Origin of the sequence: Desulfosalsimonas sp. (genome assembly GCF_046483245.1) — a bacterium.
Taxonomy (GTDB): domain Bacteria; phylum Desulfobacterota; class Desulfobacteria; order Desulfobacterales; family Desulfosalsimonadaceae; genus Desulfosalsimonas.
Genome location: NZ_JAWODO010000044.1, coordinates 1 through 43539 on the forward strand (window position 1 = coordinate 1; position 43539 = coordinate 43539).

The following is a 43539-nucleotide window of genomic DNA, read 5'->3' on the forward strand; positions in this document are numbered from 1 at the left end:
GTGCGGCTTATATACCCACGATAAGGCTTTCGGGATCAGCGGCCGGTGGTTCATCGCCTTCAATAAGGCCGTATTGTTCGTCATAAAGATACTTATGGGTAGGCAAAAGAGTGAACACACCATCGATTAGCTCTTCTACCGCGCCGGCCTGACAAAGATTTTTAAAGGAGTTCTGGTATATGTTTATTGTAAAGGGCTGAAGCGCCCTTAGGTGATTTTTGGTCGGAAGATCGTAGTCGATTGCCTGCCGCAGTGCTGAAAGCCGGTTTTCCGAATCGCCCCAGGGAACAATGACAGTATGCGTAAATCCGTCTTCTATGAGCTTAAAATCCCGCCCTACGGTTGCATAATTAAACGCACGGCGTTTGCCTGGATGTTTTTAACGTCAGTTGCGCTGTGAAAGTAAAGCTGTTTGAAATAGTATTCAAATATATCCGGATCTTCGGTATCTACTTTGTTTTCAAATTCCCTCAGCAGACTTTCCATGATGGCAGCTGATTTTTGGGGCACCCCGGGCGGCGGTTTGCTGGCGCTTTTGAAAACAATCAATTTTCCGCATTCCGTTCGGCCTTCCCTGTTGCACCGGCCGCCTGCCTGAACGATGCTGTCAAGGCCGGCCAGCGCCCGGTATACAATCGGAAAATCAAGGTCCACTCCCGCTTCAATGAGCTGGGTGGATACAACCCGGCATGATTCGCTATTATGAAGAGCTTCCTGGATCTGTTCAATTTTTAACAGGCGATGGGCCGGACTCATCAGGGCTGAAAGATGAAAGACAGGTTCGCCGGTGATTGCCTCCAGTTTTTGCGCAAGTTCCCTGGCGTCTTTGCGCCTGTGGACAATACACAATACCTGATGGTGCGCGCTGAGTTCAGCAGCCAGTTCATCTGTGCACAGCGGCGAAGAATCCTGCTCCGGCCAATTGAATTCAACCCGCTTCAATTCTTCTGATACCTTTTTGGGGTCGCTGATTATCGGCACCACCTCAGGAAGCCCTTGTTCAAAACGTTTTCTGGCCGCCAGAGCCGGCGGTGTGGCTGTTGAAAGCACAATGGAGCAGTTGTAAAAATTTGATAGTTGCGTCAATCCGTTAAGTATCGGGTTGAGCATCCCCGGCGGGAGGCTCTGAACCTCGTCGAGAATGATGACGCTGTTGGAAATGTTGTGAAGTTTTCGAGCCTTTGAGGGTTTTGATGAAAACAGGGTTTCGAAAAACTGCACGGTAGTGGTGACCACCACGGGCGCATCCCAGTTTTCTGTTGCTGCCTCGTGCTTTTCCTTTGTATCAATGCCTTTTTCCGCTTCTTCCCTTTCAGGGTCCAGGCTTGCGTGATGTTCAAGGACGTTTTCCGCACCCAGGCAATCCCGGTACACCCCGGCGTTTTGTTCTATAATGCTGGTATACGGGATGACAACAATGACCCTGTGAAGACCGTGCGTTGCGGCATGGTTTAACGCAAACGACATTCCTGAAAGGGTTTTGCCGCCGCCTGTTGGCACGGTAAGGGAAAAAATACCGGGTGTTTTTTGTGCAGTATTTCGGCATTGCTTGAGTATGGAAAAGCGCGCCCGGTTTACCCGGTGGTTTTTTTGTTCAGGGCTAAGCGCGCTTGTTTTTTTATCGATATATTTGTCGCACAGATTTCTTAAGGTTTGCATGTCTGCATAGCCGCCTCGTTTCTTTTCACGTTCCGGGGTACAAAAAAAGGCTGTATCCAGTCGATCCGCATCCACAAGACAGGAAAAAAGAAACCGCACCCACATTTCCCTTGCGTAGACAAGGTGTTCTTTTTCAGAATTGGGAAGCTTTCGGCCGTCTGCTTCCAGAAACAAGGGCAAGGGCGGCAGGGACTGATTCAGGATATTGACAGCAATGAGATGTCTGCATTTGTTTAATGCCGTCTTGTTTTTTTCGATCCGTTCCGTAAGGCGCAGCGGCAATCCGGTTTCCGGTTTCTGCAGGTTGGGCAGGCCGCCATGATGCCCGGCTATGGCAAAAGCTACCGGCAGGCCGTTTTTTGCCCACAATTCATAGGCCAGGCACGCGCCAACCCCGGAATGCTCTACAGATACATTTTCACCTTTAAGCCGCTTTTGAAAATCGTCAAGGTATTTGCCCAGATCATGCCAAAGTCCTTCTATATATCCCCATTCTCCGGAACCGAATTTATCAGCAAATTTTCTGCAAAGTGCCGCAACATTGCAGAGATGGGTTTCAAGCGTCTGCCATTGATCAGGCGGGGTTTCTTCAATACTGTGGGCATAGAAAAAAGGTTTCATCGTGGTCAAAACACCATAGATAAGGTTAAAATTGGATGATTAAAGATCTGTGTATAAAGGCAAAACATGGTATCTTTTTAATTGGAAAACAGCGTTTTGAATGCAAGGCCTCTGACTGTATAAATTGACAATACCATAGCTTGCATAGCATATAATGACAATGTGTTTTGCAGTATAAAAAACTCTGGAATGGAAGGAAAAAACGCATGAGTCAGATGGAGCGGATCTATTATTTCCATCAGGAGGTAAGCGGCGGGCGGTATCCCGGGGTGGGTCAGATTGCCGGGCGTTTTGAGGTCTCTGCTTCCACGGCGCATCGCGATATTGCGTATCTGCGGGACCGGTTGAATGCGCCTCTTATTTATGACAGGCGGAAAAAGGGGTATTTTTATGAACAGGAGGGGTTTGCGCTGCCCCTTGAAAAGTCGCCTGCGGCATTGTTTTTGTTCGCTCTGGTCAACCGGCTGGCAAAAGAGTCCGGGTTGATCGGTGATCCGGAAATTCAGCGGTTGCAAAAGGAACTGGGGGCCTTATATTGTGCAGACGCTCAAAAGCTTGCGGATAAGATCCATTATGAGCGCGTTGAGGTGGAGCATGTGGCCCCGGAAGTGATCCGGTCCGTGCTCATGGCGTTTCACGGCGATTGTCAGTTGGTTTTTGATTACAGGAAAATCCGCGGGCAGGGCGGTGCGCGCAAGGTTGATCCGTTGCGGCTGGTGATTTACCAGGGGCGGTGGTATTTGCTTGGCTACTGCCATGTGCGGAAGGCCATGCGCATGTTTCATCTGGCAAGGGCAAAAAACCTGGCGATTTGCCCGGAAGCCTGCACGGCCGGGGATGCGGACGCGGATCAGTGTCTTGAAGGCGCTTTCGGCATTTTCAAGGGCGAAGCGGTTTACAACGTGCGGGTGCTGTTTGTGGATGAGGCGGCTGATATTGTCAGAAACCAGGTCTGGCACCGGGACCAGGTTATGGAAGACACGAACGACGGTCTTGTGCTTTCGGTGCCGGCGGCGGATTTCACGGAAATCAAGATGAAGATCCTCCAGTATGGATGGCGGGCCCGGGTGCTGGGGCCGCCGGAACTCCAAAGCCAGATGGCGGAAGAGGTCCGCCGGATGGGCCGCGGGCTGGGGATTGGTGGCTGAAACGGAACAAAAAGGATTTTGTATATATACAATGGGTTTTCAGGCAAAAAAAACGTTTGCAATGATAAATTACGATCTGTGCCGGCCGGAAAAATGCAGCCCTGAAGATGGGGTCTGCCCTGCTGTGGGGGCCTGCACCCACAAGGTCATAAAGCAGCTTGACGGGGCTTTTTATCCGCCCATGATTTTCCAGGACATGTGCATGGGCTGCTGGGACTGCATCGAGGCCTGCCCCCTGGATGCCATCGGGGTCCGGCAGGTCACGTAAGGGCGGCTGATTGCTAAATCCAGGGATCGTAAAGGCGGCGGGTGTTTTCGTATATGGCTTCTGCGGCGGATTCGGGGGAGATGTTTTTGATCTTCGCAATGTGGTTTAGGGCGATTGCGGCGTTTTCCGGTTCGTTACGGGTTTGCGGGTCCGGGCCCAGCACCGGGCTGTCGGTTTCAACAAGCAGGCAGGAAAGCGGCAGGTTGCGCACCAGTTTCTGTTTCTGGCGGGAGCGGGCAACCGAGGGCGGAATTGAGAAAAAATAGCCGGCTTCCACTGCGGGCAGGGCCGCGCCAAACTTGCCGTCAAATGCATGGAGCTGGACTTTTGTTGCCTTTTTGCCGATCAGCAGTTCCACTGCGTGGCGGCCGGCAGACCGGGAATGAACGTTTAAGGCAAGCCCTGTTTCCAGAGACAGATCCACAAAGGCTTCCAGTATTTGCCGTTGTACCTGTCTTTGATCATGGTCTTCCACTATCCGGAAATCCAGGCCCACCTCGCCGATGGCAACGAGTTTTTCCCTGTTGGCGCGGATAAAATCGCGCATTTGCGCTGCCGCCTCCGGGTCTGTGTGCGCCGGGTAAAGCCCGGCCGCCGGCAGCAGGGCCGGGTACTGATCTGCGAGCTCCAGGTTGCGGCGGGCATCTTCCATGGTTTCGCTGACCGTGATGATTTTTTCCACCCCTGCGGCCGCCGCCCTTTGCAGCACAGCCTCCCGGTCTGCGTCAAAGCTTTTGTCATAAAGATGCGTATGGGTGTCAATCAAGGGATGCATTTTCCGGGACCTTGCAGAGATAATGCAGGTTAAACCCGTCATGGGCCATTTCCATTACGCGCACGTCTTCAAATCCGGCCCGGGCGAGCATGGCTTCTGCCTGCTCCCGGCCCCACATCATGCCCAGGCCCGTGCCGTTGTGGTTTAACCCCACGGGCATGCAGTGCATCAGGCTTACGGTGTACAAAAACGGCCCCATGGGATGGTCCATGTTGTCTGCCGGGTTTGTCTGCGCCTTGATGTCCACCATTGAAAAAAGCCCGCCCGGGGCCAGCATGTGGCGGATGCCCTTTAACGCTTCCAGGGGATGGCTCTGGTCGTGGATGGCGTCAAATGCACAGATATAGTCAAAGCATTTGTCAAACTCCGGATCTCCGGTGATTTTGGCTGCATCCCGGTTTTTGTAGACAAGGTTTGAAAGCCCCTTTTTTTCAGCGTTTTTGCGCGCTGTCTCCAGGGCGGGTTCATGGTTGTCAATGCCCGTAAACTCGCTTTTGGGAAATGCTTCGGCCATAAGGTTTAAGGCAACCCCGTGGCCGCAGCCCATATCACACACCCGGATGCCGGATTTGAGCCTTTCCACCAGTTTTCCGTTTTCAACAGAGGGCAGAAACTCGCTGAGCAGGACCTGTTCGTGCTTGGCATCAGCCAGCTGGCTCATGAATTGCTGAAAATCCGGGTATTGGGAAAATGCAATGCCTTCGCCGGTCTGAAACCCGCGAACGACCGATTCCATTGCACACGATGTGAGCAGGGGGATTTCCTGGGTGTAGACCCCGAGGTTGTTATTACCGGATTTTCGGGTCAGAAAACTCGCGTGCTCCGGGGGCAGGTAATAGGTGTTTTCATGTTTTTCGTTTTTTCCGGGTGTTATGATTTCCCCGGTGACCATGATGGCCAGCCATTCTTTGAGGTAACGCTCATTGAGTCCGGAGGCGGCGGCGATTTCGGCTGCGGTTGCCGGTGTGCCCATGTGTTCGAGGGTATCAAAAATGCGGTTTTTGTATCCAATGGCCATGGCCAGGTTCAGGGCCCCGTAGTTGAGAATGTCGGCCATTTTTTCGGCAAAATTGTCCATGGTTTTTCCTGATGGGAATTGTGTTTGGGGTTGATATGTCCCGGGCCAATAATGGCAGGAAATTTAAGGTAGGAGTATTGCAGGCCAGTGTCAAGGAATTGGTTTTGATTTTTCGGCGCGCATTTCTTCCCATCCGGCCGCGGCCATCTGCACCGGGTCCCAGGGGCTCGACAGGGGCGGGGTGTAGCTGAGATCCAGGTCGCAGATTTCGTTTACACCCATGAAATGGTGGAGGGCGGCTGCAAATATATCGATGCGCTTGGATACTTCCGTGCCATGGGCGCCCACAATCTGTGCGCCAAGAAGTTTGCCTGTTTCAGCATCGCCCGTGATGCGGATGCAGAGGTCCTTTGCGCCAGGGTAATAGGCCTTGTGATCCGGAACACGGATATCCGCGCTTAAAGGCGAGAACCCTTCGGCTTCGGCCTCGCTTTGTTTGAGTCCGGTGCGGGCGGCCACCAGGCTGAAAATTTTGACGCACTGGGTTCCCAGGCAACCGGCAAATTGGCTTTTTTTGCCGGCCGCGTTTTCGCCTGCGACCTTTCCCTGCTTGTGTGCGGTTGTGCCCAGGGGCAGCCACAGATTTCGGTCCAGGAGCCGGTGGCGGGTTTCTGCGCAGTCGCCGGCCGCATAAATGTCTGCCAGGTTGGTTTCCATCCGGGAATTGACCCGTATGGCCCCGGAAAAACCGGTTTCAATGCCCGCTGAAAGCCCGGGCTCGGTCTGCGGCCGGGCGCCTGTTGCCACAAGCACCATATCGCCCGCAACTTCAATGTCTTTTCCCCCTGACGGCCGGGCATCAACCACCAGGCGGTTTTCGTGCTGCCGGATGCCTTTGGCGGAAATTCCGGTCAATACCGTGACCCCGTTGTTTTCAAGCTCGCTTCGCACAAGGCCGCCCATGTCCGGATCCAGGGTGGACAGCACCGAAGGTGCGTATTCCATCACTGTTACAGCAAGGCCGCGCCTTGTCATGGCATCGGCGATTTCCATGCCGATATAGCCGGCCCCGATGATGATGATGGATTTTGGTTTTTTGAGGGTGATAAATTCTTCAATGACAAAGGCGTCGTCCATCCAGCGCAGGCAAAACACCCCGGGCAGATCCAGGCCGTCTATTTGAGGGGTGGTGGACCGGGCACCGGTGCACAGCACGAGCTTGTCCCAGGCCATGGTCTGGCTGTCACCCGAAGGGGTGTTAAGGGATGCGGTCTTTTTTATCGGGTCAATGGCCGTACACCGGTGCCCGGGCTTTACCGTGATGCCCTGGGCCTCGATGGCTGCCAGATCCCGGTGGGCCAGGGTCTTCCAGTCCCCCACTTCCCCGGAAAGGTAGAACGGGAGGCCGCATATGCTGAAATTGGGGTATTGGTCGGCCAGCACGATTGTGGGCCGGATGGCCGGGTTGATCTGCCGGGCGGCCAGGGCAGCGCTGATTCCGGCATCGCTTCCGCCGATGAGCAACAGTTCCATGCAATCACCTGATTTTTTTATTGATGAGGGTTTCTATTGGATGAGCCTGTAAAAAGCTGTTTATCTCGATACGCCGGTATTTTTGCAGAAAGGAAATCCATAAGCGCCTTGGCTGATCGGCGGCACGCAAAAGCGAGTTTCCTCGCTTCAGGAGGCTCCTGGAGCCTCAATTTCCGCTCGGAAACCCGCTTTCCCCCGCCGCCGTCAGGGAAACGAAGTGCAATTTCAGTATAGCGTAAAAAAGAGATTTCCTTGAGCCTTGAACCTTGAACCTTGAACGAAGTTAGAAGTCTTTTTTACAGCCTCATCCAATTTGTTTCGGGTCACTTTATCAATATATGCGCCTTGAGCCGCTGTCAATGCCGGGCCGCCAAAGACACGAAAATGTGACAAAAAGATAATATCACACGTTTTTTCAGGACGAAATTTGATGGCACCGTAAAAAGTCTGATTTCAGATGGTGCCGTAAAAAGTTCAAGATCAAGGCTTGCGCAATTTCGAAGAATGCAGCGTACTTAGCCGTACGTGAAATTCTGAGAAATTGCGCGTAACGCAGATATTGGACTTTTTACGGCGCCATCAAAATTTCCTTGAGAATGAAATTTGCATGAACTATTGTCAACTGACTTTGCAGGCCTGTGGGAAACCTGATTTCGAAAGATCCGGGCGGCATTGAACAAGATTGAAGAGGGCGTATGAAAATCAGAAAATTTCTTGAAAACAGCAACAAATGCCTGTTTTCCTATGAAGATACCATTCGGGCCGCAGCCGCTGTTTTTGCTGAACAAAAAACAGACGCCGGCTGTGTTGTGGACCAATCCGGGCAATTTCTCGGGGTTTTTACCAAGGACCATGTATGTGCGGCAATAAGCACCGGCGCGGACCTCGATGGCCCGTTGGGCGGGCATATGTCACGCAATGTCAAAACCTTTCACCCTGATGAGGATATTGCCGATCCCATCGGGATGCGCTGTTCCTGTTTTCCGGTTGTGGAAAGCGGCAGGGCTGTTGGCATCATCGGTGTCCAGGATGTGGCAAAGACCTATCATGATCACTACAAGATGACCCGCAATATCATTGACGCCATTATCCAGTCGTCCAGAAACCTGATTATCGCTGCCGGCCCGGACGGGCGGATCAATTTCATGAACCGGTCGGCAAAAGATGTGCTGGAGGCAAACGGTGAGATGCTTTACGGCAGCAGCATCCACAGGCTCATTCCTGAAATCAATCTGCCCGAGATCATTGAGACAGGAAAGGTGCCCCCGCTTTGCAAGGTTTCGATCAACAAACATCCCTACTTTATCCGCAGTTATCCCATGTGGATCCATGACAAGATCATCGGGGCCGTGGCCATATTTCAGGATACTGCGGATCTGGAAAGCATAGTGGACGAACTCGGGGCGGTAAAGGAGCTTAACAAGGATCTGGATGCCATTATTGAATCTTCTTCTGACGGTATTTTTGTCTGTGACGGCGATGCCAATGTTCTTCGCATCAACAGGGCCTATGACGAAATCACCGGGCTTGATACTTCCGGCTTTTACGGAAAAAACATGAAAAAGCTGGTCAAAGACGGATTTTTTTCCCAATCCGTGACCCTTCTTGTGCTGGAAAAAAAACAGGCCCGGAGCATCATCCAGAAAACCAGCACAGGCAAATCCCTGCTGGCCACCGGAAGGCCGGTTTTTGACGAAAAAGGCCGGATCGTCCGGGTGGTCACCAGCGTCCGGGACATTACAGAGCTTTATGAACTGCAGAACCAGCTTGCCGAAACCCAGAAAATGACCGAACAGTACCGAAGGGAGCTCGATTCCTATAAGCTTCGGGATGTCAAAAATGTTGACGGCCTTGTTGTGGGCTCGGAAAAGATGCATGAGCTGGTGGATACCGCCATCCGTCTGGCCGGCGTGGACTCGACCGTGTTGATCACCGGGGAGTCGGGTACCGGCAAAGATCTTGTGGCGGGTATCATCCACACTCACAGCCTGCGGAAGAATCAGCCCTTTATCCGGGTCAACTGCAGTGCCATTCCGCCGAATCTGCTGGAGTCAGAGCTTTTCGGATACGAGGAGGGTGCCTTTACAGGGGCGAAAAAGGGCGGCAAACCCGGGTATTTTGAAATGGCAGACGGCGGCACGCTGTTTCTTGATGAAATCGGGGATTTGCCCTATGATTTCCAGGCAAAATTTTTGCGGGTCCTGCAGGAATGCGAATTTAACCGTGTGGGCGGGGCGGAATTCAGAAAATTTGATGTCCGGATCATTGCGGCCACCAACAGGGATTTGTTGGAGATGATGCAGTCCGGAAACTTCCGGGAGGATTTGTATTACCGGCTGAGCGTGGTTCCGCTGAATATCCCGCCCCTGCGGCAGCGGGCCGGAGAAATCAAATTTCTGGCGGCCAGTTTTTTAAAGCAGTTTAACAGCAGCTATGGTATGGAAAAGCGGTTTTCTCCGGATGTTGTTGATGTTTTTGAGCGTTATAGGTGGCCGGGCAACATCCGGGAACTGAGAAATCTGGTGGAAAGGGTGATGGTGATGTCTCCGGATGAGGTGATCACCAGAAAAGACCTTCCGGCATCTGTCTGCGGGACAGGGCCCTTGGATGGCGGCAGCCAGTGGTCCGGTTCTCTGAGCGAACTGATGCCTTTGAAACAGGCCACCCAGGGTGTGGAAAAGCAGCTTCTCCAGCAGGCATATGAGACCCTGGGCACCACCCGCGAGATCGCCCGGGTTCTTGGCATCAGCGCGCCTTCAGTGGTTCGCAAGGCTGCAAAGTACGGGATCAAAAGAACCTGATTTTCGGCTTTGCAATAACGGCCGGTTTGCTGTCAAAAAGGCTTTGTTTCATTTCTGATTTTTGTTTCAAAAATGAAACAAAGCCTTTTTTATCTCATGTTTCCGCACTTCACGGCTTTGGCATGCGTGTGATTTTCCCGGGTTTGTTTTGAAAATGAAACAATCCGGCAATTCATCCATGCCCCGTTCCATTTTTTAAATCCCCTTGAAACAAATGTTTTTTTCCGCTGTTTGCGGGTATTGCGGTCTGCTCCGGGGCGTCCTGCCGCCGGCGGGCCATGCTTGTGGCACGCTTCCTGCTGAATGCCGTTATTTCCAAAAAACGCTTGTTCAGATCGCGATAACAACAATTTTCGCAATGGAGGTTTGGGTAGATGAAAACAGGAAAAGAATATGAAGACAGTTTGCGAAAGCTAAATCTTAAGGTTTTTCTCTTCGGTCAAAGGGTGGAAAACATCGTTGATGATCCTGCCGTCCGGCCGTCGATGAATGCTGTCAAGCTCACCTATGACCTGGCTCATCAGCCGGAATATGAGGATTTGATGACCGCCACGTCCCATATCACCGGAAAGAAAATCAACCGGTTTACCCATATTCACCAGAGCACCACAGATCTTGTGAAAAAGACCAAGATGGGGCGGCTGCTGGGCTCGCTTACGGGCTGCTGTTTCCAGCGGTGCGTTGGCATGGATGCCATCAACGCCCTTTCCATCACCACGTTTAACATCGATGAAAAATATCAGACCAGCTATTATAAACGATTTTTACAATATCTGGAATATGTCCAGGAGCAGGACCTGGTCTGTGACGGGGCAATGACAGATCCAAAGGGCGACCGGAGCCTGCCCCCGAGCCGCCAGCCCGATCCTGACGCCTTTCTCCACGTGATCGCTGAAAATGATGACGGCATTGTGGTCCGGGGTGCAAAGGCCCATCAGACCGGTGCGGTCAATTCCCACGAAATCATCGTAATGCCCACCATTGCCATGCGGGAAGATGATAAGGATTACGCGGTGTCCTTTGCGCTGCCCGCGGATGCCGAGGGCATTTCCTACATCTACGGCCGCCAGTCCTGTGACATGCGTAAGCTCGAAGACGGGATGATCGACCGGGGAAACCAGCATTACGGGGGGCATGAGGCCCTTGTGGTCTTTGATGATGTTTTTGTTCCCTGGGACCGGGTGTTCATGTGCCGGGAATATGAACTTGCCGGTGAACTTGTGGAGCATTTCGCCTCCTATCACAGGCAAAGCTATGCCTGCAAAGCCGGCGTGGGAGACGTGCTGATCGGTGCGACCCAGCTGGCCGCGGATTACAACGGCGCGGAAAAAGCCTCCCATGTCAAAGACAAGATCATCGAGATGAACCATCTCAATGAAACGCTTTTTTGCGGGTCTTTGGCGTGCGCCGGTGAAGGCGGGGCAAAGCCGTCCGGAACCTATTGCGTCAGTGCGCTTCTGGCCAATGTCAGCAAGCAGAACGTCACACGCTTTCCCTATGAAATCGCCCGCCTGGCCCAGGATATCGCCGGGGGGCTCATGGTGACCTGCCCCTCGGAGCAGGACTTGCGGAACCCGGAAACCGGCAAATGGATTGAAAAATACTACAAGACAAAAACAGACGTTCCCACTGAAAACCGCATCCGGATTCTCCGGCTTATCGAAAACCTGACCCTGGGAACCGCTGCGGTCGGCTATCTCACGGAGTCGATGCATGGGGCCGGATCCCCCCAGGCCCAGCGGATTATGATTTCCAGGCTTGTCAACATGGAGGCCAAGAAAAACGTGGCCAAAAAACTCTGCGGTATTGATCAGTAGATTGCCGCCAACCCAATCAGGAGTGTTTATGTATTGGCAAAAACGCTATGACAGCAGAAAGATGAGCCCGGCCGAGGCGGTGTCCAAAATACCGTCAAACAGCCGGGTGGTGCTGGGCCATGCCGCAGGAGAGCCTGTGGCCCTGGTCGAGGCCATGGTGGAAAACAGCGCCTCTTATGAAAATGTGGAAATCGTCCACATGGTGGCCATGGGAAAAGGAAAATACTGCAACCCGGAATACGAGGGGATTTTCTTTCACAATGCCATTTTTGCCGGCACATCCACCAGAAAGGCCATAAATGAAGGAAGGGCGGACTTTACGCCCTGTCATTTCAGCAAAACCCCGGGCCTGTTCACCGAAGGGACTTTGCCCGTTGATTTTGCCCTTATTCTGGTTTCGCCGCCGGATAAACACGGTTACTGCTCCTGCGGGGTATCCGTGGATTACACCAAGCCCGCCGCCCAAAGCGCAAAGCGGGTTATCGCCGAAGTTTCGCCGAATATGCCCCGGACCTACGGCGATTCCCTGCTTCATGTCTCTGAGATCGACTGCATTGTTGAAACCGATACCGCCCCGGCTGTGCTCACGCCGCCGGAGCTCACTGAAAAGGACGAGCAGATCGGGCGGCATATCGCGGGGCTGATCAATGACGGCGATTGCCTGCAGCTGGGTATCGGCGCGGTCCCGGATGCCATTTTGCGGTTTTTAAAAGACAAAAAGCATCTGGGGATTCACAGCGAAATGATCTCAGACGGGGTGGTGGATCTGGTGGAGGCGGGTGTTATCGACTGTTCCAGGAAAAACTTCCATCCCGGCCGGATTATTATTTGCTTTCTCATGGGCACCCGGAAGCTTTACGATTTCGTGGACAACAACCCGTTTGTGGAGATGTATTCGGTTGATTATACCAACAACCCGGCGGTGATTGCCAGAAACGACAACATGCTTTCGGTCAATTCCGCACTGCAGGTGGATTTCGCGGGCCAGGTGGTTTCCGATACCATCGGCTACAAGCAGTACAGCGGCACAGGCGGGCAGCTCGATTTTGTGCGGGGTGCCGCCTGGTCTGAAAACGGCCGCTCCATCCTTGCTTTTCATTCCACCACTTCAAACGGAAAAATATCGAAAATTGTCCCACACATCGACGAAGGTGCCTCTGTTGCCACGCCGCGGGCGGATACGCACTACATTGTAACGGAATACGGTGTGGCCGATCTCAAAGGCAAAAGCGTCTCCCAGCGGGCGCGGGCGCTTATCGATATCGCCCATCCCGATTTCAGGGAAGAGCTCTCCCGGCAGTATCATGCCATTTATAACAGGGCGGTGCGCTAAACCGGCGTCGGGTTTTTTTGTCATACCAAACCAGCAAAAAGGAGAAGAGTATGGGTATCCGAAAAAAACGAGAATACGGGGCAATACAACCCGGGATTTCGCTGGGGCCGCTGACCTTGCGGCTGCCGTTTGTTCATTACAGGCTGGAATGGGCCGATTTCGCCCAGGGGCTTTTGATGGCCGCGGTATGTCTGGCCATTATTCCCGTGTTAACAGAAACCCTGGGCATGTCTTTTCAAGTGGCCCTTGCCATTGTCATCCTTAACGGGACGCTTTATCTTGCCCACGTGACCTTCGGCGACCCGGTGGTGCCGGGCTGGATCACGCCGGCCATTCCATTGATCATTGCCCATGTAACGACCTTTGACCCCGGGCCGGAAAGAATGCAGGCGCTGATTGCCTTTCAGCTGCTTTTCGGGGTTTTCTGCGTGGGACTGGGGGTTAGCGGGCTGGCCAGGAGATTTATCGCCCTGATTCCCAATGCCGTACAGTCCGCGGTCCTGGTGGGTGCGGGATTTGCCGCGGTAATGCTGATTTTCAAACCCGGGGAGGGAAGCAAATCATTTGATTCCCTTCCGGTGACAATCACCATATGCGTGGGGCTTGCCTTTTATCTGCTTTTTTCGGAAAGTTTCAAGGCCATTAAAAGAAAGCACAGGTGGGCCTATTATCTGGGCAATCTCGGCATGATGCCCGCCCTTGCACTGGCCATTTTAGTGGGTCCGCTGGCCGGTGAAATTCCGTGGCCGGATTATTCCGGGATCGGATTTTTTTCCAGGCCGGATTTTGCGGGGCTGTTTAGCGATTTTACCATGCTCGGCGCCATACCTATACCCAGCGCGGCCATGTTTGTCAGTTCGATTCCCCTTGTCTTAAGCGCCTATATTGTTGTATTCGGGGATGTGCTCCAAAGCCAGGCCCTTCTCGAGGATGCCCAGCGGTACCGGCCTGATGAGAAGATTGATTACAACCCCAACCGGTCGCACATCATATTTGGCGGAAGAAATGTGTTTATGAGTGTTTTCGGCCCGGATATATCCATGTGCGGGCCCCTGTGGGCGGCCATGCAGGTTGTGGTGTGCACGCGCTACAAAAACGGTCCCGAGGCCATGGAGTCGATCAACTCGGGTGCGGCTTCATTTCGGTGGGGTACCTGGACAAGCTATTTCATTGCCCCGATCGTGGCAACAGTCAAGCCGATTCTGGGAATCGGGCTGGCCTCCACAATGATGGTTCAGGGGTATGTGAGCGTGCGCGTGGGTGTTTTGAAATCCAAAGGCTTCAATGACCTGGGCATCGCAGGAGTGGCCGGTGCCATTCTCGCCACCCGGGGCGCGGCCTGGGGGCTTGGGGCGGCACTGCTTTTGGTTGCGCTTCAGTATGCGGGAGCCGGCTGGAAAAAGGCTTACAAAGAAGAAGATCCCATATTTCCGATCGATTCTCCCGAAGAGATCCAAAAGGAGGTCGAGGAAAATCTCGGCGCCATTGCCCAGCGGTCGCAAAACAATACCAAAAACACCTGATAAGCTCTATGAAAGTTGCCTCCGGCGGATCCGCCGCTTTGCGGACGGCGGATCCGCCGTGCCGGGCAGCAGGCACAAAACATGAATTGCACTGGATATTCGATGGCCTATATCGAGGACAAAACAGAGAAACAAACGGGCAATCCCGTTTCAAAACATGTTTTTTTTGTAATTCTCTCGGCAGCGGTGCTGGCCGGGAGCATGCTTTTTTTTGCACAAGACTGGAAAGACGAGCTTCCCACGATCCTGTTTATCGTCCTTGTGATTGCCGTGCTGATTGTTTTCGTGTCCAGGAAGGCCAATCCCCTGGGTTGGAAAAAAATATTGAACAAAAATGAGTTCAATGCCATCAAATCCTTTGAAAAAGACGTTACCCGCAAACTTTCCCAACTCGATGATGCCTATTTTATTTTCAGCAATTTCTCTTTTGAGCTGTTTAACGTGGACCACCTGATTGTCTCAAAAAACGGGATGTTCGTTGTGAGCAGGGTCCATCACACAGAAAGACTGCAGATTTTGAGCAATGCGCTTTTTGCCGGGGAAAACAGCCTGGAGGCCCTCACAGACAGGACGTGGCGGCTTTGTCATCTGATCAATATCATCATTCGAAAGGGCTTTAAAGGCCTTGAGATAATGCCTGTTCCCATACTCGTTGTGCCGGATACCCATGCCGGTGCCATGACGGAATTCAACGGTATTGCCATCACCACCATCGAAGACCTCAATGATACCATTGACGGCAAGCTGGCCTTTCCTATCGACCGGGAACATGCCGAGGGTTTTGCGTTTTACATGAAAAAGATGTACATGTAGGCCCCGCAGCAGACGCAAACCAATGATTTCCTGCGCCCTGGTGATGTGATTTATTTGCCTTTGTGCCTTTATTTGTCAAGCGGCTTTGCTGGGGCTTTTTTGCGGCAGCATGGCGATCGCTATGCTGCCGGGTCCGGTATGCACAGAAATTGTCGCGCCAACCTCGGTCAGCAGGATACTTTCTGCCGGCTTGCCAATGGCCGCGGCAAGCTTTTCCCTGGCGACCATGATTTCCTCGAGGTTGTCTGCATACGCCATCCAGATATCGCAGTTTTTAAATTTTTCATGGTTTTGCTGCGCCAATGACACCAGATGCGACACGGCGGTTTTTTTTCCGCGGTGCCGCTCGACGGGATCCAGGCGGGCTTCCCGGAGCTGGATGATCGGCTTGATATTCAGCATGTTTCCCACAAAGGCCTCAAACGCGTTGACCCGGCCGCCCTTTTTCAACCAGACCAGGTTTTCAACCGTAAACGCCATGAATACATTTTCCTGATAGGGGGCGAGATGCTTTTGCAGATTTGCCGGAGGTACGCCTTCGTTGAGGAGTTCAACCGCTTTTTTGACCAAAAGGCTCAAACTGATACTGACACTTCCGAGATCCAGGATGTGAACCCGCTGCGCATCCTTTTGCCCCATGAATTTGCGTGCCGCGCATGCACTTTTATAATTTCCCGAGATTTCTTTGGACAGGTGAAGGGAGATGACTTCGTCATGGCCCTGGAGCAGTGAGTCAAAAAGTTTCGTGCATTCATAAGGATAAAACGGGGTGGTGTATACCTGCTTTTTTTTCTTTAGCTTTTTCACCACTTCTTTGTTGGTAATGGTTTGCCCATGCAGGTGGTCCTTTTTTTCCACGACAATGTGAACAGGCAGGATGTGCAGGCCCAGCTGCTCTGCCATGCCGGGCGGAAAATCAGCCGTTGAGTCGCAAACAACCGCAAAACTTTTGGCCATGATCACCTCTTTTATTTTGAATGTGAGCAAAAGACTTGAAATAACATCATATAACCGATGCCCTGATTGTGTCAACTCGTTATTTGATGAAAGAATCCGTACACAAAATCCTTTGATCCCGGCCAACAGCGGGCGGTGGTTTCCCAAGACCCTGCGCCATTACCGAAGATCCTGCTGTTGGGTTGAAGATCGGAAGGGGATTTGCCATTTTCTTGTCCCTTGCCATATGAAAAAAGGTTGTTTTTCAGTTTTTGTCTTGTTACCGTAAAAACTGTGGCCTTTAACAAAGGACCAAAAATATTGTATGTGATCAAAGGAGGAGACAGCACCATGGAACAGGGAACAGTAAAGTGGTTTAATGAACAAAAAGGTTTTGGTTTTATCGAAAGAGAAGACGGCCCCGACGTATTCGTTCATTTTTCCGCCATCAATGCAGAGGGTTTTAAAACATTGAACGAAGGGGACAAGGTGAGCTTTGAGGTTGAGCAGGGACAAAAGGGTCCGGCTGCAGCTAATGTAACAGTGCAGTAAAAGCCTTAATCCAATAAAAAGGGTGTTTTCCGGGACGGGGAAGCACCCTTTTTACCTGCAATTTTTCTTTTGGGTGTTATATGAAAAAGATGTGGATGCAGCCCCCGTCGCCCCTTATAACTACCATACCTCCGGGTACCCGATGTCCACAAACGCCTGCTCCATTTTGAGTTTATGCTCTCTTTCCATGGCCGCAAGGCTGCGAAACATCTGCGCCTGCTCCGGGTCTATACACCCGTCGGCCAGGGCGTTGTACTGGTCCATGGCCTCCTGCTCCTTTTTCATGGCCAGGGCAAAGGCGTCTGCAGGTTTCATCCTGTCAGAGACCTCGGGGCGGTCAATGGTTTCAGAAACCTTGTAGTTTCGGTTTTCGTCAAAGGCCAGGGTTTCGGGAATGGCCTCCATAAAGCCTCTTAAAATTTCCTCGTGTTTTTTCTCTTCATGGGTAAACCGGGTAAACAGTTCCTTTAAAAACCTGTCCTGCATCCGGCCGGCAGCGTCCTGATAAAACTTCTGAGAATCGATTTCCCCCTGGATTGCATCTGTCAGGATCTGTTTGTACTGCATGTGATTCATCATTTCCCTCCTATCGGCTTTATTGGCATCTAACCTGTTCTTTTCAGGATATAGGCGCACTTGCGCCCCGTGTCAAATAAGCCATCATGTTTAGAGGGTGTGCTTTTGCAGTGCCATTTGGGTGAAAAGCAGCTTGTTTATTCCAGCGTCAGCGTATAGACATCCAGCTCGTCTGCATTAGGGGCAAACGGGCCAAACAGCAGCGCACCGGGCTGTCCCTTTATCCGAACATAGACCGATTCGGTTTCTGACACATGGTTTTGCGCCGCCCAGGCGCTAAACTCCCGGTCTCCCAGGGCAAGGGTCATATCCCGCACGGGATATTCCAGGACGGATTTTTCCGGGATTTGACCCGCCGGCCCGATGCCCATGGCGTCTATGGCGGCCCCGTTGCCGCCGGCACCCACAATGACACCCGACCAGGTGTCCTCAGCCGGCCCGGCCTCGATCCAAAGGCCGATTTTGGGCATGGCATGGACATTTAACCGGTATTGGGCTGCAAGGGGTTTTAACGGAAGGTTGGCTTTGGCGGTGATTTTGGCGCCCAGTGCCGGGTTGTCCGGGGAAAACACCTGGGCGCCGGCAAGGGGTGTGGTCAGTTTTTCCCCGAGGCCTTCCGGGTCATCAGTAAGTATCATGACCGGGAGCTGAGCGGCTTTCTGCGCCTGCACGGACAGAGCCAGCAATGACAGGTCCCGGAGCACGGAAGGCGTGAAATCACCCGCATCGCCCGCAATCAGCCAAAGGCCGTTTGTTTTTGCCGCAATTTCCGAAACAGCTCCGGCCCATTGCATGTTTTCCGGATCATCTTTCCAGAAATGCCCCGACACCCCAAGCCCATATCCGGATACCATCTTGTATACCGCCTGTGCGGCGGCTTCATCTTTTTTGATCATGCTGATCCAGACCGATTTGCTCATGATTTCTCCTTGCTTTTCATAAATGTCCGGAGCGGTTTTAACCGGGCCAATGGGGCCCCGTTGCAGGCAGCCGCAAGCAAACGGGGTATCACCAAACTTTTTTGCAGAACAGCACCACATTGGCGCCGTCTTTTCGCTGATAATCCAGATGGTCAGCCAGTTCCCGGACCAGATAGACGCCAAGGCCGCCCACGGGCCGGTCTTCAATGTTCCGGGTCAGATCGGGTTCCGCGGCCGAAAGGGGATCAAAAGGCTTTCCCTTGTCAGAAATGCGCATGCAGAAGGTTTGCCGATCGGCCATTCCGCATTGCATCTCAATGTCGCCGTCCTCGCCGGTATCCGCGTAGGCGTAGTGAACCACGTTGACCAGAAGTTCTTCTGCCACCAGGCTGAGTTTTTGGATCAGGGCATCTTCGATGCCCAGTTGTCCGGCGCTTTGCTCCATGAATTGGATAAATTCATGGAGGGAATCCATGTGTGCCGGCAGTTTCAGCTTGTGGGAAAAATCGGTGCCATCATCTTTCAAGTGCAGCCTCAAGTGTGTCAAAAATATTGAAAATACTTTTAAATCCCGACATGCTAAACACTTCCTCCACCATTCCGTTCATATTGCACAAGGCCAGCTCGCCGCCGGCGGGTTTGAGCTTTTTGCCCACCACCAGAACGCTTCGCAGGCCCGCGCTGCTGATATATTCCAGGTTCTCAAAGTCGCCGATCAGATTGGTTTCGCCTTTTTCGATCCATTTGTCGCATTCTTTTTCAAACACCGACGCGGTGCCGGCATCCATGCGGCCCGAGGGCTTGACCACGACGGCATCGTCTTGTTTAAAGCTTTCACACTCCATTGAAAAAACTCCTGATTGATGATTGTTTGGGGCCGTTACCGGCCGGATTTCTTCTGGGCCTGGATTTGCTCATGGAGCTTGATCTGGGCTTCCTCCAGTGTTTTCTGCAAAGTCTGGATCAATCCATAGGCATTGCCCACGGTCATGACGATGCGGTTGGCAATGGTGGCATGCCCGGGCATGGCCCGGTGCTGGTTGCCGAACTCGATGATTACATCCCCGGATCCCACAAACACGTTAAATACATCCCGGTAGACATAATCGAGATCCGGGGCCACGTGGAACTGAATGTCCCGGCTCCCGGAACCAAGATCCGGACTTTCGTTTTCATCATTTTGGCTCATGGTGTCTGCTTCCTTGTTGGTTGCGCTTTTCAGTCAAACTTTCGGGTTGATACTCCCTGAGGTCCGCCCCGGGGGTTACATTAGGTTAATGACCTTAAACTGCCCGGGCACCAGGGTCATGCCGCCGGGGGCATTGACCTGGTTCTGCAGGGAGTTGTCAAGCATGCGGGTTACCGGCATGGCCTGGGTAATGGTCTTGACGCTGCAGCGGACATTGCGCCCCGGGCCCATGATGGTCTGGGACACCAGGCCCATCAGGACCCCGGTGGTATCGCCCATGCTGGTGGGCATCGTGGTCATGATGTTGTGGGCCGGCAGAAAGGTCAGCAGGTTGCGCATGTTGGTCGTCGGCAGCAGCCCCATGATTTTCATGGTCATGTTCGGATACGGAATCGGGGTGGGCACCGGCCCGGTGGGTGTTTTGCAGGGATCGGGCATGGCAAAATCCATTCCCGGCATTGAGCAGTTTGCAAACATAAACGCCTCCTTTAGGCCATATAGATTTTTTCGCCGTCGATTTTGGTTTCTTTTTTGCTTATCATCACCGTATTTCTCGAATCCATGGAATAAAGCCCGCTGGTGCGCCGGGTCAGCTGGCCGGCCTGGACCTGGTCGTTGTCCTCGGTATGCCGGATATAGCCTTTGAATTTGTCAATCACCTGCCGGGCCATGGTGTTGATCAGCCCGCTGATGAGCCGGACGGTTTTGTAGCTGGCATGAACCTCGGTGCCGCTGGCCGTTATTTGGTCAAAAGCAATATAGCCCTGATCGCTTTTGTGCACGGCATTTTTGGAAAACGCGCTGATGTCTTTTGCAGCCATGTTGATGGCGTTTTTGGAAAACACGTTTACACTCCCGGAGGCGGATTCCAGGGTGGCATCCGAAGGAAAAATCAGCTTCATGGCCTGATTCCGGGGCCGGTCCATGATGGCCAGGACAAAAAAGGTGCCGGTGTCATCCCGGCAGCACAAAACCGTGTCCTGCAGTTCGGGTTCAATGATGCAGGAAAAGGCCTTGCGGGCCCGGACGGTTTTTCCGGAAACGGCAATGCTAAGCCCGTTTTCTCCAACAGCGGTGACCACGCCCTGCCGGACAGCTGGCGGAGATTGGTCGGCCATTGGAATGACTTTGGATGTTTGGCTGCTCATTTTTTCTCCCATTGTTCAGCTTTTAAACGACTTTGATTGGTTCCCCAGGACAGGGCGCGCGTGGAGCCGTACCATTTGGTCTTTTCGTCATCTGCGGCATGAAAATTGGTTAAATACAAAGCCGCACGGGAAAAATCCGAGGCCCTGAGCTTTGCATGGGAAAAGTCCGCATAGGTCAGGTCCGCGCCCGCAAACGAGGACTGCTCCGCACAGGCGCCTTCGAGCTGCGCCTGGATCATTTTGGCGTTTGAAAAATCCGAGCCGGATATCATGGTGTATTGCAGCCCGGCCCGGGTCAGGTTCGCCTCCCGGAAACTGGCCCCGGACAGGGAGGCTTCGTAAAAATTGGCGTATTCCAGGCTGGCCCCGTCAAAAAGCGATCCCGTGAGCGCCCCCTGCATAAACCCGCTTTTGTCCAGCCGGGTGCGGGCAAAATTGCAATTGTTCAGGCTTGATTCATGAAACTGGACCTGGGTCAGATCCAGCCCGGAAAAATCGGTTCCGTCAAAATCAGCTCCGTGGAACAAAGACAAATGAATGGTAATGCCGGAAAGGTTGTTGTCCTTAAAACCACAGTCGTGGAAAAAACTTCTTTCCACCCGGGCCCCGGAAAAATCCGCCCCGACCAGCCGGCATCCGGAAAAAGCCGTTGTGGTCAGTTCCAGTCCGGATAAAACCGCGGCTTCAAGATCGGTATGGGTAAAAAAGCAGGTTTCGAGCCTGGCGCCGGAAAAATCCGCCCCTTTCATGGATGATTCAATGAACTTGGCCGAATCGGCCGTTATTTGACAAAACCGGGCTTGATCCATCCCGCATTGGGCAAAGTTGATCTGCCGGATGTCGGCCCGGGAAAACACCGCGTTTTGCATGGAGCAGTTGGCAAAGGTGGCTTCTTTGAGCCCGGCTTGCGAGAAATCACAGTTATCAAAGCACACCTCGCTGAAAATCCCGCCGGAAAGGTCCACACCCCGGCAATCCGTGTTCGAAAAATCTTCCTGGTAAAACACCTCTCCGTTTTTGACCTGTGCGGCCAGTTCCTCCCCTGTCATTATTCCGGCCTCCAGTGGGCAATCAAAGTGCTGTCAAGATTGCTGCCGTCAAAGTCTGTATCCGTGATCGTGGCCCGCAGAAAATCCACCTGGAAAAGATTGGCCCGGGCAAGACTGGCCCGTACCAGCCGGGCTTTGGCAAGGGATCCGCCCATGAGATTGATCCCCTCCAGGTTCGCCCCTGTGAGGTTTGCGCTCCGGAACTGGGCGTTTCTGGCACTGGCCCCGGTGAAATCCGCACCCGAAAGATCCGCGCTTTCAAAATAGCTGTTTTCGAGATCGGCTCCGGAAAAATCGGTGTTTTGAAGGGTCATGCGCTGGAAATTGGATTGCTGCAGGTTGGCCTCCCGGAAACTCAAGCCCTCAAGACAGACTGCTTCGGCATCGGTTCCGGCAAAACAGCTTTGGTTAAATACAGCCCGGTCAAAGCAGACGTTTTTGAGGATCATGTTGGCAAACAAACACCGGGTCATGGCCGCACCGGCAAAGGAGACATCGCTGAGCCGCCCGTTTAGGAAAAATGACCCGGAAAGGTCCGCATCAGTGAAATCCGCACCGTGGATATCAGACTCAAGAAACTGAATTCCGGAGACATCGGCCCCGGAAAAACGCGCCTGATCCATGCGCACATACAACGTTTCGGCTTCTTTCAGGCTGGCAGCAGTAAAATCCGCTCCTGTAAAATCCCCCTTGGACAAGACGGCGCTGCGGCAGTCGGCCCGTACAAAAATGCACCCGGCAGCGGTTGCCGAACCCATATTGGCGCCCTGTAAATTGGCTCCGGTGAGATCGGCCCCGGTGAGATCGGCCCGGACAAGAAAGGCCCCGCTCAGGTTTGCGCCTTTCAGGCTCGCGCCGGAAAAATTGACCTGTTCAAAAAACGCTTCAGACAAATCCATTTGATCCAGCCGTGCGCCGGAAAGATCAATACAAGCCCAGTCCCCTCCGGCAACGGGCTTGCCGGCGGCCACAGCATCCAGAAAATCGGCCCGGACCGCTTTGACGGGCTTGGTGTGCGGCGGCAGTCCCGCCTCCATGAAATGGGCGCCCATGATATAGCCGGCCCTGAACTGCTGTTCCAGCTCGTAGAGCAATTCGCGGATCTGATTTGCGGCCTCTTCCATATCGGCTGTGATCTGCGCCTCCAGGTCCCGGGTTTGTTCGGTGTCCACGCCAATGGATTTCAAGCCCTGCAAATGCGCCATGGCGGCCATGGCTTCATCGGGCAGGCGAAGGGGGAGTTTTTCCATGAGCGCTTCAGCATTGACCCGGGGCAGGGGCTGCGGGGGCGGGGTTGGGTCTTGTTCCGCCTCCAGTGCATTTATCTGATCGTCGAGTTCCCGGAGTTCATGGCTGGCATCATCGGGCATTTCCAGGCCGCTTTCCCGGGTTTCGGCCATTTGGCTTTTCAGTGTGTCGCGGACATTGGTGATCTGTTCCCGAAGTTTTTCCCGGGCCTGCTCATCCTTTTTTTGGCCCATGACCTCTGCGGCATCGGCGATTTCACCGATGCGGTCAAAAGGGAAATCCTCCAGGTCCACTTTGCCGCCCTTCCCGGAGGTGATACCGGGCATAATCTCTTCGAGCTTGCGGGTAAATTCGTCCAGATCCGGATCAGAGTCGTGCGCAGACCCGGGATCGGCCGGTTCACGGATCATCTTTTGCACATCAAAAGCGTCGTCTTCGGGCATGGCGGCCGCAGCCGTGTCCGGCATACGGGTTTCCGCCATGGATTGCTCCGCCTGCCGGGCGGCTTGGTCAACCTTGTCCTCCACGGTTTTGCTGCAGGCATCTTCCCGGGCGGTGATGTTTTGGGACAAGGCGCTGTTGTCATCGAGTTCCACCTCGCCTTTTTCCTGAAAAATGGCCAGGGCGGTGGGATCGCCGGTGGGGATCAGGTCCCGGGTCTGAAAATAGTTGAGAAACGGATTTTCCCCGGTCATCCGCCTTTCCAGGGCCTGGTGGTAATGGGCGAGGCTGCGTTTTTCATCCCGGCGGTTTTCATATGCCAGAAGCACGTCACTGATCTGGGTGGCCTCGTCATCGGCCACCTCGGTGATACCCCGGAAAACAAGCAGGCCCAGCTGTTTTCCCGGGAAAAACCAGACCGTGTCCAGGTTCAGGGGCAGCTCGCCGAAATCCGGTGTTTCCGTGCCGATGGTATGGCGGATAAAGGCCCGGGCGTAAAGATCCGGCAGCGCCCCGCTGATAAGCGGCATTTCCGGGTGCATGTTTTGGATTTCAAAGGATTCGCTGCCCTGAAAATAGCCCTGGATCCACTGATCCTCCGGGCTGTTGAGAAAAAAACGCCAATCCATGTCTTCCGGGTATCCGGGGTAATATTTCAGCTTGTAGTCATCTTCGTAGGTTCCCCGAAAACGCATGCGCTGGGGACAGTCCAGAACCAGGGGCGCAATGCCGGCAGGCTCGGGCGCATCACCGGCGGAGGTGATCAGGCGGTCCGGATTTTCAATGCAGGGCAGCCGCCCGTCGTTATGTCCCATACCGTCGGGGTTTTTGGGGTAATCGGGACCGCCGAATGCATGGGCGTAATCCACCGGCAGGGTTGTGATCGGCTCCGGAGAAGAGGGCAGACCGCCGGTTTTCCATCTGCGGGGGCCGAACACGTAAAGGGATTTTTCACTCTGCCCCAGGCGCACCCGGACCTCGCCGCCGGTGACCGCCCGGCCGCCGGGTGCGAAAAATGCGCCCGTGACCAGAAACTCGCCCCGGGGCTTGGGCATGCCCATCTCCGGGGTGGGATTGTCGGCCATGGCTTCAAATGCGTCCTTTAAAAAATCAACATCCAGGCGGGCCTTGCCGGAGCACAGGTCAATGCCCAGCGTGGCCGAGACCACAAAGAAAAAACGCCGGTTTTGCTCCATCACCCGATGGTTGAGGCCCGCCTGCAGGGGGCGGTATGGTTGGATAACATGCATGTTTTGTGGTTTTTTCCTCTACATCCTGACGCGAAGGGTGTCAACTGCGGCCTTTAAGCCTGTCTCCTTGGCAAATTCGAGCATCCCGCTGGTCTTGACAGACAATTTGCCGTCATTTTTATCAATCTTAATTTTTCCGGTCGTCCGCAGATCGCATTCAATGGCAAGGGCAAGCCCGGTCTGCACTGAAAGAGACAGGCCCTTAAACGATTCCAGCCCCAGTTTCAGGCCCTTGTAGCTTGAAAGGTCTATGGCCGCGGCCTGGTGCATGGACGCATTCAGCGACAGTCCTTTAAAGGCGGACAGGCCGATTTTTCCCCCGGTGTAGGAGCCGATTTCTGTCTGCAGCCCCTTGGCAACGGTCAGGTCCAGGGTGGCCGCCCGCTTGAAGTCAAAAGCCAGGCTCGAAGCCATTGTAAAATTAAAAGCGGTGCTGGCGGCCATGGTAAAGTCAAGAGAGGTGCTGGCGGCAAACTTCATGTCCATTGACATGGTGTTGGCCCACTTGAAATCAAAGCTGTGCACGGCATTGGGCTGTTTCTGGCTGATGCTGTAAGACAGCATGTTGCCCGTATGGGCGCACCATTTTGTCTCCTCGGTCTTTCCCTTTTCAGAAACGCTGTAAAGGGTTTTTTTGCCCTTGCCGTTGTATTTTTCCTCCACGTGACGGCCGCCCACCTGGATTTCCTGGGATGAGCCCTTTGTCACGGAAATCGTGCTGCCATCGGTGTATTCGTAGGTGTCGCCGAAATGTTTTTCCACCCAGATGTTGTTCCAGCCGTCCGAGGCCTCATGGGCGAGATCGATCAATTGGTTTGTGGATCCGCCGTGCTCTTCTGACTTGACCGTGCGCCAGCCGTTCCAGTTCGGCCCGCCCGCATCCAGCAGGTCGTAGTCGTGTTCTTTGTTTAACTCCGGGCTCTGGTCCAGGTGTTCTTCCACGTAGCAGTTGCCCAGGTTGTAATTCCAGTAGCCGCCGAAGTCGTATATATTGCCTTCCTGAGTGGTGACCGTATCAAGGGAGGACAGGTGCACATGGGCATTTCTGAAAACATCGTTATAGAAATCCGCCTGGGGCTGATGGCTGTTGTGGATATCGATCATGCCGGTGGGGTTGTAGCCGCCGCCGGGGCCGAAGTTGGATTTCAAATCTTCGATCTTGGGCTCCCGGCCGTCTGAAAGCGAATCCTGCGGGCGATAGGCATGATACTCCCCGTAACGGTTCTGGGCCTCGCGCCACACGTCCCCCGGGGAATGGATCCGGATGGCTTCATGCCGGCTTTTGTCCTCAAACTCGATGTAATTGTTGCCCCCCAGCAGGTTGCCGCGCCCGGTCTGAATCATCGACTTGGTCTGGTTGCGCTCGTTTACCGGGCTGATTGCCTGGGGGGTGGGCACGGCCCCGGCAATGACCGGCCGGTCCGGATCCCCCTCGATAAAGGTCAAAAGCACCTCGGTGCCCTTGTGCAGGGGAAAGTGCATTCCCTGGTTGGAGCCGGCATAGGGCTGCATCATTCGGATCCAGGCCGAGGCCTTGCCGCCGCTTCGGCCGCTTCGGTCAAAGGGCAGAATCACCTTGTAGCGGCCCTCGGCGTCGAGTTCCGCATAGGTGCCGTCGCCGGCCGCATCAATGCGGGCGTTTAGCGTGCCGTAAAAACGGGATTTTTCGGTTTTGGGCTCCGGGCGGAACTGCACCGATGCCGGCAGGGCCGTGACCCGGTTGACGTATGCGGGGCCGGCTTCCTGCTCCGGGACCTGCCCGGGCAGGCCCGCGAGCATAAATGATGCCTGGTTTCCCTGGTGGGAAACTTCCACGGTCAGATAGTCCTGGTTGAATGCCGCACGGAAATGATTCTCCAGATGAAAGCTGTAGCCGGGCCGGAGAAACGGGATGGTGGTGTCTCCGAAAAAGGTCTGCATCCAGCACTGGTAGGACTCGGCCCGGATACGGGTCAGCCGGCCGGCCTGCTCCGGGCTTGTGAAGTGATCCCCGTAGAAGTAGACCTGGCCGTGGCCTTCTTCAAACACATCCGCGGATCCTTCCAGCGGCAGCTCCGGGCGGCCGAAGTTATGATCCCTGAGATGGACGGATTTGGGCACCATTTTCTGGCGGCAGAAAAAATTCTTGATGACCTCCTCCCGGTACAAGGTATCCAGGCCGCTTGGCGGGGAATAGTAAATGCTCCGGCCTTCTGCCATGTATGTGTGGGCCATGCGGGTATCGGTGATAATGAGTTTTTCACCCGAACCGGTCTGCTCAAAGTAATAATAAATGCCCTCGCGCTCCATTAAGCGCCGGACAAAATGCATATGGGTTTCGCGGTACTGGCACACATATTCCCATTTCGGATAGTTTCCTTCCAGGCGGATATCAAAATCATCATTTATCAGACCCCCGGAGCGAAGGACCTGTTCGATGATCTCCGGCACGCTTTTGTCGAGAAAAACCTGGTTAAAAGGCGTCTGGGTCAGCCACCAGATTCTGGGCACCAGGCGTGCGCTGTAAAAGCACATGTCCCCGACCTGATGGAGCTGCTCAAACTCCGAGACAATTCCGTTAAAGCAAATATTGCCTTCCTCGCGCAAAAACGTGAGCCGGGCCGGATTCTGAATGATTTCGTTTAGATCCAGCTCCATATCCGCGGACACGAGCTGGATTTCAAACTCGTAGATCCTCGACAGTCCCTCGGTGCCGCTAAAGCGCACCACCCCGAAAATATCTCCGGGAATGCCAAGTGAAACAAAAGAAAACCGTTTTTCATTGACCGCCATTGGGTATTTCTCCTTGTTCCCGCCCGGCCCGGGCGGAGTCGCTTGTCACCGGATAGAGCGCATCCCGGTCTCCGGTCAAAACCCGGATGCGGTTTGGCTTATCCAAATGCAATCTGAAACTCTCCCTGCTCGCCGGTTGTCAGCGAGATGGTGCCGGGCAGTTCGCCGTCTTCGCCCATGCCCTGCAAAAGCGTCTGGGAAATCTGCGGCATGACCTTGCCCTGCAGGATGTAGTCGATGTTGCGGGCCCCGGTCTCCACCTCGGCGCATCGGGCGGTGATCTGCTCGACCACATCATCGCTGTAGGTGAGCTGGATCTTGTTGTTTTGCTGCATGGTCTTTTGCAGTTTGGCCAGTTTGAGCCCCACCACCCGGGCCATGGCCTCGGGATTGAGACTGTAATAGGGCACCACGGTCATCCGGGCCAGAAGTGCGGGCTTGAAGTGCTTGGACAGCAAGGGGCGAACCGCGCCCATCACCGCGTCCATGGGCGGAATATCTTCTTCACCATGTGTCATTTCCTGGATCACATCCGTTGCCAGGTTGCTGGTGAGAATAATCACGGTGTTTTTGAAATTGATATCCTTGCCTTCGCCGTCAGACAGGGTGCCTTTGTCAAAGACCTGGTAAAACAGGTTCATCACGTCCGGATGGGCCTTTTCCACCTATCTAAAAGCACCACGGAATAGGGGTTCTGGCGAACGGCCTCAGACAGCATCCCGCCTTCGCCATAACCCACATAGCCCGGAGGCGAGCCGATCAGCCGGCTGGTGGAATGGCGCTCCTGGAACTCGCTCATGTTGATGGTCACAATGTTGTGCTCCCCGCCGAACAAAAGATCGGCCACGCCCAGGCCGGTTTCGGTCTTGCCCACCCCGCTGGGGCCCACAAGAAGAAACACGCCCAGGGGCTGGTCCGGGTTTTTAATACCGGACTTGGCGGCCTTGATCACTTCCCCGATGGCGGCAATGGCGTGATCCTGGCCCTTGATGCGCTCGCCGAGCCGATTTTCGATATTTATTATGGTCTGTACCTGATCCCGCTGGATTTTGCCAAGCGGGATGCCGGTCCAGTCCGAAACCACCTTTCCCACCACGTCCGGGCAAACCTCGATGCGCACCATGGGATCGTTTTTCTGGATACCGGCAAGCGCTTTTGCGGCTTCGGCCAGCTGGACGTTGAGCGCTTCCTTTTCCCCGTTGCCGCCTCCTTCCAGGGCCTGGATCTGATCACGGATATCGACGACCGCGGCGGCCTGGTTTTTTTCCTGCTGCCAGCGCGCCGTGATGGTTTCAATCTGCCGGTCCCGGTCTTCCATGGCCGCAAGCAGCTGCTCGTATCGCTCCGCCTCGACTTCAATGCCGTTGTCCCGGTCCCGGTCCAGGGCCCGTTTTTCGCGCTCCAGGGCCTGGCGGGCCCGTTCGGCGTCGGTTAAGACCGGCGGCTTGGCCGAGAGGTTGATCTTGATGCGCGCACAGCTCGTATCCAGCAGATCAATGGCCTTGTCCGGCAGAAACCGGCCGCTGATATAGCGGTCCGCATACTCGGCGGCCGCAACAATGGCATCGTCTCTGACAATGACCTTGTGGGAGGCCTCGTAATTGTCCTTAAGGCCCCGCAGAATCAGGGTTGCCACGGATACATCCGGCTCTGCCAGCTTAATGAGCTGAAAGCGCCGGGCCAGGGCCGGGTCTTTTTCAAAGTATTTCTTGTATTCACTCCAGGTGGTGGCTGCACAGGTTTTGATCTCACCCCGGGCCAGGGCGGGTTTGAGAAGATTGGCGGCATCCGAGCTGCCGGCCGAACCGCCGGCGCCGATCAGGGTGTGGGCTTCGTCGATAAACAGAATAATGGGCTTTTCCGAGGCCTTGATCTCGCTTAACACCCCCTTGAGCCGGTTTTCAAATTCGCCTTTCATGCCGGCACCCGCTTCCAGGGCCCCCATGTCCAGGCCCAGCAGGGTTACGTTTTGCAGCATTTCCGGAACGTCATCTTCTGTAATGCGAAGGGCCAGGCCTTCGATCACCGCGGTTTTGCCCACCCCCGGCTCGCCCACCAGGATGGGGTTGTTTTTCCGGCGGCGGGCCAGCACGTCAATGATCTGGTGAATCTCTTCTTCGCGGCCGAATACCGGGTCAATATCCCCGGCCGTGGCCTTGGCGGTAAAATCCTGGCAATATTTGGCCAGATACCCGTCTGCCCCCGGAGCCCCGGATGCGTCCCCGGCTTCCCCGCCTTCCTGTTGCGCCTGCTGCTGCTCCGAGGAACCCTCGGTGATTTTCCAAAAATTGCTTTGCAGGGTCTCGCGGTTGATTTTTTTAAGCAGATCCACAAACGGGCCGCTGCCAAAGTATGTGGGCCGGGTCAAAAACGCTGTCAGAATCGCGCCGGTACGCACACGCCTGGCGCCCAGGTCAATGGAGGTGATCATCCAGGCCTTTTCAAACAACTCCACCAGCAGGGGCGAAAATGTGGGTTTTCCCGGGTTGCCGGCCTTCTGGTCCTCCAGTGCGTCGGTTAACGCCGAGCTGACCCGGGCCGGGTCGATTTCAAAGTATCGCAGAATCACCTGAATATCACCGGAGGTGTCTTCCAGGCTCTTGAGCAGAAACTGCTCCACGGTGATCTCGTAATTGGTCCGGGATACACACAGGCCCACGGCATTGTGCAAGACATTGGTACTCTGGTCGTTTAGTTTGGAAAACAGGGATTTGATATCATGGTCCATTTCAGTCTCCGTGGTTTATCAATTTTTTCAGCCAAGGGCCGTTTGCAGCCCGTATGCAGCATTGGGCGCCGGCTCCCACGGGTCGCAGTCCGGGCTGATCAGCCAGGTGTGGTAGCCCAGTTGGCACCACTGCGGCCCGCCAAGGGTTGTGGTATGAATCTGATCGTTGTGGACAATCAACCGGATGTCCACGCTCAACGGGTGATCCAGGTATGCGTTGACAACCCGGGTCATCCGGTCAAACGCTCCGGTGCCCGGCGACATGTCGTGAAACCGCGCCGAATCCAGGGGACCGCACCGAATGCGGATTTTGCTGCTGTAGTCAAGAATCCGGACACCAATGTGGCTGTCGCCGCCCAGTTCACAGCCCTGGCGGCCCAGCAGACACCGCTGGTCCCGGTCAATGGCCACCCAATGGGCCTCGCATTGATCGATTTCAACCCCGGGAAGCCGGAAAAAATCGGCGATCAGGGTTTTGAGTCCGAGCGCGGAGCGCGTCCCCCCCATAAACAGTCCGGCATAGCACAGCAGGGCATCACTTTCCGGCAGGCGGCTCCGGATTTCGGGCTCGGTGCGCCCGATGAGGCTGTAGAGGCGTTCAAGGCTGACCGGGTCTTTTTCGTCCACGATCTTGACCGGCAGGCGGTACTTGCTCCAGGACTCATAAAAGAGTTTGAAAATCCGGTCATTGAAAATGTCTAAAAAATCTCGTTTAACGCTTTCTTCTTCAAAGGCCTCGTCAATGATTTCCTCGGTGTAATAGGTGGGCAGCGGCGAGCCCGGTCCGTAAAACCCCAGGAAATTGGCCGTGATTTCAAAACGCTGCTGGTCCTTTGTGGAAATATCCCGTATGCCGGCCACATCCACGTCAGAAAAACCCAGGGACACGGGCGGGCGAATTCTGACGCAGTTGCGCAGAAATCCGGAAAAATCCCCCCCGTTTTCACCGGCACGCCGCAGCAGGCGAATGACCTGAAAATAGCCGAACTGCTTCGGACGGGCCAAAAGGCGGTTTTTCAATGTATCCGGGTCTTTCCGATGCGTATGGGCCATTGGGTCCTTTCACCGCTTAAGCTGTCGGTCACACTCAGGCGGGTGTAGCTGTTGATGGCTGCGTATTCAGCGAAAAACCGGTCCAGAACCGCGGAAAACAAAAGAAAATCTCCCCTTGAGGCGAAGTTTGCCGCATTCATTTTGATCTCAATCTCAAAGCCCCGGATCACGCCCCCCCGGATCACCCGGTTGCCCGGCCTGCAGGAAACTTCACTGATGGCCTGGATGCGCTTGAGATTGGCCTGCACCACGCTTTGGTCCTGCATGGCGGCAAACACGTATAAGCGAAGCAGTGTCTGCAGGCTGTCGGCTTCCATGATGGAAAGCAGGTTCACGGACAGATGCGACAGCAGGTTCCACAGCAGGTTGCGGTCCAGGGGCGGGTGGGCCATTTTGGTCGGATAACCGATGTTTTTAAACGTGCACAGCTCCGGAGAAGTACTGGTGGCCCTGCAGATATCTCCGGCCTGGAGCGCGGCCGGCCGGTCGCCGTTGGTGCAAAGCAGGTCAATGGACAGCGTCTCCGGCCGGACCCGGTTTTCTTCCGGATAACCCACGCCGATAAACATTTCCGGGGCCCTGGCGTGGATGGAAATGCGCCTGCGGATAAAATAACTCCCCCGGTCTCCGTCAGGTTCCCGGAAATGTTCAAACGGCGCGTATTCGCGTTTTTGCACGGTTCCCTGGACAATTCCGGTGACCTTTTCCACGGAAAATACGCTGTAGTGATGCCGGTCCTTGCCTGCGGGGATGATCCGGTATTCGCTGTTCCGGTGATCCAGGGAGATGGGCACGGCGTCATGGGCAAACAGATTGACCGCGGGCACGACAAACAAGGCAAATCGCTCAGCCTTCAAATCCCTGGGGATTTCGGTATGGCGCTCCAGTTCGAACTCCACGGCAAACCGGTCCCCCGAGCCCCGCTCCTGCCAGTTCTCCCAGCCGTATAAATCGAAAAACAGAAACTGCTCCGGGAGGATAAAGTATTCCTGCAGCAGGCGGAAAACCGACAGGGACTGGCCCGGATACGGCACCAGCGCGGTTTGATCCTCTGTTATGGCGTTTTTCAGATGATCCCGGCCCGAAACCGTGACCGGCCGGCCGTCTCTTTCAGGCACAAAGCGGATGTTGACCGTATGCCGGTCCAGCAGGGCATAAAGGTCCGCAGCTTCCCCGATGGCCCCCGGCAGGTGCAGGCGGAGCTTTTCAGGCTGCCACTGGTCAAGGGTCAGCCCGGAGAGGCGAAAGTGGATCCGCAGTACCGGATTCTGCCCGATTTTTTCCTCCTGGTCCACGGCAGTGATCCTCAGGGGGTGGAGCTCTATGTCCCCGCAGGTCCGGAACCGGCAGGGCTGATCCTTTACCGGCACAGAGTCTATTTCGGTTTGCGCGGGGATGGTAAAGCTTTGCATCAGGCCGGGTTTGGGTTCAAAGGCCATCATGACCGCTGCGGGAATCGGCTGGAGGTAGTGGGGAAACACCAGCTGCATCAGCCCCTGGATGATTTCCGGGAAATCGTCGTCGAGCTTTTCCCTGAGCATGCCGGTCATAAAGGCCGTGGCCTCAAGCAGCCGCTCCACATCCGGGTCCTGGGACGTGCCGGTGAGCATGGGCGCAAGGGCGGGATGGGCCCGGGCAAATTCAACCGCCAGCTCCCGCAGATGCTGGAGTTCCTCCTGGTAGTATTTCTGGGTCATAAAACCTTTCAGCCTGTTGGTATAAACGCTTTTCAGCGCCCGGCAAGTCAGATCAGATCAATTTTTCCTTCCGGATCCACAACGGTTTCAAAGGAGATGTCCATATCCGAACCGGGCAGCCGGAGCTTGCCCTCGATCTTGAACTTGAGTTTGAGTACCTTGTCATCCTTGGGCAGCACTTCGATTCGGGTCCGGGTCAGCCGGGGCTCGTATTTCTCCAGGACGGTTTCGATGTGGCCGGAGAGCTGCTCATAGGTCATGTCGTCAAAGGAGCGGATCATATTGGTGAAATCCGGCAGCCCCAGGTCATCTGCGATCATGGCGCTTCCCTGGCGGGTGTTGAGCAGGGCCTTTAAATGCCCGAGAACGGACGCCAGAATCAGTTCCGCATTCCATACCCCCCTGCGGTCCGGATCCTGTTCATACGCGCGCAGCCGCTCAAGCAGCCTGAGACCTTCCATTCTACCGGATGCTCCCTATACAGGTGTTTATTGACAGTTCACCATTGATGGCACCGTAAAAGTCCAATATCTGCGTTACGCGCAATTTCTCAGAATTTCACGTACGGATAAGTACGCTGCATTCTTCGAAATCGCGCAAGCCTTGATCTTGAACTTTTTACGGCGCCATCTGAAAATCGACTTTTTACGAGCGCGTCACCATTGACCACTGTCAATTGACAATGGTCAATGGTAAACCCGGACATATTGTCCTCTTCTGCCCTCTGTCTTCCGTCCTCTGTCCTCAGTCTTCCGTCCTCTGTGTTCCGTCTTCCCTTTAAACCTGTGGCGCCTTCCAGTCATCTTCTGACTCGATGCCGTCGGGCTCATAGGTCCATATGATCTTGCCATAAGTGAACTGCAAAACTTCCATGTCATGGTAGGGCTTGTTTTCCGCCAGAAATGTCATGGGCTTATAGGCCTGTGTGGATACCAGGATGGCCCCTTCGAGCTTTGTAGTGAAATAGTGTTCTTCCTGGCCCTTGTCGTTAATCCGGTAATACTGGATCTCCACCGTCTTGAACTGCTCGCCGGTGCAGCAGGCCTGGTAGAGTTTCGGGGTGGCCTTGTCAAAATGCTTGGTCACCTTCAGGGGATGGTGGATCCGCTGGCCTGTGGGCATGCCGGTATGCGTATCCTTGGGAATTTCGATCTCGTGCTCAATGGCATAGAGCAGAATCATGTCTTCCCGCCCGCCCTGGCTGCAGTCACCGTCGATTTTGCCCTGATTGTTGCCCTCCAGGGTCATGTAACTTGTCATTGCCATAATGCTTTCTCCTTGGTTCTGGTAAAAGGGTTATCGGTTTGCGGACAGGCCTTATTCCTTGTCGAGCTTGCCCACCAGCGAAAGCGTAAAGCTGGCGCCCATGTACTTGAAGTGGGGCATCACCTTCATCGAAACAGTATACCAGCCCGGGTCGCCGGCCACGTCTTCGACGCTGATCTGGGCCCGGCGAAGGGGGCGGCGGGAACGCACCCCGGCCGCGGGACTTTCCTGGTCGGCCACGTACTGGCGGATCCATTTGTTGAGCTCGTCTTCCAGGTCCCCGCGCTGTTTCCATGTACCGATGTTTTCGCGCTGGATGACCTTGATGTAATGCGACAGCCGGTTGATGACAAACATATAGGGAAGCTGCATGCCCAGTTTGTAGTTGGTCTCGGCTTCCTTGCCCTCGGGGCTGTTGCCGAAAGACTTGGCCTTCTGGCAGGAATTGGCAGAGAAAAAAGACGCATTGTTGCTGCCCTTGCGCATGGTCAGCCCGATAAAGCCCTCTTCTGCCAGTTCGTATTCCCGCCGCTCGGACAACAGCACCTGGGTGGGGATCTTGCTTTGAATCGCGCCCATGGACTCATAGTTGTATACCGGCAGATCATCCACGGACCCGCCGCCCTGGGGGCCGATGATGTTGGCGCACCAGCGGTACTTGGCAAAGCTGTCAGTCAGCCGAGAGGCAAAGGCAAAGGCCGTGTTGCCCCAGAGAAAACTGGAACTCCCGCCGGAGACGTCCTCGCTGAAATTAAAGGATTTGGCCGGCACCGTGTCTTCGCCGTAGGGCAGGCGAAGCAAAAACTTGGGCAGGGTGAGTCCCACGTAGCGGGCATCCTCGGATTCCCTGAAGGCTCTCCACTTGGCGTACTGGGGCCCTTCAAAAAGCGAGGAGACATCCTTGAGATTGGGCAGTTCCTCAAAGGACTCAATGCCGAAAAACGAAGGGCCGGCCGCAGAAATAAAGGGGGCGTGCGACATGGCCGAGACACTTGCGATATTCTGCAGCAGCTTCATGTCCTGGGGCCCGGGCCCGAAATCGTAATTGCCGATGATGGCGCCATAGGGCTCGCCGCCGAACTGGCCGTATTCCTTGGTGTAAACGGTTTGATAGAGGCCCGACTGGGGGATTTCCGGGGCGTCTTCAAAGTCGTCGAGCAGGTCCTGCTTGCTGGCGTTTAAAATCGAGACTTTGATGTTTTCCCGAAAATCCGTGTTGTCCACCAGGTATTTCAGCGAGCGCCAGGCCGATTCCAGCTTCTGGAATTCCTCGTGATGCAGGATCTCGTTGACCTGGGCGGAGATTTTCTGATCCAGGTCCGCGATCATTTCATCCACGATGGCCTTGCTGATCTTCTCACCCTCGCGCTCAGGCTTGAGCATCTCGTCAATAAAGGCCTGAACCCCGGTCCGGGTAATGGAGTAGGACTCGTCGGAAGGCGAAATCTTGGTTGCCCCGAGGATTTCATCGAGCAGTGAGGCCTCCTGGCCCGACGCCTCCTGGTCTTGCTGTTGTTCCTTTTTTTCTTCAGCCATGATGTACTCCTTATTCTTCTAATCCGAGTTCTTTGAGCAGGCGCTGCCGGGTGCCATCGTCTGCAACGATTTCCTGGAGTTTTTTGCGAAACGCCGGCGTGTTGCCCAGCGGGCCCTTCAACGCGGTCAGGGCTTCGCGCAGCTGCTTGAGCTGGGCCAGTTCCGGGACCTTTTCAACGATTTGATCCGGGTCAAAGTCCTTGATGCTTTCAAATTTCATGTTCACGGCCATTTCCCCTCCTTCTTCGGCATCGCTGCCTTCTTTGGCCAGTTTGTTGGGCACGCCAAAGGTCAGCTCCAGATTCTGGGCCTTTAACACGTCGTTGAAATTGTTTTTGTCCACATTGATGGGTTCGCGGTCCTCGAGCATCCGGTCGTCTTCCTTTGAGGTGAAATCGCCCATCACCATGACCTTCAGCGGCAGCTCCACTTCTTCCTTTGCATCCCCGGTGGCCGACTTGTAGGTGATGTTGACACGTTCCTTGGGGGCCACGGATCCTTCTTTTGCCATAATACTCCCTCCCTTATGTTATGTTGGATAAGCTTGATGGTGCCGTAAAAAGTCCAATATCTGCGTTACGCGCAATTTCTCAGAATTTCACGTACGGATAACTACGCTGCATTCTTCGAAATTGCGCAAGCCTTGATCTTGAACTTTTTACGGCACCATCTGAAATCAGACTTTTTACGGTGCCATCAAGCTTTTGTCATGCTTTGTTTCCTGTGTTGACAAGTTCGGTCAAATGCCGGAAATCTTGAATGCCGCTGCCGGATTGATCCGCGCGATCCGGTCAAACACCGCCCCGGCCCGATCCCGGAGCGGCTCTCTGGGGCAGTCCCTGAACCCGGCATAAACCAGCTCAAGCCCCTGCAGGGCAAGTCCGGGTTCCCAGGACTCTATACCGTGGGCGTCAATTTCTGCCTCAAGGGCTTCGAGCTGGGGCAGTGCCAGTTCCGCCCTGCCGGCATTGATCAGCACCCGGCACAGGCTGATGCGAAACAACAGGGCATCCCGGCCGGAACTGCAGGATGCCAGGTGCTCCTGGAGCAGCTCCACGGCCGCGATCACTTTTTTGTTTTTCACGAGTTGTCCGGCTTCGTCCTCTATTTCCGCGTGCCGGCTGCCGGTTTCCGGCCCGGACTGTCCTGTGGGGCCGGAAAGCACCGCCTGTTGGGCGGCATCCGCGCCGGTAATCGATTTGAGCCATTGCCGGGTCTGGCTGTCGCAAAACGGGGTGCCGTCTGAAAATGCCAGGTTTTCCAGGCCGGGCAGCCGTTTGACAAACATGGCCGTCTCCCGGCAGATCATGTCCCGGGCCGGTTCATATTTTTCGCCAAGGGCTTCCAGGCCCCGGGCGGACAAACGGTTTAAATCCAGCCAGAACAGACGCTCCCGGAGGCCGGCTTCGGCAGCGGCCACGGCGTTTTGGCAGTCCCCGGCCGTAAGCTGATCTTCCAGTGCGCTTTTGACCGCCGGGTCCGGCGGCGGCAGGGGGGTCTTGTTGTCCTCCTGGACAATGGGCAGCGCGTCAACGGTCAGCCAGGCGTAAATCCGGTTTAACCGGTAAGCCATGGGGTTGGTGTCATTGATTTTGAGATAATACCGGGCCAGCCGGCCCAGCGTGTCCAGGGATGCGTTCAGGGCCTTTTTTGCGTCCCTGTCAGATTCCGGGGCCTGGGTCATTGCCGGGGGAGCCGGCGGTGCGGGCGCTGTTTCTGCGGGCTTGGGAGCCTTTTGCCGGGCTTGTTTTTCCTCAGGCGGGCCCCCGGCATCCCGGGCCTTTTCTTTTGCGGCCCCTTGATCGGTTTCGCCGCCATTGGTTTCGGCTGCGGCCCCGGCGGTTTGGGGTTGGGCTTCGGCTTCGGGCTCAGCTTCAGCTTCAGCTTCGATTTCGGGTTCGGGTTGGGGCTCGGGTTCGGGCTCGGGCTGCCGGGCCTCCACCGGAATTTTATCCACATGCTGAATTAACGGGCGCAGCATCGGGGCTTCGTCTGATTTTTCAGCAAGCAGGCCGTCGAGATCCGACAGGGTCTGTTTGATATCCTCAACAGCCTGGGCGGGCTGGGCCGGGGACTCATAATTTTTGATAAATTTTTCCGCCCGGTCATACCACCATTTCAGGGCGTTGATCCGGCCTTTTTTGCGCTTTTTGGGCGGAAAAAGGGTGTCCCAGTAATTTTCCACCAGGTCTTTTAGCACCTGAGTGCCCTGCTGCAGGCCTTCGAACTGCCGGGTTTTGATCAGGGCCTCGGCCATGTAGGCGGCCACAAGAAGATTCTTGGATTTTTCAGCCAGAAGTACGGCGCCCAGCTCAAGCACCCGGTCCCAGTCCACCTGGCCGGCCTGGGCCGAGACAACAGAGAGTTTGTCGATTTCATTCTGAAGTTCTTCAAACTCCGGCAGATAGGTGGTGTCCTCGCCTGCCGGGGCGTCCTGGCTGATCGGGGTTTTTCCCAGCGATATTATGTCCATGTCTGCTCTCTGCAACCGGTTTGTCCGAAAAAAACACTTTTTTATGTTATCGGATGATCGGCCTGAATTGTTAATGATGCGTTTTGCCCACAGAAGCCTTTAAAAAATCCGCCGCCCCCAGGGGTCGGTAATACAGATACAGGGCCGTGCGCCCGCCCGTGTTTTGGATAAACGCACTGCCCGGACCCAGGTCCACGGCTTGCCGGATTGCCGTCATCCAGGAAAAAAGGACCTCTTTTTCGCTACAGCCCGGCAGGCTGCCGGCTTCATCCGGAGAAAAGCAAAGCATTTTCTCCCGGATAAACCGGTTTTTTCCGGCCGCCAGACTCTGCCGGACGGCTTTTCGGATGGCCGTCATGCTCTCAGGTTCTGCAAATCCGGGCCTTATGTCAAAGTCCGGCTGCGGGATCGCGCCCAATGCGTTTTGAAAGTCACCAAAAGCATCAAAGCCCTGCTCCAGAAAATTCGCCATGGCCTGCCACGGGGCCATGCAGGAAACAGGCAGCATCTGCCAGGCCTTCCGGGATCTTTTGGGCAGCGCGCCTTTCATTGCGCACAAAACCGGAGCCGGCCGGCCTTCTGCATCTGCGCCGGGGGCAATGATTCCGCAAGCCAGGTGCGCGGCATTGGCGGGCATGACCCAAAACCGGGTACTTGTGCCTGAATTTTTTTCAAATCCGGAACCCCCGGCGCTTTGCCACCATTTGTCCAGCCACTGGACAAAAGCGTAAACCATGGGCTCATCCGCATTGATCCGGATATAATCCTTAAATGACGGATGCTTGCCCCAGAATGAACGTGTCCATTGCATTGGCGGTATTATCTTTCCGCGATAATGGTTTCAGGCACATTGCTGGGTACGTCTGTCAGCAGCCGGATCACCGGCCCGGCGCCCTGGATTTGGTAAGCCACCCGGATACTTGAAATGCCCCAGTTTTTCAGCAATCGGGATTGTTCAGGGAAGTCTTCCGGGGTGAAATTTTTTACACCGTCCCGGAAATCCCGCAGAAACCGGGCAAAACCCATTTCGCCCGGATAACGGTATTTCAGCTTTGTATCCGGCATCAAAATGGTCAGTTCCACACCGCCGCACTGGTTCATCTGCCATTTAAACGGCCGGGTTTCACGGAAGTTGAAATTTTTCAGCTGCGTCTGGCCGTCTGCGCAGGACAGGTTGAGCATCACTGCATACGGACTTTTCTTCGCGCCTTCATTGACCTGGACCGGCAGGGTGCTGATCTCTACATTGTATTCGGGCGCCACTTCCACCGTTCCATCAGCCCCCTGGTCCAAAAACAGGAAAAAATCGTTTTTAAAGCCCATGGACCGGTTCAGGGCACTGGCGGCGTAAAATCCGTCCTTTCCCCGATCCACAAAGGGTTTGGCCGGCCCGTCGAGAAATTTCCAGACCGCGCCGTCCGGCCGTTTGAAAATGCTGTAGGGAACCCGGCCCGGATCCATGCCCCGGGTATTGGACAAGACCATGGACTCCCATTTTTTCTGCACCACGCCCTGGGCCTGCCGGATGGCGAAATCGGCCATGTACGCCAGGGGCCCTTCAAGCAGTACCCCGGCAACCGACGGATCCTTGCCTTCCGCCAGCCGTGAGAGCAGGGCGGAGAATTCATCCTGGGCGGCATGAAATTCGGATTTCTGTCCCGTTGCCCCGTTTCCGGGGGAGAAGAAATCACCGGCCATTTCAAATGCGGTTTGTCTTCGGTTTGCGGCCGGCTGCAGCTTTTCCAGGGCTTTTAGGTAGTTGTGCCACTGCTCGGCGGCAGCCAGTTGTTTTTCCCTTTTGCGGGCCGCCTCCGGGGATGTCACTGAAAGGGTTTTGCCTGCGGCCGCTGACCCCTTGTCCCGTATCCGGTCCACCAGTGAGGCCTGCTCCTGCCGGGATTCGATACGGGTATTTCGCACTTTTTCGATTTCCAGAACAGCGGCTGCCCAGGCCGGCGGATTATCTATGACCTCGAGCTGTTGGGCCATTTCCGATAAGAGCTGAAAATAGGCATTGTCCGGGGTGCTCATGGATCGGGCCAGTTTTCGGCGCTGCATCCCGGATACGGGAAAGTCCGGGCCCCCTGAAAAGCTGAGCCCAAAATTGGCCCATGCCTGCAGATAGTCGTTTTCATAACGCCGCCAAAAGGCTTTTTCGGCTGTTTCAAACCCGTTGTCCGGCTCCAGCACCTGTTTGATCTGGCCGATGAATTCATGAATCCGCTCTTTGCCCTGTCGGGTGTAGGCTGCGGGCACAAAAGCGGCAATGGCGTCACGGCTGTGGTTTTCCGGCGAACCTGTCAGTTCTCCCCAGTAATGATTCAGGGAAACAGGGGCCACATGCGGCATCTTTTTTGCGGTAAGCCAGTTCAGATCCCCTTCTCCGCCGCTTTGTCCAGTGGCCCTTGTTTTGAGCAAATCTGAAAGAAGTCCCTGCAATGTTTTGACCTTGCGGGCCATGGCCTGCCGGTCATCTGCAAGCTCCAGATACTTGTAATAATTTCGCCCGAACTCCAGGGCGATGTCGTTTAGAACGGTTTCATCCATGACCAGCCAGATCTCCGAGGATACGGCCGTGAGCGCGGATTCGGAGTCGGGCCTGCGGCCTTTCAGATAATCCTGCAGAACCCGTATGCGGCCCACCATATGGGCGGCATAGTCGGCCACAACCGAATCCCGGGTGCTGGTGTCAAATTGATTGATGTTTTTTTCAAGCTGATCGTCCATGGGTTTCAGGAAATAATCCCGGAAACTTTGGACATAGCGGTCCACGAATCGATTTTCCACTTCCAGGCTCTGAGTGAGGCCAAAACGGGGAATGCGCCAGTCGCGGTTAAACTCGCGAATCTCGCCGAGCTGCCGGCCGTAGGCGTCTAACATCAGCACGTCGGTTGCCGCTTCACCGGTAAAATCCGGAGGCGCCTGGGCATGCCGGGCGATTTCTTTTACGGCTTGGGTATTCTGGATGTAAGACAGGCTGATCATGCCCAGAAGACACAAACACAAAAGTGCCCAGGCTGTCAGGCCAAACCGCCTGGTGAGCCGCCGCCACTTGAGATACTCCAGTATCGGCCGGAAAAGGTGGCGATCCGCGGGCAAAATGCGCTTGAAAAAATCCCTGAGAAAGATGCCGTTGCGGCCCTGGACCGGTTCCGGGCAGGTAATGCTGAATTGCTGGACAAACTCCGAGCAGGGCGCGCCCGTCTGTGTGCCGCTTGAATAGTAAACCCCCATGAGCATGGGGGTTTCCTGGTAGGGATTTTCCTGAAATGTGCCTTCTGCAAAGCTTTTTAAGCCGGCGTGGAGCTTTTCAAATTCATCCGGGAACATGAGCACGCCGGGATCAGGCCGGCTGTTGTGCTGTATGATCAGCAGGCGGAGGTCTTTTAAGCGGTTGCATACACGGCGGTGGGCCGAGTCCAGAAAGTCCTCCCAGTACCGGCCGGACTCCGGGCTGCTATAGCCCATGGCCTGGTTAAGGCGGTCTTCAGGCAGAAGCCGGCTGAAAGGGTTGAAGCCGTGGACCCGGTCGGTTTTGGTGACCATGAGATAAACCGGGAATTTGGCCCCGCAGACGCGCATGAGCTGATCAATTCGTTTGCGCAGGTTCAGGCCGTTTTCCCGCAGGGTGTCTGAATCCTGGGTCAAAAGCTGATCTGCTCCCACAGTGAGAATCAGCCCGTTTAACGGCTCTTTTTTCCGGTACTTGGCAAGCAGGCCCAGAAAACGTTCCCATTCTTCCCGGTCCGGGTCCTGGTCGATGGGAATGGCGTAGCGCCCGGCCGTGTCCAGGACAATGGCTTCATCAAAAAACCACCAGTCAAAATTGCGGGTGCCCCCGATTTCCGTGTTGACTTCAGCCACCGGGGAATTGGCTTTGGCGTTTTTGATGGCTGTTGTCTTGCCGGTGCCCGACTCGCCCATCACCATGTACCAGGGCAGCACATAAAGCGGGTTGCCGGCTTTTTTCAGGTTGGACTGGCGCAGCAGATCCAGGGATTTTTTCCACTTTTCCTGCAGTTCCTGGAGCTGGCGGCGATCATGTTTGGGCGCCTGGCCGATGGCCTGGTCGTCCTGGGCAATGATTTGCTTGACGAACTTGCGTTCCCTGCGCTGCAAAAGGTATCGTTTGAGAAACAAAAATCCCAGCACAAGACCCAGAACGCCTGCTGCCATGGCTGCGCCCACCCACCAGGGCCATTGTTTGGCAATAACCAGAAATGCAATGCCTGCAGCCAGGGCAAGCAGCAGAAAGGCGTATAAAAAGAATTTCAAAATTTTGCGAATCATGATCCCGGATCCGATATTTGCAGTTAAAACAGGTTTTCCACAAGGCGCCCCAGGCTTTCATAATAAAAAATATAGGCACCGGCCACGGCAACCGGCGGCAGTGCGAAAAACAACACCGCCGGCCAGAAGCCGGACCTGTAAAAAAAAGTTTTGCCGGCTGTTGCCCTGTCCTGGTAGGCCTCAGGAAACAGATCTTCAGGCAGGTTTAATTCCTGGTCTTCGGAAAAATATTTGAGCAGATTCTCCACCTTGATTTCAGAGAGCTGCATCTGATCATCATCTGTGTAATACCGGCCCTTGTAGCCCAGCGCCAGGCAGTAGGTGAACACCTCACGGACTTCCCGTTCGTTTTCCTTGAGTTTTTCAAGCCGGTTGAAAAATTCCCGGCCGGCCATGGTGGTCTGGAAAAACTTGAGCTGAAGCTGGTTTTGCTGCCATCGTCCCTTTTCCGGCCAGTCCGAGCACATGATCTGTTCATCCACCCAGCCGCAGACCGGAAAACAAGCCTTTTTCCAGTCAGAGCTGGAGATTTTCGCCTGCTGGGCATAACGGCCCGAGCGCTTCAAAAGCGCGTCATAGTCGGCCTGCACGGTCTCGAAATCCGGATGGGCCCCGCTGCCGCAGTCCACCCGGTACAGGGTGTAGGCAATGATTTCCATAAAACAGTCAATCAGCCGAACCCGCGACGGTTGCGGATGTTCGGCCGGGCCTGGCGAATGGGTGGATTCATTCATGGGCAGTCATCCCGAAAATTAAATTGATTGGAAAACCGGACAAACGCAGCCGGTCAGGACTGCTTTTGCAGGACAACGATTTCCGCGTACAGGTCATCCGGAGGATTTTCCCAGTAAATCTGAATATTTTGACTGCGTTCAATGTAACGCCAGAGCGCATCTGAACGATCAATCCGGAAATACTGGGAATCCGGCCGCCTGGGCAGACCCGGCGGCGGAATTTTGGTCTGCTCCAGGGCAATGCCCGGCAGCGCCCTTGAAATCAGTGTCGGCATATGATCCACGGAGCAGATCTTGACAATATTGGTAAGGGCTTTTTTCAGGGCCGATTCCTGTGTTTTGCTGCGGATCACCAGGTAAAATTCGTTTCTC

36 protein-coding genes are annotated in these 43539 nt (G+C 54.8%); 8 read left to right on the forward strand and 28 right to left on the reverse strand.

The features are described 5' to 3' along the window. Window positions 1–336: 336 nt before the first annotated feature. On the reverse strand, window positions 337–2280 hold the full coding sequence (gene cas3 / locus R6U41_RS04435) for a CRISPR-associated helicase Cas3' (protein WP_410268628.1): 1944 nt from the start codon (window positions 2278–2280) through the stop codon (window positions 337–339). A gap of 206 nt (window positions 2281–2486) precedes the next feature. Between cas3 and R6U41_RS04440 the strand changes: the two genes are divergently transcribed. Both R6U41_RS04440 and R6U41_RS04445 read left to right on the forward strand, forming a co-directional pair. Next, entirely contained in the window at window positions 2487–3428 is a 942-nt protein-coding gene (locus R6U41_RS04440; protein WP_410268629.1) for a helix-turn-helix transcriptional regulator, read from the forward strand. Window positions 3429–3489: 61 nt separating this feature from the next. Continuing rightward, on the forward strand, window positions 3490–3696 hold the full coding sequence (locus tag R6U41_RS04445; protein ID WP_410268630.1) for a 4Fe-4S binding protein: 207 nt from the start codon (window positions 3490–3492) through the stop codon (window positions 3694–3696). Window positions 3697–3709: 13 nt separating this feature from the next. Here the strand turns inward: R6U41_RS04445 and R6U41_RS04450 are convergent, their stop codons facing one another. The 3 genes from R6U41_RS04450 to R6U41_RS04460 form a co-directional block, all read right to left on the reverse strand. Further along, window positions 3710–4462 (reverse strand): TatD family hydrolase, encoded by a 753-nt coding sequence (locus R6U41_RS04450; protein ID WP_410268631.1) that lies wholly within the window; start codon window positions 4460–4462, stop codon window positions 3710–3712. Further along, window positions 4455–5549, reverse strand: coding sequence for a class I SAM-dependent methyltransferase (locus R6U41_RS04455; protein WP_410268632.1), 1095 nt, complete (start codon window positions 5547–5549; stop codon window positions 4455–4457). Before R6U41_RS04455 ends, R6U41_RS04450 begins: the two co-directional genes overlap by 8 nt. Window positions 5550–5639: 90 nt before the next feature. Then, on the reverse strand, window positions 5640–7022 hold the full coding sequence (locus tag R6U41_RS04460) for an FAD-dependent oxidoreductase (RefSeq protein ID WP_410268633.1): 1383 nt from the start codon (window positions 7020–7022) through the stop codon (window positions 5640–5642). A 695-nt stretch (window positions 7023–7717) separates the two neighbouring features. Here R6U41_RS04460 and R6U41_RS04465 point away from each other — a divergent pair. The 5 genes from R6U41_RS04465 (at window position 7718) to R6U41_RS04485 (ending at window position 15309) form a co-directional block, all read left to right on the forward strand. Beyond that, entirely contained in the window at window positions 7718–9823 is a 2106-nt protein-coding gene (locus R6U41_RS04465; RefSeq protein ID WP_410268634.1) for a sigma 54-interacting transcriptional regulator, read from the forward strand. 374 nt (window positions 9824–10197) lie between these two features. Beyond that, window positions 10198–11640 carry a 4-hydroxyphenylacetate 3-hydroxylase family protein gene (locus R6U41_RS04470; RefSeq protein WP_410268635.1) on the forward strand — a complete coding sequence of 481 codons (1443 nt, stop codon included), beginning with the start codon at window positions 10198–10200 and terminating at the stop codon, window positions 11638–11640. A gap of 28 nt (window positions 11641–11668) precedes the next feature. Beyond that, complete coding sequence (locus tag R6U41_RS04475; protein ID WP_410268636.1) at window positions 11669–12973, forward strand: acetyl-CoA hydrolase/transferase family protein; 1305 nt, start codon at window positions 11669–11671, stop codon at window positions 12971–12973. Window positions 12974–13023: 50 nt separating this feature from the next. Continuing rightward, the gene (locus R6U41_RS04480; protein ID WP_410268637.1) at window positions 13024–14496 is read left to right on the forward strand and encodes a hypothetical protein; all 1473 of its coding nucleotides are present in this window, start codon (window positions 13024–13026) and stop codon (window positions 14494–14496) included. Between the two features lie 102 nt (window positions 14497–14598). Continuing rightward, window positions 14599–15309 carry a nuclease-related domain-containing protein gene (locus R6U41_RS04485; protein ID WP_410268638.1) on the forward strand — a complete coding sequence of 237 codons (711 nt, stop codon included), beginning with the start codon at window positions 14599–14601 and terminating at the stop codon, window positions 15307–15309. Between the two features lie 75 nt (window positions 15310–15384). Here the strand turns inward: R6U41_RS04485 and R6U41_RS04490 are convergent, their stop codons facing one another. Beyond that, window positions 15385–16266 (reverse strand): DegV family protein, encoded by an 882-nt coding sequence (locus tag R6U41_RS04490; protein WP_410268639.1) that lies wholly within the window; start codon window positions 16264–16266, stop codon window positions 15385–15387. A 330-nt stretch (window positions 16267–16596) separates the two neighbouring features. Here R6U41_RS04490 and R6U41_RS04495 point away from each other — a divergent pair, with 330 nt between their 5' ends. Beyond that, the gene (locus R6U41_RS04495) at window positions 16597–16797 is read left to right on the forward strand and encodes a cold-shock protein (RefSeq protein ID WP_410268640.1); all 201 of its coding nucleotides are present in this window, start codon (window positions 16597–16599) and stop codon (window positions 16795–16797) included. Between the two features lie 120 nt (window positions 16798–16917). Here the strand turns inward: R6U41_RS04495 and R6U41_RS04500 are convergent, their stop codons facing one another. The 23 genes from R6U41_RS04500 to tssK all read right to left on the reverse strand — a co-directional run. Beyond that, a complete protein-coding gene (locus R6U41_RS04500) occupies window positions 16918–17376 on the reverse strand; it encodes a ferritin-like domain-containing protein (RefSeq protein WP_410268641.1) in 459 nt (152 codons plus the stop codon). 134 nt (window positions 17377–17510) lie between these two features. Next, window positions 17511–18293: a hypothetical protein gene (locus tag R6U41_RS04505; protein WP_410268642.1), complete on the reverse strand. Its 783-nt coding sequence runs from the start codon at window positions 18291–18293 to the stop codon at window positions 17511–17513. Between the two features lie 88 nt (window positions 18294–18381). Further along, the gene (locus tag R6U41_RS04510) at window positions 18382–18819 is read right to left on the reverse strand and encodes an ATP-binding protein (protein WP_410268643.1); all 438 of its coding nucleotides are present in this window, start codon (window positions 18817–18819) and stop codon (window positions 18382–18384) included. Continuing rightward, window positions 18809–19138 carry an STAS domain-containing protein gene (locus tag R6U41_RS04515; protein ID WP_410268644.1) on the reverse strand — a complete coding sequence of 110 codons (330 nt, stop codon included), beginning with the start codon at window positions 19136–19138 and terminating at the stop codon, window positions 18809–18811. The genes R6U41_RS04510 and R6U41_RS04515 overlap by 11 nt, the downstream gene beginning before the upstream one ends. A 35-nt stretch (window positions 19139–19173) precedes the next feature. Further along, the gene (locus R6U41_RS04520; protein ID WP_410268645.1) at window positions 19174–19482 is read right to left on the reverse strand and encodes a hypothetical protein; all 309 of its coding nucleotides are present in this window, start codon (window positions 19480–19482) and stop codon (window positions 19174–19176) included. A gap of 75 nt (window positions 19483–19557) precedes the next feature. Beyond that, window positions 19558–19959, reverse strand: a complete 402-nt coding sequence (locus R6U41_RS04525; RefSeq protein ID WP_410268646.1) for a DUF4150 domain-containing protein — start codon at window positions 19957–19959, stop codon at window positions 19558–19560. Window positions 19960–19970: 11 nt separating this feature from the next. Then, window positions 19971–20630, reverse strand: coding sequence for a DUF3540 domain-containing protein (locus tag R6U41_RS04530; RefSeq protein WP_410268647.1), 660 nt, complete (start codon window positions 20628–20630; stop codon window positions 19971–19973). Beyond that, entirely contained in the window at window positions 20627–21679 is a 1053-nt protein-coding gene (locus R6U41_RS04535) for a pentapeptide repeat-containing protein (protein WP_410268648.1), read from the reverse strand. The genes R6U41_RS04530 and R6U41_RS04535 overlap by 4 nt, the downstream gene beginning before the upstream one ends. After that, window positions 21679–24618 carry a DUF2169 domain-containing protein gene (locus R6U41_RS04540; protein ID WP_410268649.1) on the reverse strand — a complete coding sequence of 980 codons (2940 nt, stop codon included), beginning with the start codon at window positions 24616–24618 and terminating at the stop codon, window positions 21679–21681. The genes R6U41_RS04535 and R6U41_RS04540 overlap by 1 nt, the downstream gene beginning before the upstream one ends. Window positions 24619–24636: 18 nt before the next feature. Next, window positions 24637–27390 carry a type VI secretion system Vgr family protein gene (locus tag R6U41_RS04545; RefSeq protein WP_410268650.1) on the reverse strand — a complete coding sequence of 918 codons (2754 nt, stop codon included), beginning with the start codon at window positions 27388–27390 and terminating at the stop codon, window positions 24637–24639. Between the two features lie 98 nt (window positions 27391–27488). Next, entirely contained in the window at window positions 27489–28055 is a 567-nt protein-coding gene (locus R6U41_RS04550; RefSeq protein WP_410268651.1) for an AAA family ATPase, read from the reverse strand. Next, window positions 28031–30118: a type VI secretion system ATPase TssH gene (gene tssH, locus R6U41_RS04555; protein ID WP_410268652.1), complete on the reverse strand. Its 2088-nt coding sequence runs from the start codon at window positions 30116–30118 to the stop codon at window positions 28031–28033. The genes R6U41_RS04550 and tssH overlap by 25 nt, the downstream gene beginning before the upstream one ends. A gap of 27 nt (window positions 30119–30145) precedes the next feature. Next, the gene (gene tssG / locus R6U41_RS04560; RefSeq protein ID WP_410268653.1) at window positions 30146–31171 is read right to left on the reverse strand and encodes a type VI secretion system baseplate subunit TssG; all 1026 of its coding nucleotides are present in this window, start codon (window positions 31169–31171) and stop codon (window positions 30146–30148) included. Beyond that, window positions 31135–32868, reverse strand: coding sequence for a type VI secretion system baseplate subunit TssF (tssF, locus tag R6U41_RS04565; RefSeq protein WP_410268654.1), 1734 nt, complete (start codon window positions 32866–32868; stop codon window positions 31135–31137). Before tssF ends, tssG begins: the two co-directional genes overlap by 37 nt. Window positions 32869–32915: 47 nt before the next feature. Then, entirely contained in the window at window positions 32916–33329 is a 414-nt protein-coding gene (gene tssE, locus R6U41_RS04570) for a type VI secretion system baseplate subunit TssE (RefSeq protein WP_410268655.1), read from the reverse strand. Between the two features lie 316 nt (window positions 33330–33645). After that, window positions 33646–34134, reverse strand: coding sequence for an Hcp family type VI secretion system effector (locus tag R6U41_RS04575; protein WP_410268656.1), 489 nt, complete (start codon window positions 34132–34134; stop codon window positions 33646–33648). 51 nt (window positions 34135–34185) lie between these two features. Further along, window positions 34186–35670, reverse strand: a complete 1485-nt coding sequence (gene tssC, locus R6U41_RS04580) for a type VI secretion system contractile sheath large subunit (RefSeq protein ID WP_410268657.1) — start codon at window positions 35668–35670, stop codon at window positions 34186–34188. Between the two features lie 10 nt (window positions 35671–35680). Further along, on the reverse strand, window positions 35681–36181 hold the full coding sequence (gene tssB / locus R6U41_RS04585) for a type VI secretion system contractile sheath small subunit (RefSeq protein ID WP_410268658.1): 501 nt from the start codon (window positions 36179–36181) through the stop codon (window positions 35681–35683). A 228-nt stretch (window positions 36182–36409) separates the two neighbouring features. Further along, window positions 36410–38143, reverse strand: coding sequence for a type VI secretion system protein TssA (gene tssA / locus R6U41_RS04590; RefSeq protein WP_410268659.1), 1734 nt, complete (start codon window positions 38141–38143; stop codon window positions 36410–36412). Between the two features lie 70 nt (window positions 38144–38213). Further along, window positions 38214–38954: a hypothetical protein gene (locus R6U41_RS04595; protein ID WP_410268660.1), complete on the reverse strand. Its 741-nt coding sequence runs from the start codon at window positions 38952–38954 to the stop codon at window positions 38214–38216. 8 nt (window positions 38955–38962) lie between these two features. Continuing rightward, the gene (locus R6U41_RS04600; protein ID WP_410268661.1) at window positions 38963–42433 is read right to left on the reverse strand and encodes a type VI secretion protein IcmF/TssM N-terminal domain-containing protein; all 3471 of its coding nucleotides are present in this window, start codon (window positions 42431–42433) and stop codon (window positions 38963–38965) included. A gap of 23 nt (window positions 42434–42456) precedes the next feature. Next, window positions 42457–43167, reverse strand: coding sequence for a DotU family type IV/VI secretion system protein (locus tag R6U41_RS04605; protein WP_410268662.1), 711 nt, complete (start codon window positions 43165–43167; stop codon window positions 42457–42459). 53 nt (window positions 43168–43220) lie between these two features. Then, a partial coding sequence (tssK, locus tag R6U41_RS04610) for a type VI secretion system baseplate subunit TssK (RefSeq protein WP_410268663.1) occupies window positions 43221–43539 on the reverse strand: 319 nt, incomplete at its 5' end.

What these genes read in the sequence shown, in the direction of transcription:
- cas3 (WP_410268628.1), bottom strand. Translation starts at nt 2,280, where the DNA reads ATGAAACCTTTTTTCTATGCCCACAGTATTGAAGAAACCCCGCCTGAT.
- R6U41_RS04440 (WP_410268629.1), top strand. Translation starts at nt 2,487, where the DNA reads ATGAGTCAGATGGAGCGGATCTATTATTTCCATCAGGAGGTAAGCGGC.
- R6U41_RS04445 (WP_410268630.1), top strand. Translation starts at nt 3,490, where the DNA reads ATGATAAATTACGATCTGTGCCGGCCGGAAAAATGCAGCCCTGAAGAT.
- R6U41_RS04455 (WP_410268632.1), bottom strand. Translation starts at nt 5,549, where the DNA reads ATGGACAATTTTGCCGAAAAAATGGCCGACATTCTCAACTACGGGGCC.
- R6U41_RS04460 (WP_410268633.1), bottom strand. Translation starts at nt 7,022, where the DNA reads ATGGAACTGTTGCTCATCGGCGGAAGCGATGCCGGAATCAGCGCTGCC.
- R6U41_RS04465 (WP_410268634.1), top strand. Translation starts at nt 7,718, where the DNA reads ATGAAAATCAGAAAATTTCTTGAAAACAGCAACAAATGCCTGTTTTCC.
- R6U41_RS04470 (WP_410268635.1), top strand. Translation starts at nt 10,198, where the DNA reads ATGAAAACAGGAAAAGAATATGAAGACAGTTTGCGAAAGCTAAATCTT.
- R6U41_RS04475 (WP_410268636.1), top strand. Translation starts at nt 11,669, where the DNA reads ATGTATTGGCAAAAACGCTATGACAGCAGAAAGATGAGCCCGGCCGAG.
- R6U41_RS04480 (WP_410268637.1), top strand. Translation starts at nt 13,024, where the DNA reads ATGGGTATCCGAAAAAAACGAGAATACGGGGCAATACAACCCGGGATT.
- R6U41_RS04485 (WP_410268638.1), top strand. Translation starts at nt 14,599, where the DNA reads ATGGCCTATATCGAGGACAAAACAGAGAAACAAACGGGCAATCCCGTT.
- R6U41_RS04490 (WP_410268639.1), bottom strand. Translation starts at nt 16,266, where the DNA reads ATGGCCAAAAGTTTTGCGGTTGTTTGCGACTCAACGGCTGATTTTCCG.
- R6U41_RS04495 (WP_410268640.1), top strand. Translation starts at nt 16,597, where the DNA reads ATGGAACAGGGAACAGTAAAGTGGTTTAATGAACAAAAAGGTTTTGGT.
- R6U41_RS04500 (WP_410268641.1), bottom strand. Translation starts at nt 17,376, where the DNA reads ATGATGAATCACATGCAGTACAAACAGATCCTGACAGATGCAATCCAG.
- R6U41_RS04505 (WP_410268642.1), bottom strand. Translation starts at nt 18,293, where the DNA reads ATGAGCAAATCGGTCTGGATCAGCATGATCAAAAAAGATGAAGCCGCC.
- R6U41_RS04515 (WP_410268644.1), bottom strand. Translation starts at nt 19,138, where the DNA reads ATGGAGTGTGAAAGCTTTAAACAAGACGATGCCGTCGTGGTCAAGCCC.
- R6U41_RS04520 (WP_410268645.1), bottom strand. Translation starts at nt 19,482, where the DNA reads ATGAGCCAAAATGATGAAAACGAAAGTCCGGATCTTGGTTCCGGGAGC.
- R6U41_RS04525 (WP_410268646.1), bottom strand. Translation starts at nt 19,959, where the DNA reads ATGTTTGCAAACTGCTCAATGCCGGGAATGGATTTTGCCATGCCCGAT.
- R6U41_RS04530 (WP_410268647.1), bottom strand. Translation starts at nt 20,630, where the DNA reads ATGAGCAGCCAAACATCCAAAGTCATTCCAATGGCCGACCAATCTCCG.
- R6U41_RS04535 (WP_410268648.1), bottom strand. Translation starts at nt 21,679, where the DNA reads ATGACAGGGGAGGAACTGGCCGCACAGGTCAAAAACGGAGAGGTGTTT.
- R6U41_RS04540 (WP_410268649.1), bottom strand. Translation starts at nt 24,618, where the DNA reads ATGCATGTTATCCAACCATACCGCCCCCTGCAGGCGGGCCTCAACCAT.
- R6U41_RS04545 (WP_410268650.1), bottom strand. Translation starts at nt 27,390, where the DNA reads ATGGCGGTCAATGAAAAACGGTTTTCTTTTGTTTCACTTGGCATTCCC.
- tssH (WP_410268652.1), bottom strand. Translation starts at nt 30,118, where the DNA reads ATGGACCATGATATCAAATCCCTGTTTTCCAAACTAAACGACCAGAGT.
- tssG (WP_410268653.1), bottom strand. Translation starts at nt 31,171, where the DNA reads ATGGCCCATACGCATCGGAAAGACCCGGATACATTGAAAAACCGCCTT.
- tssF (WP_410268654.1), bottom strand. Translation starts at nt 32,868, where the DNA reads ATGACCCAGAAATACTACCAGGAGGAACTCCAGCATCTGCGGGAGCTG.
- tssE (WP_410268655.1), bottom strand. Translation starts at nt 33,329, where the DNA reads ATGGAAGGTCTCAGGCTGCTTGAGCGGCTGCGCGCGTATGAACAGGAT.
- R6U41_RS04575 (WP_410268656.1), bottom strand. Translation starts at nt 34,134, where the DNA reads ATGGCAATGACAAGTTACATGACCCTGGAGGGCAACAATCAGGGCAAA.
- tssC (WP_410268657.1), bottom strand. Translation starts at nt 35,670, where the DNA reads ATGGCTGAAGAAAAAAAGGAACAACAGCAAGACCAGGAGGCGTCGGGC.
- tssB (WP_410268658.1), bottom strand. Translation starts at nt 36,181, where the DNA reads ATGGCAAAAGAAGGATCCGTGGCCCCCAAGGAACGTGTCAACATCACC.
- tssA (WP_410268659.1), bottom strand. Translation starts at nt 38,143, where the DNA reads ATGGACATAATATCGCTGGGAAAAACCCCGATCAGCCAGGACGCCCCG.
- R6U41_RS04595 (WP_410268660.1), bottom strand. Translation starts at nt 38,954, where the DNA reads ATGCAATGGACACGTTCATTCTGGGGCAAGCATCCGTCATTTAAGGAT.
- R6U41_RS04600 (WP_410268661.1), bottom strand. Translation starts at nt 42,433, where the DNA reads ATGATTCGCAAAATTTTGAAATTCTTTTTATACGCCTTTCTGCTGCTT.
- R6U41_RS04605 (WP_410268662.1), bottom strand. Translation starts at nt 43,167, where the DNA reads ATGAATGAATCCACCCATTCGCCAGGCCCGGCCGAACATCCGCAACCG.